The 57,120-nt window shown below is 74.2% G+C and carries 52 protein-coding genes (2 of these 52 running past the window's edge); 25 read left to right on the forward strand and 27 right to left on the reverse strand.

The features are described 5' to 3' along the window. Both Voc01_RS35285 and Voc01_RS35290 read left to right on the forward strand, forming a co-directional pair. Positions 1-494 carry the final stretch of an Rv1355c family protein gene (locus Voc01_RS35285; protein ID WP_203931992.1) on the forward strand. 1,042 nt of this gene lie to the left of the window's left edge, so only the last 494 of its 1,536 coding nucleotides appear in the window; its start codon lies beyond the left edge, outside the window; the stop codon is at positions 492-494. Then, complete coding sequence (locus Voc01_RS35290; RefSeq protein WP_203931993.1) at positions 410-1,147, forward strand: nitroreductase family protein; 738 nt, start codon at positions 410-412, stop codon at positions 1,145-1,147. The genes Voc01_RS35285 and Voc01_RS35290 overlap by 85 nt, the downstream gene beginning before the upstream one ends. A 56-nt stretch (positions 1,148-1,203) precedes the next feature. Here the strand turns inward: Voc01_RS35290 and Voc01_RS35295 are convergent, their stop codons facing one another. The 7 genes from Voc01_RS35295 to Voc01_RS35325 all read right to left on the reverse strand — a co-directional run bounded on the left by Voc01_RS35295 (position 1,204) and on the right by Voc01_RS35325 (position 7,013). Further along, positions 1,204-2,133, reverse strand: a complete 930-nt coding sequence (locus Voc01_RS35295) for a CU044_5270 family protein (protein ID WP_203931994.1) — start codon at positions 2,131-2,133, stop codon at positions 1,204-1,206. Continuing rightward, complete coding sequence (locus Voc01_RS35300) at positions 2,130-2,771, reverse strand: RNA polymerase sigma factor (protein ID WP_203931995.1); 642 nt, start codon at positions 2,769-2,771, stop codon at positions 2,130-2,132. Before Voc01_RS35300 ends, Voc01_RS35295 begins: the two co-directional genes overlap by 4 nt. A 114-nt stretch (positions 2,772-2,885) precedes the next feature. Further along, positions 2,886-3,287 carry a DUF6010 family protein gene (locus Voc01_RS35305; protein WP_203931996.1) on the reverse strand — a complete coding sequence of 134 codons (402 nt, stop codon included), beginning with the start codon at positions 3,285-3,287 and terminating at the stop codon, positions 2,886-2,888. Between the two features lie 3 nt (positions 3,288-3,290). Then, positions 3,291-4,352 carry a hypothetical protein gene (locus tag Voc01_RS35310; RefSeq protein ID WP_203931997.1) on the reverse strand — a complete coding sequence of 354 codons (1,062 nt, stop codon included), beginning with the start codon at positions 4,350-4,352 and terminating at the stop codon, positions 3,291-3,293. 89 nt (positions 4,353-4,441) lie between these two features. Beyond that, positions 4,442-4,750, reverse strand: coding sequence for an AzlD domain-containing protein (locus tag Voc01_RS35315; protein ID WP_203931998.1), 309 nt, complete (start codon positions 4,748-4,750; stop codon positions 4,442-4,444). Then, positions 4,747-5,427, reverse strand: coding sequence for an AzlC family ABC transporter permease (locus tag Voc01_RS35320; RefSeq protein WP_203931999.1), 681 nt, complete (start codon positions 5,425-5,427; stop codon positions 4,747-4,749). The genes Voc01_RS35315 and Voc01_RS35320 overlap by 4 nt, the downstream gene beginning before the upstream one ends. 77 nt (positions 5,428-5,504) lie before the next feature. Beyond that, positions 5,505-7,013 carry an alpha/beta hydrolase gene (locus tag Voc01_RS35325; RefSeq protein WP_203932000.1) on the reverse strand — a complete coding sequence of 503 codons (1,509 nt, stop codon included), beginning with the start codon at positions 7,011-7,013 and terminating at the stop codon, positions 5,505-5,507. Between the two features lie 99 nt (positions 7,014-7,112). Between Voc01_RS35325 and Voc01_RS35330 the strand changes: the two genes are divergently transcribed. The 3 genes from Voc01_RS35330 to Voc01_RS35340 all read left to right on the forward strand — a co-directional run bounded on the left by Voc01_RS35330 (position 7,113) and on the right by Voc01_RS35340 (position 14,127). Beyond that, positions 7,113-9,491 (forward strand): Hsp70 family protein, encoded by a 2,379-nt coding sequence (locus Voc01_RS35330; protein WP_203932001.1) that lies wholly within the window; start codon positions 7,113-7,115, stop codon positions 9,489-9,491. 69 nt (positions 9,492-9,560) lie between these two features. Further along, positions 9,561-9,947 (forward strand): DoxX-related protein, encoded by a 387-nt coding sequence (locus Voc01_RS35335; protein ID WP_203932002.1) that lies wholly within the window; start codon positions 9,561-9,563, stop codon positions 9,945-9,947. A gap of 64 nt (positions 9,948-10,011) precedes the next feature. After that, on the forward strand, positions 10,012-14,127 hold the full coding sequence (locus Voc01_RS35340) for a DUF4132 domain-containing protein (RefSeq protein WP_203932003.1): 4,116 nt from the start codon (positions 10,012-10,014) through the stop codon (positions 14,125-14,127). Positions 14,128-14,149: 22 nt separating this feature from the next. On the opposite strand, the gene Voc01_RS35345 is transcribed toward Voc01_RS35340, so the two are convergent. Together Voc01_RS35345 and Voc01_RS35350 are read right to left on the reverse strand one after the other, a co-directional pair. Further along, the gene (locus Voc01_RS35345) at positions 14,150-14,869 is read right to left on the reverse strand and encodes a B3/B4 domain-containing protein (protein ID WP_203932004.1); all 720 of its coding nucleotides are present in this window, start codon (positions 14,867-14,869) and stop codon (positions 14,150-14,152) included. Beyond that, positions 14,862-15,479 (reverse strand): helix-turn-helix domain-containing protein, encoded by a 618-nt coding sequence (locus tag Voc01_RS35350; RefSeq protein ID WP_203932005.1) that lies wholly within the window; start codon positions 15,477-15,479, stop codon positions 14,862-14,864. The genes Voc01_RS35345 and Voc01_RS35350 overlap by 8 nt, the downstream gene beginning before the upstream one ends. A gap of 62 nt (positions 15,480-15,541) precedes the next feature. On the opposite strand from Voc01_RS35350, the gene Voc01_RS35355 reads away from it, so the two are divergent. After that, entirely contained in the window at positions 15,542-17,851 is a 2,310-nt protein-coding gene (locus tag Voc01_RS35355; protein WP_203932006.1) for a thiamine pyrophosphate-binding protein, read from the forward strand. Positions 17,852-17,894: 43 nt separating this feature from the next. Here Voc01_RS35355 and Voc01_RS35360 read toward each other — a convergent pair whose 3' ends face one another. The 3 genes from Voc01_RS35360 to Voc01_RS35370 all read right to left on the reverse strand — a co-directional run bounded on the left by Voc01_RS35360 (position 17,895) and on the right by Voc01_RS35370 (position 23,284). After that, positions 17,895-18,920 (reverse strand): LacI family DNA-binding transcriptional regulator, encoded by a 1,026-nt coding sequence (locus Voc01_RS35360; RefSeq protein WP_203932007.1) that lies wholly within the window; start codon positions 18,918-18,920, stop codon positions 17,895-17,897. Between the two features lie 18 nt (positions 18,921-18,938). Beyond that, positions 18,939-21,962 (reverse strand): galactose-binding domain-containing protein, encoded by a 3,024-nt coding sequence (locus tag Voc01_RS35365; protein ID WP_239160702.1) that lies wholly within the window; start codon positions 21,960-21,962, stop codon positions 18,939-18,941. Between the two features lie 116 nt (positions 21,963-22,078). Further along, positions 22,079-23,284 (reverse strand): MFS transporter, encoded by a 1,206-nt coding sequence (locus tag Voc01_RS35370; protein WP_239160703.1) that lies wholly within the window; start codon positions 23,282-23,284, stop codon positions 22,079-22,081. A gap of 71 nt (positions 23,285-23,355) precedes the next feature. On the opposite strand from Voc01_RS35370, the gene Voc01_RS35375 reads away from it, so the two are divergent. The 5 genes from Voc01_RS35375 to Voc01_RS35395 all read left to right on the forward strand — a co-directional run bounded on the left by Voc01_RS35375 (position 23,356) and on the right by Voc01_RS35395 (position 27,068). Then, entirely contained in the window at positions 23,356-23,763 is a 408-nt protein-coding gene (locus Voc01_RS35375; RefSeq protein ID WP_203932008.1) for a TIGR03618 family F420-dependent PPOX class oxidoreductase, read from the forward strand. 140 nt (positions 23,764-23,903) lie between these two features. Next, positions 23,904-24,776, forward strand: a complete 873-nt coding sequence (locus Voc01_RS35380) for a DUF1444 domain-containing protein (protein WP_203932009.1) — start codon at positions 23,904-23,906, stop codon at positions 24,774-24,776. A 232-nt stretch (positions 24,777-25,008) separates the two neighbouring features. Then, positions 25,009-25,212 (forward strand): cold-shock protein, encoded by a 204-nt coding sequence (locus Voc01_RS35385; RefSeq protein WP_203932010.1) that lies wholly within the window; start codon positions 25,009-25,011, stop codon positions 25,210-25,212. Positions 25,213-25,348: 136 nt separating this feature from the next. Then, the gene (locus Voc01_RS35390) at positions 25,349-25,567 is read left to right on the forward strand and encodes a hypothetical protein (RefSeq protein WP_203932011.1); all 219 of its coding nucleotides are present in this window, start codon (positions 25,349-25,351) and stop codon (positions 25,565-25,567) included. 148 nt (positions 25,568-25,715) lie between these two features. Continuing rightward, positions 25,716-27,068, forward strand: coding sequence for a TerD family protein (locus Voc01_RS35395; RefSeq protein ID WP_203932012.1), 1,353 nt, complete (start codon positions 25,716-25,718; stop codon positions 27,066-27,068). Between the two features lie 6 nt (positions 27,069-27,074). Here the strand turns inward: Voc01_RS35395 and Voc01_RS35400 are convergent, their stop codons facing one another. Together Voc01_RS35400 and Voc01_RS35405 are read right to left on the reverse strand one after the other, a co-directional pair. Next, on the reverse strand, positions 27,075-27,401 hold the full coding sequence (locus Voc01_RS35400) for a hypothetical protein (RefSeq protein ID WP_203932013.1): 327 nt from the start codon (positions 27,399-27,401) through the stop codon (positions 27,075-27,077). A gap of 43 nt (positions 27,402-27,444) precedes the next feature. Continuing rightward, complete coding sequence (locus tag Voc01_RS35405) at positions 27,445-28,347, reverse strand: LysR family transcriptional regulator (protein WP_203932014.1); 903 nt, start codon at positions 28,345-28,347, stop codon at positions 27,445-27,447. 71 nt (positions 28,348-28,418) lie between these two features. Between Voc01_RS35405 and Voc01_RS35410 the strand changes: the two genes are divergently transcribed. Continuing rightward, positions 28,419-29,321, forward strand: a complete 903-nt coding sequence (locus tag Voc01_RS35410) for a cyclase family protein (RefSeq protein ID WP_203932015.1) — start codon at positions 28,419-28,421, stop codon at positions 29,319-29,321. After that, positions 29,318-29,560 carry a CBU_0592 family membrane protein gene (locus Voc01_RS35415; protein WP_203932016.1) on the forward strand — a complete coding sequence of 81 codons (243 nt, stop codon included), beginning with the start codon at positions 29,318-29,320 and terminating at the stop codon, positions 29,558-29,560. Before Voc01_RS35410 ends, Voc01_RS35415 begins: the two co-directional genes overlap by 4 nt. On the opposite strand, the gene Voc01_RS35420 is transcribed toward Voc01_RS35415, so the two are convergent. Beyond that, the gene (locus Voc01_RS35420) at positions 29,540-30,007 is read right to left on the reverse strand and encodes a hypothetical protein (protein ID WP_203932017.1); all 468 of its coding nucleotides are present in this window, start codon (positions 30,005-30,007) and stop codon (positions 29,540-29,542) included. The two genes, Voc01_RS35415 and Voc01_RS35420, sit on opposite strands and share 21 nt — an antisense overlap. Before the next feature lie 78 nt (positions 30,008-30,085). Then, positions 30,086-31,495: a MocR-like pyridoxine biosynthesis transcription factor PdxR gene (gene pdxR / locus Voc01_RS35425; protein ID WP_203932018.1), complete on the reverse strand. Its 1,410-nt coding sequence runs from the start codon at positions 31,493-31,495 to the stop codon at positions 30,086-30,088. 47 nt (positions 31,496-31,542) lie between these two features. Here pdxR and Voc01_RS35430 point away from each other — a divergent pair, with 47 nt between their 5' ends. The 7 genes from Voc01_RS35430 to Voc01_RS35455 all read left to right on the forward strand — a co-directional run bounded on the left by Voc01_RS35430 (position 31,543) and on the right by Voc01_RS35455 (position 38,019). Further along, positions 31,543-31,929: a DUF6069 family protein gene (locus Voc01_RS35430; RefSeq protein WP_203932019.1), complete on the forward strand. Its 387-nt coding sequence runs from the start codon at positions 31,543-31,545 to the stop codon at positions 31,927-31,929. Positions 31,930-32,156: 227 nt separating this feature from the next. Next, positions 32,157-33,788, forward strand: a complete 1,632-nt coding sequence (locus Voc01_RS35435) for an amidohydrolase (protein WP_203932020.1) — start codon at positions 32,157-32,159, stop codon at positions 33,786-33,788. Between the two features lie 357 nt (positions 33,789-34,145). Beyond that, positions 34,146-34,742 carry a nucleotidyltransferase family protein gene (locus Voc01_RS35440; protein ID WP_203932021.1) on the forward strand — a complete coding sequence of 199 codons (597 nt, stop codon included), beginning with the start codon at positions 34,146-34,148 and terminating at the stop codon, positions 34,740-34,742. Beyond that, positions 34,739-34,873, forward strand: a complete 135-nt coding sequence (locus tag Voc01_RS54230; protein ID WP_275423781.1) for a hypothetical protein — start codon at positions 34,739-34,741, stop codon at positions 34,871-34,873. Before Voc01_RS35440 ends, Voc01_RS54230 begins: the two co-directional genes overlap by 4 nt. Positions 34,874-34,944: 71 nt before the next feature. Next, positions 34,945-36,408, forward strand: a complete 1,464-nt coding sequence (locus Voc01_RS35445; protein WP_203932022.1) for an amino acid permease — start codon at positions 34,945-34,947, stop codon at positions 36,406-36,408. Further along, on the forward strand, positions 36,405-37,328 hold the full coding sequence (locus tag Voc01_RS35450) for a universal stress protein (protein ID WP_203932023.1): 924 nt from the start codon (positions 36,405-36,407) through the stop codon (positions 37,326-37,328). The genes Voc01_RS35445 and Voc01_RS35450 overlap by 4 nt, the downstream gene beginning before the upstream one ends. A 46-nt stretch (positions 37,329-37,374) precedes the next feature. Beyond that, complete coding sequence (locus tag Voc01_RS35455; RefSeq protein WP_203932024.1) at positions 37,375-38,019, forward strand: hypothetical protein; 645 nt, start codon at positions 37,375-37,377, stop codon at positions 38,017-38,019. A 13-nt stretch (positions 38,020-38,032) separates the two neighbouring features. Here the strand turns inward: Voc01_RS35455 and Voc01_RS35460 are convergent, their stop codons facing one another. From Voc01_RS35460 to Voc01_RS35475, 4 genes are all read right to left on the reverse strand, one after another. Further along, positions 38,033-39,604: a carboxylesterase family protein gene (locus tag Voc01_RS35460; protein WP_203932025.1), complete on the reverse strand. Its 1,572-nt coding sequence runs from the start codon at positions 39,602-39,604 to the stop codon at positions 38,033-38,035. Between the two features lie 51 nt (positions 39,605-39,655). Beyond that, a complete protein-coding gene (locus Voc01_RS35465) occupies positions 39,656-40,987 on the reverse strand; it encodes a M1 family metallopeptidase (RefSeq protein ID WP_203932026.1) in 1,332 nt (443 codons plus the stop codon). Then, on the reverse strand, positions 40,984-44,826 hold the full coding sequence (locus Voc01_RS35470) for a Pls/PosA family non-ribosomal peptide synthetase (protein WP_203932027.1): 3,843 nt from the start codon (positions 44,824-44,826) through the stop codon (positions 40,984-40,986). The genes Voc01_RS35465 and Voc01_RS35470 overlap by 4 nt, the downstream gene beginning before the upstream one ends. Before the next feature lie 142 nt (positions 44,827-44,968). After that, a complete protein-coding gene (locus Voc01_RS35475) occupies positions 44,969-46,090 on the reverse strand; it encodes an FAD-dependent oxidoreductase (RefSeq protein ID WP_203932028.1) in 1,122 nt (373 codons plus the stop codon). A gap of 29 nt (positions 46,091-46,119) precedes the next feature. On the opposite strand from Voc01_RS35475, the gene Voc01_RS35480 reads away from it, so the two are divergent. Beyond that, positions 46,120-46,866 carry a TetR/AcrR family transcriptional regulator gene (locus Voc01_RS35480; RefSeq protein ID WP_239160704.1) on the forward strand — a complete coding sequence of 249 codons (747 nt, stop codon included), beginning with the start codon at positions 46,120-46,122 and terminating at the stop codon, positions 46,864-46,866. Here the strand turns inward: Voc01_RS35480 and Voc01_RS35485 are convergent. The 5 genes from Voc01_RS35485 to Voc01_RS54235 form a co-directional block, all read right to left on the reverse strand. Then, positions 46,841-47,830: a hypothetical protein gene (locus Voc01_RS35485; protein WP_203932030.1), complete on the reverse strand. Its 990-nt coding sequence runs from the start codon at positions 47,828-47,830 to the stop codon at positions 46,841-46,843. The two genes, Voc01_RS35480 and Voc01_RS35485, sit on opposite strands and share 26 nt — an antisense overlap. Positions 47,831-47,882: 52 nt before the next feature. Next, positions 47,883-49,574: a trypsin-like serine peptidase gene (locus tag Voc01_RS35490; RefSeq protein WP_203932031.1), complete on the reverse strand. Its 1,692-nt coding sequence runs from the start codon at positions 49,572-49,574 to the stop codon at positions 47,883-47,885. Positions 49,575-49,729: 155 nt separating this feature from the next. Next, complete coding sequence (locus tag Voc01_RS35495; protein WP_239160705.1) at positions 49,730-50,113, reverse strand: hypothetical protein; 384 nt, start codon at positions 50,111-50,113, stop codon at positions 49,730-49,732. A 10-nt stretch (positions 50,114-50,123) separates the two neighbouring features. After that, positions 50,124-51,548 (reverse strand): FAD-dependent monooxygenase, encoded by a 1,425-nt coding sequence (locus Voc01_RS35500; RefSeq protein ID WP_203932032.1) that lies wholly within the window; start codon positions 51,546-51,548, stop codon positions 50,124-50,126. A gap of 177 nt (positions 51,549-51,725) precedes the next feature. Further along, positions 51,726-51,860: a hypothetical protein gene (locus tag Voc01_RS54235; protein WP_275423782.1), complete on the reverse strand. Its 135-nt coding sequence runs from the start codon at positions 51,858-51,860 to the stop codon at positions 51,726-51,728. A 197-nt stretch (positions 51,861-52,057) separates the two neighbouring features. Between Voc01_RS54235 and Voc01_RS35505 the strand changes: the two genes are divergently transcribed. Further along, on the forward strand, positions 52,058-53,518 hold the full coding sequence (locus tag Voc01_RS35505) for an alpha/beta hydrolase (RefSeq protein WP_203932033.1): 1,461 nt from the start codon (positions 52,058-52,060) through the stop codon (positions 53,516-53,518). Between the two features lie 39 nt (positions 53,519-53,557). After that, positions 53,558-54,073, forward strand: coding sequence for a hypothetical protein (locus Voc01_RS35510; protein ID WP_203932034.1), 516 nt, complete (start codon positions 53,558-53,560; stop codon positions 54,071-54,073). Positions 54,074-54,089: 16 nt separating this feature from the next. Here the strand turns inward: Voc01_RS35510 and Voc01_RS35515 are convergent, their stop codons facing one another. Beyond that, positions 54,090-54,926: an alpha/beta fold hydrolase gene (locus Voc01_RS35515; protein ID WP_203932035.1), complete on the reverse strand. Its 837-nt coding sequence runs from the start codon at positions 54,924-54,926 to the stop codon at positions 54,090-54,092. After that, on the reverse strand, positions 54,877-56,061 hold the full coding sequence (locus Voc01_RS35520; protein WP_203932036.1) for an MFS transporter: 1,185 nt from the start codon (positions 56,059-56,061) through the stop codon (positions 54,877-54,879). Before Voc01_RS35520 ends, Voc01_RS35515 begins: the two co-directional genes overlap by 50 nt. Positions 56,062-56,135: 74 nt before the next feature. Between Voc01_RS35520 and Voc01_RS35525 the strand changes: the two genes are divergently transcribed. Further along, positions 56,136-56,579, forward strand: a complete 444-nt coding sequence (locus tag Voc01_RS35525; protein ID WP_203932037.1) for a winged helix-turn-helix transcriptional regulator — start codon at positions 56,136-56,138, stop codon at positions 56,577-56,579. A 75-nt stretch (positions 56,580-56,654) separates the two neighbouring features. Next, positions 56,655-57,120 carry the start of a WD40 repeat domain-containing protein gene (locus tag Voc01_RS35530; RefSeq protein ID WP_203932038.1) on the forward strand. The gene runs 539 nt beyond the window's last position, so the window shows 466 of its 1,005 coding nt (coding positions 1-466); the start codon lies at positions 56,655-56,657; the stop codon falls past the right edge of the window.

A 57,120-nucleotide genomic window follows, 5' to 3' on the forward strand; every position in this document is an offset into this window, starting at 1 on the left:
CCGAGGCGCCACTGCCGCCACTGCCCGAACCGGCGGACGCCCCGGCGGAGACGCCGGAGACCCCGGACCTGCCGCTGCCCGAACGGGGCGCCCCGCTGGACGAGGAGGGCATGCGGCGACTGGTCGCGCTGGGGGTCCGCGCCCCCTCGGGCGGCAACGCGCAGCCGTGGCACTTCACCGCCGCGCCGGGACTGTTGCGGTGCCGGATCGACGCGCGCCGCCCGTCCACCCTCCTGGACCGCGACCGGACCGCGACCCACCTCGCGATCGGCGCCGCGTCGAGAACATCGTGCTCGGCGCCGCCGCGGCCGGCCACCGCGCCGAGGCCCGGACGTTCCCCGACCCGGCGGACCCCGGACTGGTCTGCGAGCTGCGCTTCACGCCGGCGCCCGACCTGCCGGTCCCCGCGTTGGCCGCGCAGATCCCGGTCCGCGCGACGAACCGCCGGCGCGGCGACGGACGCCCGCTCACCGACGCCCACGCCGCCGCGCTGACCGGCAGCGCCGCCGACGCCGGCGCCCACCTCGACCTGGTGACCGACCGGCCCCGGATGGCCGAGCTCGCCGCGATCCTCGGCGCCGGCGACCGGCTCAGGTTCCTGACCGGTGCCCTGCACGCAGAGATGATGGCGGAGCTGCGCTGGACCACCGAGGAGGCGCGACGCACCGGGGACGGCATCGACGTGACCGCCCTGGAACTCGACGCCGTCGACCTCGCGTTCCTGTGCCTGACCCGCGACTGGTCGAACCTCGCCCCGCTGCCGGGGTTCGGCGGCGGCGCGGCACTGGAACGGCCGGCCCGGGCCGCGGTGGCCGGCTCGTCCGCGCTCGGCGTGCTGTCCGTGCCCTCCGGAGAGCACCTGCGGGGCGGGCGCGCCATGCAGCGGATGTGGCTCACCGCCACGGCCCTGGGCGTGGCCGTGCGCCCGATGACCGCCCTGCTGTACCTGTTCCCGCTGCTCGACGCCCCCGAGCCGCTGGACGGGCGGCAGCGGGCGACCCTGCGCCACCTGCGCGACCGGTTCGCGGCCGTGGTCCCGCAGCCGCCGCGGCGCCGCGCGGTGCTGCTGGTCGGGCTTGCCTACGCCGACCCGCCGAGCGTCCGCGCGGCGAGGCGGCCCGTCGAGGCGGTCCTGTCCTTCGACTGAGCGGGTTCGGGGCCCGGCCTTCTTCCCGCGCGCGCACCCGACCGTCCAGCGCCTCGCTAGGCGGGCAGGGAGTCCGTCCAGCCGGCGGTGACCGTCGAGGATCCGCCGTCCGTCGCGTACAGGGTGAAGTCACCCAGGACCAGGAAGTCGGTCTCGCGGATCCGCGCGGCCACCGGGTCGATGACCACTCGCGCCTGCGCCCCCTCGTGGATGGGGATCCGCAGCGCCTGACCGCCGTCGACCGGGCCGGCGTTGACGACGTCGGGGTAGGCGGCGATCGCCTGGAACGCGGCGGCCCGCACCTTCGGTGGCGCCGGCAGTTGCGAGACGAGGGCGATCAGCCCGTACAGGACGCGCCTGCGCCTTTCCGGCGCCGCGAGCGTCTCGGCCCTGTCCAGAATCGCGCTGACCGCCGCCGTCAGCGCGTCGGGCGTGGTCGGCAGACCCTGGAGTTCGGCGAAGGTGATGTCCGGTCCGCACAGCGAGAACCCGCGGTCGCCCCACCGGACGGGCGTGTGGATCCGCTTGCCACTGACGCTCGGGTCGGGGATGCCGCCGGGGAACCGGACCCAGTTGGCGCCGTCGCGGTCTGCCCAGGTCTCCCACCGGTCCGTGGCGCTCCCCGTGCCGTCCTTCGCCACGATCGTGACATGCCAGTAGGTCCCGGTGCCCTCGGGCTGCCGCTGCGCGGCGTCCGCGGCCGCGAGCAGAAGCTGCTGACCGGACAGCGGCGCCGGGCCGGGCGCCACCCGGCCGTCACGCGGTTGCCCGGCCACCGCGACCCCGACACCGACCGCGGCGGCGACCGCGGCGACGGCGGTCACTGCCGACGTGACAAGGACGGAACGTCGTGCCTGTGCGGGGCGCGTGCGCCGGATTTCGCTCATCAGGAACTCCTCGAGCTGGTGGTGACGGTCGCCCGGAAGGTCCCGTTCCACCGGCGCCGGCACCAGCCGGGCCAGTTCCTCACGATCGTTCGGGCTCATCGGACCTCCTCCTCGGCGAGCAGGGCCGCACGGTCGCGGCCACCCTTGGTCTGTCCGGTGGCGGCGGGAGGTTCCCGACCTTCTCCGGGCGGTGGCAGCTTTCCGGTGGCGACGAGGCGGGTCAGCCGGGCGCGGGCGCGCGACAGCCGCGACCGCACGGTGCCGACCCGCACGCCGAGTGCCGCCGCGGCCTCGGCGTGGTCGAGCCCCGCCCACACGCACAGCGCCAGCACCTCGCGCTCGGACGCGCGCAGCGCCGCCAACGCCACGGTCACCCGCGCCAGGCGTTCGCGGTCATCGACGCGGGAGCCGACCTCCTCGGCGAGGTCCGGCACCGGCTGCGGCCGGGGGAGCCGGGCCAGCGCGCCGTCGTGGCGTCGGGCCGCCCGCCGGACGTTGCGCGCGACGTTCGTCGCGATGCCCAGCAGCCACGGCCGTAGCGACCCGTCGCCGTCGTCGATGCGGTCGCGGAGCCGCCAGGCCTCCAGGAACGTCAGGGAGACCACGTCCTCGGCCGTCGACCACGTGCCGGTCAACCGGAAGGCGTGGTTGTACACCGGGCGGGCATGGTCGACGAACAGCTCCCTGAACGCCTCCGGATCGCCCGCCCGGACCCGGACGCGCAGACTCTTCCCCATGTCCCTGAACCTGTCCGACGGCCGCGACGCGTTCCTGTGACCCCCGTCATACCTCGTGCCGGTGTCCCGAGTCGCGGGTTCGCGCGCAGCCGCTGATTGGGCAAAGCCGACATGTCAGCTCGGACGGGACCCCCCGCCCCCACTGTCCGTCATCGCAAACCTGCCCACCGGGCCTGTGCCGGCCGCCTTGATCGTCGTCCGAGGAACGAACCTGAAGCCCCACTGCATTTCCGTTCCTCGAACAACGATCAACAGACCCTCGAACCCCGCGAAGATCGCGCAGCCGAGCGACGAGTCGTGCGCGGACGGGACGATCGGGTTGTCCGCGAGGTGGTGGACGACGTCCCACGCGGTGTGCAGCAACCAGCCGACCCCGATGAACGTCCATGAGTCCAGCCCGCGGAAGGCGACGTAGGTCAGCGCCGCCGTGAACGCGAACTCCCGCCCGCCCGGGCCGCCGCCGCTGAGGTACGCGGCGCCGGCTCCGGCTCTCGCCACCGGCGCGTCGCCGGTCACCGGTCAGGCGTACGGGTACACGGATCTCAGCAGGTCGAGCATCGGCGGGTCGTAGGCGCCCAGGGTCTCGCGGGTGTGCTCGACGCGGAACACCTCGTGCGGTGCGATCTCCAGGTACGCCGTGCTGGACTCGGCGAAGTACTCGTCGATGTTCGACGACGTGTACTCGTCCCCGCCGATGAAGTTCGCCTCGAACCCGCGCGCCTTCTGCGTGGCCAGCATGGCCTCCACCTCGGCGTGGCGGGCGGGCAGGCCGTGTCTCAGCACCGCGTGGGCGAGCTCGTGCACCAGCGTGTAGCCCGGGATCTGGCCGGGTTCGGCGTCGGGACCCATGACCAGGTCCTCAACCCCGGTCGCGGCAACCACCGCGTTGCGCTCGAGGTATCGACCCCAGTGGAGGCCGCGCACGTCGTCCCAGGGCCGGTCGTCCACGCAGCCGGCAATGGTCCCGTCGGCGCAGGTGGTCTGGCCGCGCAGGGACGCGAACGCCGGTAGGTCGGTCATGCTCACCCCGACCGGGATGAGGTGGATCTCGATGACGTTGACGATGTTGGTGCGCACCTCCTCGGAGACGGCGCCGAGCACGCGGTGCGCGATCCGCGCGGCGACGTCCGCTCCGGGTCCGGTGGGCACCTCCACGATCGAGTCGCCCTGGCGTGCGTAGCTCACGATCCGGCCGCGCAGCAACGAGGTGACGCCGAGCCCCCTGGTCCTGCCGTCCGCCTTCGCGCCGTACCGGGCCTGCAGCCAGTAGTCCGCGCCGCCGAACGAGTCACGCTGCGCCTCCATCGTGCCCTCGCGGGCCACGGGGCGGCCGTTGAGCTCGATGGAGACCGCGTCGCAGCCTGCCGGCACGTCGGTCTTCCACCGGACCGTGGCCGGTTCGGCCCCGAACGGGCTGCCGAGGTTGACCAGCTCCACCTTCCGGGTGTCGCGCAGGCAGGCCTCCGCCCGGTCGTCGTCGGCCCACGACGGTGCGGCAACCGTCACACCGAATACACTCAGTAGCGCGCCGATGGTCACGATGATCGAGACCGGTCGCGCCTTCCTGTGACGTTTCGCCATGTCCGGCGACGCTAGCAGACGGTGGAGCCGTCCCCGGTAGATATCTGCACCGAAGATGCAAATTAACCTTAAGTTACGGTGAGCCGCCGTCAGCCGGTCGCCGCTCTCAGGGCGAGCATCACGACCATCCCGACGACGATCGCCGCCCACATCGAGCGGGTGCGATGGGCCACGGCGCCCGCGACCGCGGCGGCGGCGAGCTTTCCGGCACCCGCCCCGGCCGGGCCGGTCGCGGCCGCCGTCGCCAGGGCCGCGGCTCCCATGGCGGCGAAGGCCGCCGGGGTGACCAGGTCGCCGACCCGGTCCATCCATTGTGGACGCTCGCAGCGGCGCATCAGGGCCAGCGGCGCGAAGCGCAGCACGTAGGTGACGACGCCGGCCAGAACGGTGGGGATCACGCCGACCTCCGGTGCCGGTACAGGGACGCGGCCGCCACGCCGGCGACGATGCCGAGCACCGTGCCGACGTGGAACGGCAGGAACGTCGCGGCGACAGCGGCCGCCGCCGACGCGGCCACGCACACGCGGGTCACGGCGTCGCCGAGCTTCGTCGCGACGAGCGCGACCAGGTACAGCGTGGCCATGAAGTCCAGGCCGACCGACTCCGGCACGACCGCTCCGGCGACGACCCCCACCACGACCGCGGTCTGCCAGCCGCACCACAGGACGACCGCGCCGCCCAGGTAGTAGGCGTGCCCGCGGCGCCGTTCGTAGCCCTCGACGCCGACGACGAACGACGGATCGACGAGCAGCGCCGCGAACAGCGCCTGCCGCCACAGGGGAAGGTGCCGCCAGTGCCGCGCGGTCGCGGCGGAGTACATCGCCAGCCGGGCGTTCATCAGCAGGACCGTCAGCACGACCATCGCCACCGGGGCACCGGCACCGACGAGGTCGGCGGCGGCGAGCTGGGCACTGCCGCTGTAGATGAGCACGGTGCTCGCGACGGTGGTCGGCACACCCGACGGCGCGAGCGCGACGCCGACCACCAGCCCCAGCGGCATGACGCCCAGGAGCAGCGGCAGCATCGCCCGGGCACCGGCGGCCGCGTCGGCCCGCGGTCGCGTCGTCGTCGGCATGCGTCAAGGATCGGTGGGGATCCGTGGTGAAGCTTGGAGACCGGGTGCAGCATCCCGTCTCCAGAAGTCGGGCCCGGTCACGGGCCGAGGACGTGCGTCCCGTCACCGGCCGGACGCAGGCCCGGGTCGGCGCCCGCGACCAGGTCGCGCACCGTGGCGGAGACCAGCAGCCGGCCCGGACCCGCGCGGTCGGCCAGCGACACGGCGGAGTCCACGCCCGCACCGTCCACAGTGGAGCCCGACAGCGGCACCTCGGCGATGTCCAACCCGAACGCGGTGGCGGCGCCCAGGAGACCGGTCACCTCGCGGATCGCGGTCGCCGGTCCGTCGAACACCACGACGTCGCGGCCTCCGGGCGTCCGCCCGGCCCTTCCACCGGACGGCCGCGCGCCGTCGCCGGCGACCGCGAGCACGGCGGCGAGCGCGCGGGCCGGTGCCGGCGCGGACGTGAGGTCGCCGAGGAACGCCTCGACCCGGTCGAGGATCTGGTGCGCGTCGATGGCCACGAAGTGGTCGGCGCCGGCCAGTTCCACGAACCGGGCGCCGGGGATCCGCCCGGCGAGGTAGCGGCCCTCGTCGACGGTGCTGTCCCGGTCGCCGCGGCGGTGCATCACCAGCGTCGGCACGCGCACCGAGCCCAACGCGTCGCGGACGTCGACGAGGCTGTTCATCGCGATCAACGCGCGCACGGTCGACGGGGCCGCCGCCCGGGCGCGCTGCCCCCACCACCGGGCCATCGCGTCGTCGGCCGACGGCGCCATGACCCGCATGTCGGCCTCCCAGCTCCACTCCAGCGCCAGCCGCTCGGCGTACGCGTCGCGTTCGGCCCGCGTCGGCGCCCACGGATAGTCGTCGGCCCGCAGCCGCTTGGCGTAGGAGCCGTACAGCGCCAGCGCCTCCACCCGCTCCGGGTGCGTCGCGGCGAGGAGACAGGCCATCGGGCCGCCCTCCGAGTAGCCGAACACCACCGCCCGGCGGGACCCGGCCGCGTCCATCACCGCGAGCACGTCGTGCATGCGCGTCTCGAGGTCGGGGATGTCCCGGGGGCGGTCGGACAACCCCGTGCCGCGCTTGTCGAAGCGGATCAGGCGACCGAAGGTGCCGAGGCGGTCGAGGAACGCGGCGTGCCGGGGGTCGGCCCAGTCCAGCTCCAGGTGCGACACGAACCCGGCGACGAGCACGATGTCCCGCTCGCCGCGGCCGGTCACCTGGTAGGCGATGTGCAGCCCGTCGCTGACGGCGTAGCGCACCGGCGCGTCCCCGGGCCGCGCGGCCTCGACCTGCCGGACCGGACCGACGAACCGGTAGCCCTTACCGTGCACCGTGCGGATCAGCCGCTGCGCCTGGCCGTTGTCGCCGATCGCCTGCCGGGCCTGCTTGATCCGGCTGGTGACGGCCGTCTCGCTGACGAACCGGCCGCCCCAGACGGTGTCCATCAGCTCCTCCCTGGGCACCACCCGGTCGCGGTGCTCCACGAGGTGGGCGAGAACCTCGAACACCTGCGGCTCCACCGGTACCCGCACACCCGCGCGCCGCAGCTCGACCGTGTCCCGGTCGAGCTCCAGGTCGTCGAAGGCGTACGCCACGACCGGACGCTAGCCCCGCGACCGGGCACCGGCAACCGGCCCGCCGGTCACGCCCGTCGCCGGAACCGGTCGTACCGCCCGGGTCGGTACAGTACGCGGATGGCGGCCATGGAAGGGCACCGATTGGGTGTCGACTTCGGCACCTCGACCACCGTGGCGGTGCTGGCCGATCCGACCGGGCGGGTCCGGCCGCTGCACTTCGACGGCGTCGAGCTGCTGCCCTCCGCGGTGTGCCTGGACCGCGACGGAACCCTGCTGGTCGGCCGCGACGCGGTGTTCGCGGCCCGCACCTCGCCCGGCGGGTACGAGCCGAACCCCAAACGCACCGTCGACGACGGGACGGTACTGCTCGACGGGCGCGGGATACCCGTGGTGGACCTGTTCGCGGCGCTGCTGTCACGGGTGGCCGCCGAGGCGCACCGGGTGGCCGGCGCCGCACCGGAGCGGACGGTCCTGACGTGCCCGGCCGGGTGGGGCGGCCGCCGCCGCGGCACGCTGCTCGACGCGGCGTCGGCGGCGGGGCTGGCCGGGGTGCGGCTCGTGGCCGAGCCGGTGGCGGCGGCCAGCTACTACGTCCGGGTGGCGGACCTGCCACCGGTCGGCACGATCCTGGTCTACGACCTCGGCGCGGGCACCTTCGACGCGACGGTGGTCCGCCGCGCCGGTGCCGGCTTCGAGCTCCTCGCGACCCGGGGCCTGTCCGACGCCGGCGGGCTGGACATCGACGCGGCCCTCCTGGAGTACCTCGGCACGGTGTACTCCGACCGCGACCCCGACCGCTGGCGCCGCCTCACCCACCCGGGGTCCGGCGAGGACCGCCGGGCGGCCCGGTCGCTGCGCGAGGACGTGCGCACCGCCAAGGAGATCCTGTCGCGGGCCTCGGCCACGCTCGTCCACGTTCCGCTCTTCGACGACGAGGCGCCCCTCGGCCGCGAACAGCTCGAGCGACTGGCGCGGCCCGTGCTCGCGCGGACGATGGACGCCACCCTGGCCGTGGTGCGCGAGGCCGGGGTGGCGCCGGGTGCGCTGAACGGGGTCTTCCTGGTCGGCGGCTCGACCCGGATCCCGCTCGTGGCGACGCTTCTGCACGGGGCGCTGGGGGTGGCGCCGACCGTGCTGGAGCGGCCCGAGCTCGTCGTGGCGGAGGGGAGCCTGTACGCACCGGACTCCGCGGTCCTGCCGGCGCCGAACGCCGAGGAGGAAACGGCCGCCACCGAAGAGGAAACGGCCGCCACCGAGGAACCGGCCGCCGCCGACCGCGAGGCTGTCGAGGAGGCGCCGGCCATACCCGTCGGGGTGCGGATCGGACCCGTCCCGCCACCCGCACCGGATCTCCCGCCCGACGACGTCGAACGGAGCCGCCCGTCCGCGCTGCGTGCGGTGACGGTCGCGGTGTCCGTGCTCGCGCTGGTGACCGTGACCGCCCTGCTGATCCGCGCCAACCGGGGCGACGCCGAGCGGCCCGGCGCCGACCGGTCCACCGGCGCCACCGCGTCGGCGTCCCCCGTGGGCTGCACCGACCTGCCGGCGCGCGGCACACCGGCCAGCCCGTCCGGGGTACAGCAGCTGGCGGTGAGCGCCGACGGCCGCACCCTGGCCGTCGCGACCGCCACCGGGACCGTGTCGTTGTGGGACACCGCGACCGGTCGCGGCGCGGCGGCCTTCACCGACCCCGGGCCGGTCCGCGGCGTGGCCTTCAGCCCGGACGGGCACACGCTCGCGGTGGCCGACGACGCCGGCCTCGTGCGGCTGCGGTGCCTGACCCCGGCCGGCACCGCGCTGGCGCTGCGCGGGCACTCCGCGCGGGTCACCCTCCTCGCGTTCAGCCGGGACGGCGGGACCCTCGCGACCGCCGGGTCCGACGGGACGATCCGGCTCTGGAACACCCGCACCGGTGCCGCGCTCGCGACCCTCGACTCGGCCGGCATCGAGCTCCGCGCGCTGGCACTGAGCCCCGACGGGCGCACCGTCGCCTCCGCGGGCCGCCTGCCGTCCTCGGCCTACGCGGGCGGCAGCCCGGCGCGGAGCGTCGCCGAGGAGGCGTTGTCGGCGCGGATCTGGGATGCCGCCACCGGTCGCGCCACCGTCCTGCCGCCGTACGTCGGCGGCATCGACGCGCTCGCGTTCAGCCCGGACGGACGCCGGCTCGTGGCGGCCGGACCGCGCGAGGTGCTCGTGTGGGACGGGCCCGCGGGCCGGGGAACGACTCTTTTCACCGGCGGCGGCATCTTCAGCGCGGTCGAGGTCAGCGCCGACGGGCAGACCGTGCTCGCGGCGAGCACGGACGATCCGGTGCAGCTGTGGAACGCCACCACCGGAAAGACGACCGCGCCGCCGTTCACGCCCGCGGTGTGGAGGGGCACCGGCACGTACGAGCTGGTTCTCAGCCACGCCGGGCAGGTGCTCGTCGCCCGGTTCGGCACCCTGGTCAGCATCTACGACCTGCGAACCGGCGGCCTGCGCGCCACGGTCCCCTGAGAGGCGCGGTGTCCCGGGCGTCACGGTGTCCTGAGCGGCCGGCCGCCCGGGCCGTGGCATGCTGGTCGCGTGTCCGCGCCCCGGAGTGCCTATGGCCTCGCGCTGCTGCTCGCCGCCGCCGGTGCCACGCACTTCGCGGCCCCCCGCGTGTACGACCCGATCGTGCCGCGGAGTCTGCCCGGCCGGGCACGGACGTGGACGTATCTCAGCGGCGCCGCCGAGCTCGCGGTCGCCGCGGCGCTCGCGCATCCGCGCACCCGCCGCGCGGGCGGGCTGGCCGCCGCCGGTCTCTTCGCGGCGGTCTTTCCGGCGAACGTCAAGATGGCATGGGACTGGCGGCGGCGCCCTCCGGCGTACCGGGCGGCCGCGTACGCCCGTCTCCCGATGCAGGCGCCGCTGATCTGGTGGGCCCTGCGCGTGGCCGGTTCCAGGACCTCCCCGCGACCGCCGGTGTGAGATCATCCCGGCGCGCCACGCCACGGAGCCGGCGCTCGGAGTGGTCCTCCCGAAGGGCGTCGACATGAATCCTCTTGCCGGCCTGCGGATGGGCGCCTGCGCCGGAACCGACAACGGGCACCAGCTGGTGCTGGGCCTCGCGGTGCACGCCGGTTCCGCCGTCGCCGTCGGCGGCCAGGGCTGGAGCGTCGCCGCCGTGTCGTCGGACGGGTACGCCTTCCGCCGGGTGGTCGCGCCGGGCCGGGGGCTGCGCGGGGCGCTGCTGCGCGGGGACGGGCTGTGGGTCGTCGGCGAGTACGGGTTCATCGCCCGGTCGACCGACCGCGGCGGGTCGTGGCGGCAGCTGGCCTCCGGCACGAGCGGGTGCCTGTTCGGCGTCGTCGCCGACGACGACGGGCGGCTGTGGGTCGCCGGCGACGACGGCTACCTCGCGACCTCGGCCGACGGGGAGGCGTTCCGTCGCGTCGGCGGCGTCGACGAGTCCATCGGCCGGATCAGCGGCAGCCCGCTCGGGGTGCTCGTTCCGACCGACCGTCCGGGCCGCCTGTACGTGTGCCGCGACAGGTCGGTGCGGCGGCTCGACCTCGAGGCCGGTGTCGACCTCATGTCGGCGACAGTGACCCCGGCCGGCACCGTCCTCACCGTCGGCGCCGGCGGCACGGTGTTCCGGTCCGCCGACGAGGGCTTCCGGCGCGTCCCGGTGCCGGCCGACGGGCTGCTCACCGCGGTGCGCTGCCTTCCCGACGGTCGCGTCGTGATCGTCGGAGCGGACGGGCTGGTGCTGGTCTCGGCCGACGACGGGCGCACCTTCGCCCGCTTCGACCAGTTCGTGACGTCGGCGACCCTGTGGTGCTGCGAGCCCTCCGGCGACGGCCTGCTCGTCGGCGGCGGGAGCGGCGTCGTCGCCTGGATCGGCGCACACCGTCCCGCCGCGGCCCCACCTTCGCCGACGACCCCGGTGGAGCGGCGCGACGGCGTCCACGTCAGCCCGTGGCTGCGCGCGGCGCTGTACCCGCGGCGCGGCGGCATCCCGGTGGCGGTCCGTCCACTGTCGACACTTGACGACGCGTGGACCGCGCTGCGCCGGGCGTTCTGGGCCAACGACCGGCACGGCATGTCGGTCACCGACCACCGGTCGAGCATCTGGGCCTACGTCACGAGCGACCACCACCACGAGCGGGAGCTCGGTCGGCGCATCCTCGACCCGCGGCCGCGGGTGGGCTCCGCCGAGGAGGACGTCAGGGTGGTCGAGCTGGTCCTCCAGCAGTACCAGACGTTCATCGGCGAGTTCCGGGAGGAGACCGAGGACCGGCTCACCGACTTCCTCGTCGCCTCCGTCGGGCTGCCCGAGGCCGCGCGCCGGCTGCTCGCCGGTCTCCGGTACCAGCTGCCGTACGTCGGCGCCGGGCCGTTCGGCCGGCTGCGCGAGCTGCTCGCGCTCGCCGACGACGCGGAGTTCGCCGCCGCGAGAACGGCGATCCTGGACGCCGCCGCCGCGATCGCGCCGTCGGCCGTCGACCGTCGGAGCGCGCACCTGCGCTGGGCGACCACGTTCCTGCTGCCGCTGGGTCCGGCGGCGGGCCCCGAGGAGCGGCGGGTGCACGAGGACGCGCTGCGTCACCTCTGCCCGTTCGGCGACGGCAACGTGCACGCCACGGGGATCGCCGCCGGCGACCTCGCGACGCTGGAGCGCTTCCTCGCGGCCAACCGCAAGAACGCGCACCCGTTCTTCGCGCCGTTCCGCCGTGGCCGCGTGTATCTCGCGTCGGTGCTCGAGCTCGCCGGCAGCGCCGCCGCCGAGGTGTTCGCCCGCCTCAAGCCGGGCGAGCCGTGGCAGACCGACCCGTTCCACAACGACCTGTGGTGCCGGCTGCTGGCGCACATCGACGACGACCACGCCCGGGTCGCGCTGCTGCGGGAGCGGCGCGCCGGCCACCTGTGGGGCACGGCGAACCTGCTCCGCGCCGCCGCCCTCGACCCGGACCGGGTCCGCCGGTTCGCCCGCGACAATGGCGACGACGAGCTGGTGGACCTGATCGACCGGGGCATCGAGCCGGATCCCGTCGCACCGCCGGAGGACGACGCGCTCGGCGGCCTCGGCGACCCGGTCGACTACGTGCCGCCACCGGTCGTGCGGGTGCCGCCGCTCGACCCGGCCCTGACGGTCGAGCCGGTCCAGTCGTGGCGCGACGAGGAGGTCGAGGCGGGCCAGCGGGTCGGCACGCACGAGTCCGCCGTGACGTGGAACGGCGTGTCCATCGCCCGGTGCGACGACGTGGAGGCGTTCGTCGCCCACCGGGAACGGTGGGCGGTCCCGACGTCCGTCGCCGACCTGGCGCTGGCGCCGGGGCACGTGCACGACCGGCTCCTGGCGTTGGGCTTCGCTCCCGGCGGCACGGCCGGACCCGCCCTGCTGCCGGTGATGTACCGCGGTGGTCTGTCGCACCTGCCGCTGCTGCGGGCCGCGCTGGCCGACCCCGACGGCGTGGAGCACGCGTTGCGGGCCGCGCAGCCGTTCGGTGACGTGTCGCTCGTTCCCGCGGTCGTGAAGGCGTTCGCCGGGAGGAAGCACAAGGCGCTGGCCCGCTCGTGGATCCTGCGGCACCCGGAACACGCGGCCGCCGGGGCGCTGACACTGTGGTCCGCCGACCACGCGGACGCGGGCGCGTCGCGCGTCCTGCGGTACCTGGACGCACAGGGCCACCGCGCGACGATCCTGGGCTTCGCGGCCGACCTTGCTGTCGAACCGGCCGCCGAACCGGCCGTCCGCGCGATGCTCGACGCCGACCCGCTGACCGCGCCCGGCGCGAAACGGCCGACGGTGCCGGCGTTCGCCGCCGCGCGGACCCTGCCGGCGCTCGAGCCGCCGCTCGACGTGGACCTCCTCCTCACACAGCTGGCCTGGTCCAACGCCGACGAGGTGCATCCGGGGGTGCTCGCCGCGAAGGCGGCCTGCACGCCGGCGTCGCGGGCCGCGTTCGCGTGGGCGCTGTTCGAGGCGTGGCTCGCCGAAGGCGCCCCGCCGAAGGCGTCGTGGTGCCTGCAGGCGGTCGGCCTGCTCGGCGACGACGACTGCGCCCGCCGGCTCACCACGCTGGCCCGCCGGTGGCCGGGGGAGAACGCCAGCGCCCGCGCGCACGCCGCCCTGGACGCCCTGCTCAACATCGGCACCGACACCGCGTTGATCAACATCAACCTGCTCGCGGAGAAGTCCCGGTTCCCGGCGTTCGCGGCGGCGGCCCGCGAACGCATCGACGCCATCGCCTACAGCCGCGGCCTCACCTCCGACGAGCTCGCCGACCGGCTCGTGCCGACCCTGGGCCTGGACGAGGACGGCGCCGACGTCGTCGGCACCGGCTCGCGTACCTACCGGATCGTCTTCGACGCCACGCTGCTGCCCGTCCTGCGCGACGACCGAGGGGCCGTGCTGCCGGACCTGCCACGGCCCGGACGCGCCGACGACAAGCAGAAGGCGAAGGCGGCGAAGGCGAAGCTGACCGCGCTGCGCAAGGACGCGCGCGCGTCGGCGTCGCTGCACCTGGCCCGGATCGAGCGGGCCATGTGCACCGGCCGGGCCATCGGCGCCGGGGTGTTCCTCGACCGGTACGCCCGCCACCCCTGGATGCGGCACCTGGCCGGCCGTCTCGTCTGGGGCGTGGCCGACCTGCCCGGGTGCGACTTCCGGGTCGCCGAGGACGGCACGCTCGCCGACGTCGACGACAAGCTGTACGAGCTGCCCGCGGACGCGCCGGTCGTGGTACGCCACCCGCTCGACCTCGCCGCCGACGCATTGCCGGTCTGGTCGGAGCTGTTCGCCGACTACGAGATCCTGCAACCGTTCCCGCAGCTGGCCCGGCCGGTGTACCGGGCGGAGGACGCCGGTGCGGTGCTGTCCGGGCTGGCCGGACACACGGTCACCTACGGCCAGCTACGCGGGCTGGAGACGCGCGGCTGGCAGCGCTGGCACGACTCGGGCGTGCAGCTGGCCAAGCCGGTGTCCGCCGACACGTGGGCGGTCCTCGACACCGACCCCGGCTGGCACGCCTCCGACACCGCCGAGTCCGTGCCGCCGCAACGCATCGAGGGCGTGCGGTTCCACGGCGCCGACGCGGCGGACGTCGACCCGCGCACCCGCTCGGAGCTCGTCTACGACCTGCACCGCCTGGTCACGACCGCCTAGCCGGGGGCAAGGCCGGCCCGGGTCACGGGCGGTCGAGCAGCCGGGTGGCGACCTGCAGCTCCGGGGAGAAGCGCCGGAGGTGGGCCACGAGGTCGTCGGCGGCCGCGGTCAGCGCGCCGTCGGTGAGGGGTGCGAGCGCGTCGAGGATGAACAGGGCCGTGGTCGTGCCGGGGGTGAGCTGGGTGCGTCGGCCCTGCCGCCAGTTCCACCGTCGGCAGGTGACACCGGCGTCGTCGCACCACACGACCTCACCCGGGTCGGGGTGCTCGACCACGACCTCGCCGCCGGCGACGGTGTCGAACGGCTCGTCGCCGGCGGCGCGCAGCAGCCGGGGGCTGCCCCGGTAGCCGGACAGGTCCTCGCCGCCGAGCGGCACCTGGTGCAGCACCGAGACGGCGTTGTAGACGTCGGTGAGCCGGTTGACGCGGGGCAGGCCCGTCCCGGCCCGGCGGGTCAGGGCCTCCAGGCTGTTGCGGGTGCGCTGCGGCTTCGCGCCGAACGCGCGGTACGCCTCCCGCCAGGCGGCGACGTGGGGCAGCCGGTCGACGGCGGTGCCGGCGAGCAGCCGTCCGGCGGCGGCCTCGGCCTCCCGCAGGAGCGCCTCGCTGCCGGCGTCGCCGGGACCCGGGACCACGCCGTCCACGGCGACCAGCAGCGCCCGGTAGTCCGGACGCAGGGCGAGTACGGCCGGGTCCACCCCGGCGCCGTCGACGACGTCGCGCGGCAGGGGAGTGTCAGCCATGTCGGTGCTCCTCACGATGGGTGGATCCGGGGTCGGTCCCGACGCCGGGCTGGAACACGGCCAGGGAGAACCGGGCCGGCGCGGCGCCGGGGTTGGCGTAGGAGTGGGGGACCGTGCCGGCGAACGCGAGCGCGTCACCCGGCCGCAGGACGACCGAGTCGCCGGCGACCCCCACGGTGACGGTGCCGTCGCGGACCTGGATCAGCTCCTTGGTGCCGGTCGAGTGGGCGTCGCTGGCGTGCCGGTCACCCGGCCCGAGCGTCCAGTCCCACAGCTCGACCACGTCGGGCGGCCCGGTGCCGGCGACCAGCAGGCCGCGGCCGCCGGCGTCGCTGGTCCACAGCGCGACGCCCTCGCCGTCGCGGGTGACCCGCAGCGCCGCCGGCCTCGGCGGCTCGACCAGCGCCGGCAGGCCGATGCCCAGCGCGTCGCTGAGGCGCAGCAGCGTCCCGACGCTGGGGTTGGTGACGCCCTGCTCGACGTTGACCACCATCCGCCGGCTGACCCCGGCCGCGTCGGCCAGGTGGTCCAGCGTCCAGGTGCGCGACAGCCGCTCCTGGCGGACGCGGGCGCCGATCACACCGGCCAGCGCCGCCGTCTCCTCGTCCACGGCGTGCACTATAGTGCAAGCTCAGTGCAGCGCAGTTCCCGCCGACCGCTCCGAGGTGCTCCATGACGATCCACGTTGACGACGCCCTGCTGCGGTCGATCTCCCAACGGGTCCTGTGGCTGTCGACGGCGATCGTCGACGCCGCCAACCGGGGCCGCCCGAACTCCAGCGGCGTGAAGGTCGGCGGCCACCAGGCGTCGTCGGCCTCGATGGTCGACATCATGGTCGCCCTGTGGTTCTCCTGCCTGACCGACCGCGACCGGGTCTCGGTCAAGCCGCACGCCTCCCCGGTGCTGCACGCCCTCAACTACCTGCTCGGCGATCTCGACGCCTCGTACCTGACCCGGCTGCGGGAGAAGGGTGGCCTGCAGAGCTACCCCAGCCGCCTGAAGGACCCCGGCACCGTCGACTTCTCGACCGGCTCCGTCGGCATCGGCGCGACCGCCGCGCTGTGGGCGGCCGTGGCGCACCGCTACGTCTCGTCGCACTTTCCCGGGACCCCCGACGCGGGACGCTTCATCAGCCTGCTCGGTGACGCCGAGCTCGACGAGGGCGCCATCTGGGAGGCCGTCGCCGACCCGCAGGTCGCGTCGCTGGGGGAGCTGCTGTGGGTGGTCGACCTGAACCGGCAGTCGCTCGACCGGGTCGTGCCCGACATCCAGATCCAGCGCCTGCAGGGCATGTTCACCGCCGCCGGCTGGCAGGTGCTGACCCTCAAGTGGGGCCGGTTCATCTCCGCGGTCTTCGACCGGCCCGGCGGCGACGAGCTGCGCCGGCGCCTGGAGGAGATGCCGAACGAGGAGTACCAGCGCATGCTGCGCGTGCCGCCCGACGAGGTGGCCGACCGGATCCTCGCCGGCCAGGGCTCGCCCGGGCTGCGCGAGGTCGTCGGCGCGCTCACCGCCGACCAGCTCAGCGCCGCGGTGCGCGACCTCGGCGGCCACGACCTGGGCCTGCTCACCTCGACGTTCGACAAGGTCGACGACCACCGGCCGACCGTCGTCTTCGCCTACACGGTCAAGGGCCGCGGCCTGCCCACCGAGGGCCACCCGAACAACCACTCGGTGCTGCTCACCGAGGCCCAGCTGCACGCCCTCGCCGACGCGTCGGGTGTCGCCGTCGACGACCCGTGGGCGCCGTTCGTCCCGGGCAGCGCCGAGGCCGGCCTGTGCGAGGAGCGCGGCCGCACGCTGCGCCGGCCGGACCTGACGGCCAGCGCGCCGCTCGCCGTGCCGCATACCCTCGGGCACCCGCACCGCAAGCCGGTCTCGACGCAGGCCGCGCTCGGCAGGCTGCTGGCCGACCTCGTCCACGACGCCCCCGAGACGGCCGCCCGGCTCGTGACCTGCAGCCCCGACGTCGCCTCGTCGACGAACCTCGGCGGCTGGATCAACAAGACCGGGGTGTGGGCGGTCAAGGAGCGGCGGGACTGGTTCGCCGACGACGCCCAACGGCTGCTGCGCTGGTCGGAGCGGGCCACCGGGCAGCACATCGAGCTGGGCATCGCCGAGGTCAACCTCGTCGGGCTCCTCGGCGAGCTCGGCACCACGTGGTCGCGCTGGGGCCAGCGGCTGATCCCGGTCGCCACGATCTACGACCCGTTCGTCTCCCGGGCCCTCGAGCCCTGGTCGTACGGCATCTACGCCGGCGGCCAGTCCATCCTGGTCGGCACGCCCTCGGGCGTGACGCTCGCGCCGGAGGGTGGCGCGCACCAGTCGATCACCACGCCGTCCATCGGGCTGGAGCAGCCCGGCTGCACGGCCTGGGAGCCCGCCTTCGCGCAGGACCTGGAGTGGACGTTCCTGCACGCGATGTCCCGGGTGGGCCTACCCGGCGGACGCTCGTCCTACTTCCGGCTGTCCACCCGTCCCCTCGACCCGGCCCTGGCCGACCTTCCCGACGACCCGGCGCTGCTCGAACGCCGCCGGCGCCAGGCCGTCGCCGGCGGCTACCGCCTCAGCCGGCACCCGGCCGACCGCGACCAGGTCACGCTCGTCGGGGTCGGCGCGATCATGCCCGAGGTCCTCGCCGCCGCGACGCGCCTCGCCGACCGGTCCGTCACCGCGGGCGTGGTGTGCCTGACCAGCCCGGACCTCGTGTTCGAGTCGCTGCGGCACCGCGCCGACCGCGACGCGCGGGGCGGCGGCATCGTCGACGAGTTGTTCCCGCCGCACGCGCCGGCACCGCTGGTCACCGTCCAGGACGGGCATCCGCACACGCTGGCGTTCCTCGCAGCGGCCCGCGGCGACCGGATCCGCAGCCTCGGCGTCACCGAGTTCGGCCAGTCCAGCAGCGTCGAGGACGCCTACGCGCTGCACGGCATCGACACGGCCAGCATCGTCGACGCGGCGCTGACCCTGGTCGGGCTCTGACGCCCGCGGAGTCGGCGGGAGAGCGCTTTCCGGGCCCGGGGTCTCAGGCCGACTGGCGGATCACCAGCTCGGGTTCGAAGATCACCGACTCGACCCGCATCCCCGGGTTCTCGATCCGCTCCAGCACCATCCGGGTCGCCCGGGCCGCCATGTCCTCGAGCGGATGGCGCACCGTCGTCAGCGCCGGCCGGGACGCGAGCGCGGCGCTGCTGTCGTCGAACCCCACGACCACGACGTCGCCCGGCACCTCCCGGCCCCGCTCCGACAGGGCCCGCAGCGCACCCTGCGCCATCAGGTCGTTGGCGACGAACACGGCGTCGAGGTCCGGGTTCTCGTCGAGCAGCCGGTGCATGGCCTTCTCGCCGCTGTCGTGCGTGAAGTTGCCCTCCACGGCCGGCACGAACGCGTGGCCGTGTCTGGCCATCGCGCGGCGGAACCCCTCGTCGCGGTCCTGGGCGGCGGGCGCGTGGGCGGGACCGGTGACCATCCCGATCGTGCCGCGCCCGAGCCCGACCAGGTGCTCGGCGGCGAGCGCGGCACCGGTGTCGTTGGCCAGGTCGACGTAGCTGATCGGGGTCGGCTCGGCGGGCCGCCCGACCATGACCGCGGCGATCCCCGCGTCGCTGAGCTGACGGGGCAGCGTGTCGTTCGGGTGCAGCGACAGCACGACCGCGCCGTCGGCCTGGCCCTGGCCGAGGTCTCCGACGAGCCTGGTGCGCGCCTCCGTGGTGCCGACGAGCTGCAGCCCGAGCTGGATCCCGGCCGGCCGCAGGACGCTCATGATGCCCCCGACGACGCGTCCGAAGTACGGGTCGGAGAAGAACTGGCTCATGAACGGGTCGTCGTCGTGGCTCTCCGAGTCCGACACCACGAGGGCGACGGTGCCGCTGCGCCTGGTCACCAGCGAGCGGGCGGCCCGGTTCGGGACGTAGCCGATCTTGGTGACCGCGCGCCACACGATCTCGTCGAGCTTCGGGTCGACGTTGCGGATCCCGTTCACCACACGGGAGACGGTGGCGCGGGAGACCCCCGCCTCCCGCGCCACGTCCTCAAGGGTCGGCTTACGCATGAGGGTATGTGTAGCAGTTCACCGCCGGTATACGCCGAACTCCCACAGCGAGTAGCCCCAGCCGGTCGCCCGACCGGTGCCCAGAACCCTGACGTAGCGCCCGGTGCCGCTGACATCGAGGCTGTCGAACCCGCCGTCGCCGGCGTTCGTCGAGTGGACCGCGGTCCAGGTGTTCCCGTCGGTGGAGGTCTCGATCCGGTACGCGGTCGCGTAGGCGGCCTCCCACGCGAGCTGCACGTGGTCGAAGCTCTGCACCGAGCCGAGGTCGACCCGTAGCCACGCCTCGGGGACCCACTCGCTCGCCCACCGGGTGCCGTGGTTCCCGTCGACGGCCCGCTCGGGCAGCTGCGGGCCGTCGGTGCCGGTCGGCTGGTACGACGACGCGGTGACCGGCCGGTTCAGCGACAGGTTCGTCCCGCCGACGGCCGGCGGCACGACCCGGAACGACCGCTGCTCGATGCCGACGTTGCCGTGGCCGTCGTAGGCGTACACGTAGACCTTCCACACGCCCAGCGTCTCCGGCGCCGTCACCGTGAACCGGTTGCCCGACTCCGTGAACCGCAGGTGCCGGAAGCCGCGGTTGCCGGTGACGTGCTTGTCGCTGGCCATCAGGTGGTAGCGGATCAGGTCGCCCTGCGGGTCGGTCGTCGCCACGTCGATCGTGAGCTGGCCGCCCGCCGGAACGGCCGTGGCGTTGGCGACGGTCATCGACGTGATCTCCGGGGGAGTGTTGCCGGTCGGCTGCCCGGTGTACGCCTGCTTCAGCGCGTGGTAGCCGTGCCGGCGCCACCCGCCGGTGAGGGTGTTGAGCCACACGCCGCCGAAGTCGTTCTCCAGGCCGTAGTGGAACTCGGTCGCGCCGAGCGCGACACCGGGGTGGCCGAGGACCGCGTTCCAGCTCGCCGTGTACATGGCGCGCTTCTGGAGGTCGGTCGGTTCGTCCGGGACGCCGTTGGCGTCGTTCGGCACCTCCCACTCGCCGTCGGGCCCGGCCTCGGTGACGATGTACGGCCTGGTGTGGCCGCCGGCGATCCAGTCGGTCCGCACGGTGTCGATCGCACCGTAGGAGTTGACCGCGAGCAGGTTCAGCGCGGGGCTGTACGCCTTGTAGTAGGTCCACGCGTACGTGTAGGCGTCGGTCGAGGTGACGGGGTGGTTCGGGTCGGCCGCCCGGATCGCGACCGCGACCTCGTCGACGAACTTCGCGTAGGCGACCCGTCGCGCCTCGACGACGTCGGCGGGCAGGCCGTGGTCCTGCATCGTCAGGATGACCTCGTTGCCGACGTCCCACATCAGCACGCCCTGCCGGCCCTTGAGCGCGTCGACGCGGGCGACGATCTCGTTCTTCACGGCCGTCTTGTGGGCGGTGTCGTTGACGTAGTCCGCGCCCTGGTTGAGCCAGTGCCCGACGATCACCTTGATCCCGTGCCGGGCGGCGGTGTCGAGCAGTTGCGGGGTCTGCGCGTCGTCGACGCCCCAGGTGCGGATCGTGTTGACGCCCATGCTTTTCAGGTCGCGCATGTAGCCGTCACCGGCGTTCTGCGGCGGCCCGTACGTCAGTCCCTTGATGAGGTAGGGCGCCCCGTTGACCTGCAGCTGCCAGTTTCCCTGCGTTCCGGTGACCCGGACGGTGCTCGGCCCCGCCGGTACCGGCGGGTCGGTCATCGCGGTCGGCGCGGTTCCGGTCTGCCGGGAGACCGTGACCCGGTCGACGCTCAACACGCCACCGGACGTGGTGGTCGCGACCGGCGTGGTGCGTCCGGCGACCGCGTTCGGCAGCGAGCCGCCGATCGCGAGGTCGAGCCGGAGGTAGAAGCCGTGGTGCACGGCGGCCTGCCAGGCGGCCACGCCGACCTGGCTCTCCCGCACCACCCACGTCTGCCGGCCGTCGAGGTAGAACCGGATCTCCTCGTCGGTCTTCGTGCGGTCGATGATCTGCGTGTACTCGTGGTAGCCGGCCGTGCAGCCGGCGCAGCTGGCGAAGCCGCTGGTGCGCCCGTCGTACTCGTTGCAGACCCCGGCCGGCGCGGTTCCACAGTGGAGGGTCTGCGCGAGCTGCCCGCGTCCGTTGACGTCGACGGCGATGTCGGTCTCGCCGACGCCGGGCCAGTTGGTGTAGGTGCCGCGGTAGGCCGCGCCGGTCGCGCGGAAGCCCGGCCAGTATCCGGTTCCGTCGGCGACGTCGGGCTGGCGCAGCACCGCTTGGAACCGCAGCAGCTGACCGGGCTGCGGGGCGAAGTCGGTGCGCTGGGTCTCCAGGCGCCCCGACGTCCAGGTGCCGGCGCCGTCGCGGACGGCGCGGATCTGCAGGCGCCCGTTGCCGTCGAGGAAGACGTTGTTCGTGGACGCGCTCGCGGTCTCGACCGAGCCGGTGCCCCAGTTCGCCGCGCCGCCCGGATACCGGGTTCCGGTGCGCAGCAGCCAGTTCGCGGCCGAGGGCGAGGTGTTGGCCGGGCCGGTGAAGTCGTCGGACCAGACCGTCTCCCAGGTGCCGGGCTCACCCGGTCCGGTGGAGCCGTAGACCTGGAACTCCCAGAGCGAGTAGCCGTAGCCGGTGCCGCGTTCGGTGCCGTACATGCGCACGTAGCGGCCGCTGCCGGTCACCGCGAGGGTCTGCGTCCCGCCGGTGCCGTTCGTGGTCGTGTGGACCGTGGTCCACGACGTCGCGTCGGCGCTCGTCTGGAGCTGGAACGCCCGGCCGTAGGCGGCCTCCCACCGCAGCACCACCTGGCTGATGGTGGCGACGGCGCCGAGGTCGACCTGGATCCACTGCGGATCGGACCACTGGCTGCCCCAGCGCGTGCCCGGGTTGCCGTCGACGGCGTGCGACGCGGGCAGGTCGTCGCCCTGGAGCGAGGACGCGACGGCCGGCCTGCCCTGGGAGAGCAGCGTGTCGGCCGCGGGGGCGGGGGACGCGACGGCGACGAGGGACGCCGCGAGGAGCCCGGCGGCCGCGGCGAGCCGCGCGACCCGCGGCGGTGGACGGCGGCCCGCGGATCCGCGCGGGACGCGTGGCGGACGTGGGTGCAGGGTTCGTCGCACGGAGAGCTCCTGGGGGTGGGTGACGGCGGCGGTCTTGGAGAGCGCTCTCCCAGTTGGCCCATCGTGCGCCGCGCGGGGATGACTGTCAAGCCCGTCGATGCCCCGCCGGCGCGACGTCAGCGGGGTTCCGCGGACCGGGCCACGGGCGGCGGCGTGCCGGCGCGGGCGGCGATCCCCACCGCCGCGACGAGGCAGGCCGCCCCGACCCCGGCGAGCACGGCGCCGTAGCCGCAGACGCCGAGCAGCCCGGCCGCGGCCGCCGGCGCCACGGCCCTGGACACCGTCACGGGCGTGGCGAGGATGCCGTTGATGGTCCCGTAGGCGAGGGTCCCGTAGCGGTCGGCGAGCAGTTGCGGCCGGGCGAGGCTCGCGACGCCGAACCCGATCCCGAACGCGGTGACCCCGACGGCCGCGCCCGCCGGGCTCGCGGCGACCAGCGGCAGGACGAACGCGCCGGCGCCCTGTACGGCGAAGACCACGGTGACGACCGTCGTCAGCCGCCACCGCCGGTGCGCGGCGGTCAGCAGGAGCCGCCCGGTGACGGACATGACACCGAGGAGGCCCGCCACAGACGCGGCGAACACCGCCGGGTGTCCACTGTGGACGAGGAACCCGACGAGATGGACGGCCATCGTCGCCATCGCCGCGCTGTGGGCCACGAACGCGGTGGCGAGGAACCAGAACCGCGGGTCGCGCACCGCCGCCCGCACGGTTCCGGCGTGCGCCGGGTCCGCGTCCCGCGCCCGCAGGGCGGGCGGTGGACGGACGAGAAACGCGTGCAACGGCACGGTCAGCGCGCCGTGGACGCCGGCGAGGACGAGCAGCGCCGTACGCCAGCCCCACCGGTCGACGAGCGCGGCGGTCAGCGGCATGAAGATGGTGCTGGCGAACCCGGCGACGATGACGACCGCGAGCACCGCCCGGCCGCGGTGCGGCGGGTCGAACCAGGACACGACGACGGTCAGGGCCGTTTCGTAGAGCACCATCGCGGTGGCCAGCCCGATGCCGATGAGCACCGCGTACAGCTGGGCGACGGTGCGCACCTGCGACCACGCCACGACCAGCCCCGTCGCGAGCAGCGAGCCGGTCGTCATCAGGGCCCTGCCGCCGTGCCGGTCGAGCCACCGCCCGACCGGCACCGACAGCACCGCACCAGCCAGAACCGAGGCGGTGAGGGCACCGGTGACCACGGCCGTCGAGGCGTCGAGCGCCAGCGCCATCGGCCGCAGCAGCACGGCGAAGGCGTAGTAGAGCACACCGAAGCCGACCGTCTGGGTCACCGCGAACGCCGCGACGATGGCCCAGCCGCGCCGGTTGACCACCGCACCCTCCGAATCCTCGCCGCCCGTCACATCGCCGGGTCCGACGATGGCCGCCCCGATACGATCACGCGGTGTCGAAACCACCGCTTCCCGACCACCTGCGTCGCCTGCTCACCAAGCCCAACCCGGCCGTCATCACCACGGTCCGCCCCGACGGGCACCCCGTCTCGGTGGCCACGTGGTACCTGTTCGAGAACGACCGCATCGTGGTGAACATGGACGCTGGACGCAAGCGCCTGGACTACCTGCGCCACGACCCCCGGGTCAGCCTGACCGTCCTCGACGAGGCCGGCTGGCACACGCACGTCAGCGTCACCGGCACCGTCACCGACCTCCGCGACGACGACGGCCTGGCCGACATCGACCGGATCGCCCGGCACTACATCGGCAGGCCGTACCCCGACCGCGACCGGCCCCGCGTCACCGCTCTGGTGGACCTCACGTCGTGGCACGCCTGGGGACCGAACTCGCGCGCCTGACGGCGCTGCGCCCGGGCCGTCGACTCGGGCGCCGCCGACGTGTTGGCGCGCCGGGTCACCGTCGCGGGGCGGCGGCGGGCCGGGGTTACTGGCTAGGCTCCGCACACGACGGGGGAACCACGGGGGACAGGGGACGGTCGATGACGGAAGCGGGCTGGGACGACCTCAAGGCGATGCGGTGGCTGGTCGCGGTGCGGGCGCGCATCCTCGGATACCGGTACGAGGAGGTGTCGCCGGACGTCCTGGCCATCATCGAGCCGGACGGCCAGCGGCACACCGTCTCGCTGGCGCCGCTGAGCCGGGCGGCGACGGCGTTGCCGCGATCGGAATGGACGGCCGCGGTCGACGAGTTCCTGACCCGCACCCTCGCCGTCGACGGCGACGACGCCGAGGACCTCGACGCGATCCTGCCGCTGCTGCGTACCAAGCTGGTCCCGGAGGAGGCGGCCGAACAGGGGTCGGCGGTCTACGGCGAGTTCGGTCAGGACCTCGTCGAAGGGCTCGTGGTCGACCGGGCGCTGACCATGGAGTGGGTCACCACGGAACGGGCGGAGCGGTGGTCGGCCACCGAGGGCAGGTTGCTGCGGCGGGGACGCGAGAACGTCCGCGCCGGCGGTCGCCTCGACGTGGCCACGGAGGAGGTCGGCGGGGTCCGGGTGACGCTGCTGACCGGTGACGACTACGCCTCGACGCACCTGTTCTGGCTCGACGAGTACGGCCTGGTGGGTGAGCACGGCGCGCTGGTGAGCGTGCCGAGCCGGACGTCCGTGCTCGTCGCACCGATCGTGGCCGGTACCAACGGTTTTGCGTACCTCGGCGCCATGGCGCAGCTCACGATGGTCGCGTACGGCGAGGCGCGGCACCCGGTCATGCCGCGCATCTACCACTGGGAGCCGCGGATGATGGACGTCATGGGTCAGGTGCTCGGGGCCGCCCTGCTGCAACGGTCGGGTGACCGTATGCATGTCATCGTCAACCCGGCCTTCCAGGAGTCGCAGGAGGCGCTGGTCTGAACCGGGCCACCGCCACGGGTGATAACCGGCGTGTTGGACGGAACATCGCCGGTTCCCTGTGCTAGCGTGTCCCGTGTTGCAGTTTGATTCTCCGAATACTTTGCCGCGCCTGGTGGGTATCCAGCCACCAGGCGCGTACTTGTATGGCCGGCATTCCGCCGGAGCAAGGTGATCAAAGCGGTGACTCCGAAGCCACACGGTGTGGCTTCATCTGCCTTGCGAGGAGCGAGACATGTCTGTCGGTACGGTCAAGTGGTTCAACGCGGAAAAGGGCTTCGGCTTCATCACCCCCGACGGCGGCGGTGCTGACGTCTTCGCCCACTACTCGGCCATCGCGTCGAGCGGCTACCGCAGCCTCGACGAGAACCAGCGGGTCGAGTTCGAGCTGACGCAGGGCCCGAAGGGCCCGCAGGCCGCGAACATCCGCCCCATCTGATCCGGTCCGGTCACCGTCCCACCGCGGCGTTGGTTTTTCCACGCAGCGTGCTGGGACGGTGACCGTTTCGGTTTCGCGATGTTTCTTTGCGCTTTCGGATGACCCGTTCGACCGGTCGTCGTACTACGGTCGATGCGTGAGAGTCGAACAGCACTGGTGGAACGGCGAAGCCGGTCTCCGCCGACGCCGTGACGTCTTCATCCGCACCGACGGCGAACGGTGGGAGGTCGAGGCCCGCGCCGGCGGAAACCCCGGCCGCTCGAAGGTGCACCCCTGCCCGGGTCGCCAGTCCGCGGAGATTCTCGCTGACGCGTGGATGGTCGCCAACATGCAGTGGCGCTCGATGCCCCGCTGACCCGGCGCGCCACCCGCCTACATCCCCGTAAGGCACAGGTCGAGAAACGACCCCTTGGTGGTCGGTTCGGCCACTTTGTCCTGCGCCGGTTGTACGGAATTGCGACCCCGGACGGCGGCGGTTGACAGCGTCAGGTAAGGGTATGCACATGACGGTACTGAGCAAGGGCGCGAACACGCCGGTCCGGAGCACCGCCGTACGGGCGGTTCTCAGCTGGAGTCCCGGGCCGACGGTGCCCGACGTCGATGCGTCCACCCTGTTGCTCGGTGCCAGCGGCAAGGTGCGCAGCGACGCCGACTTCGTGTTCTACAACCAGCCGCAGCACGCCTCCGGCGCGGTCACCTACCTCGGCAAGGAGGGTGGCGGAGACGCCATCCGGATCGACCTCGACCGCGTCGAGCCCGAGATCCAGCGGGTGATCATCGCCGCGTCCGCCGACGGTGGGACGTTCGGACAGGTCACCGACCTGTCGCTGGCGATCGTCGACGCCGCGTCCGGCGTGGAGCTGGCCAGGTTCGCCGACATGAAGGCGTCGAGCGAGACCGCGTTCGTCGCCGGCGAACTGTACCGCCGCAACAACGAGTGGAAGTTCCGCGCCGTGGGCCAGGGCTGGGACTCCGGTCTCGCCGGGCTGGCCACCGCCTTCGGCATCAGCGTCGACGACGACCCGGCACCGGCCGCCGCCGCGCCACCGCCCGTCGCCCCACCGGCCCCGCCCGTCGCGGCACCCGTCGCCCCGCCGGCCCCGCCCGTCGCCCCGCCCGTGGCGCCACCCGCGCCGCCGGTCGCCCCACCGGCCCCGCCCGTCGCCCCGCCCGCCCCGCCTGTCGCGCCGCCGGTCGCGCCGCCCGTGGCCGCGCCCGCGCCGCCGGCTCCGGCTCCCGCGGCGCCTCAGCCCGCCGCGAAGGTCACCCTCACCAAGGGCGAGTCCCGCGTCTCGCTGAGCAAGAGCGGTGCCAACGGCGGCCTGCTGCGGGTCAACCTGAACTGGAACTCCCGGCCCAAGCGCGGCCTCTTCGGCCGTGGCGGCGCGATCGACCTCGACCTGGCCTGCCTCTACGAGTTCATCGACGGCTCGAAGGGCATCGTCCAGGCGATGGGTGACGCGTTCAAGGGCCAGCACCTGCTCGGCAACGAGCCGATCTGCTGGCTCGACGGCGACGACCGGTCCGGCGCCAACACCGCCGGCGAGAACCTGTTCGTCAACCTGAAGTACGTGCAGCTGATCAAGCGGATCGTGATCTTCACGTTCATCTACGAGGGCGCTCCGAACTGGAGCGCCGCCGACGCCGTCGTCACCCTGCACCCGGTCGCCGGGCCGCAGGTGGAGGTGCGGCTCGACGAAGCCGACAACTCGGCGCCCACCTGCGCCATCGCGTTGCTCACGGTGAACAACGGCGACCTGACGGTGCAGCGCGAGGTGCGGTACCTCCGCGGATACCAGGACGCGGTCGACCGGGCCTACGGCTGGGGCCTCAACTTCACCCCCGGACGCAAGTGACGGCACTCACCGCGGGGTGACCCGGAAGTACGAGGTCACCCCGGAGTAGGACCACGTCCGGGTCTGCGGGTCGCGGAGCAGGTGACCGCGGTCGTGCAGCCCGACGAGGTGCCCGCGGATCGACGGTGGCGGCCCGGGGAGCCAGCGGTGCCCCGGGCACACCAGCAGGCCCTCCCGGTACAGGTCGTCCATCGCCGCGTCGACCGCGTCGACCACCCGGTCGTCCGGTCCGTCGAGCAGGTCGCCGGGCATGCGGTTGAGCACCGCGCTGATCTCCGCGGGCTGTCCCGGCGCCTGCACCGCGGTCGCCGCGGCGACGAGGTCGGCACGCATGCGGCGACCGTACCCACCGGGCCGGGCGCGCAACCGGCGCCCGTCACGGCCGTCGGGACAGGATCGCCCCGGAGACGAGGAGGGCGGCCGCGCCGGGTTCGTGGCGGCCGCGCCGGTGCACGAGGTCGAGCCGGCGGGCGCCGACCGGAGGACCGTCGAGGATCCGGACACCGGGGACGTCGGCCGGCAGGGCCAGCGCCGGCACGATTCCGGCGGCCAGGCCGGCCGCGACGATGGCGAGCACCGCGGGGAACTCCAGGCACTCGTGCGGGCGGTCGAGGACGACGCCACGGTCGGCCGCGACCCGGTCGAGGACGCGCCGCGACGCCGAGCCGGGCGGCCCGTCGACCCAGGGCCGGCCGACCAGCGCGTCGACGCCCGCCACCGGTCCCCAGCCGACCGGCACCACGATGCGGTACGGGTCGTCGAACAGCCGCGTCGCGGCCAGCCCGCGGAGGTCGGCCCCCGCGTCGGCCCCCGAGTCCGTCTCGGTGACGAGCAGGTCGAGGCCGCCGGCGCGCAGGGCCGCGCGTCCCGGTCCCGGCTCGATCTGTCTCATGTGGACGGTGACCGCCGGCGCGGTCGCCGCCAGCGCGACCGCCGCCGGCGCCACGATGTGCCGCACCGCGGTCGGGAACGCGCCGACCACGACGGGCCCGGCGACCTGACCGGTGAGCCCGGCCAGGTCGTGCTCGGCGGCGGCGAGCGCCTCGGCGACGCGGGCCGCGTGCCGGGCGAGCAGCCGGCCCGCGGCGGTGAGCCCGGCCGCGCGGCGGCCGCCGAGCCGGGACCGGTCGAGCAGGGTCACGCCCGTCTCGGCCTCCAGCCGGGCGATGTGCTGGGAGACCGCGGACGGGGTCAGGTGCAGCACCGACGCGGCCGCGAGCACCCCGCCCGCGTCGGCCACCGCGCGCAGGACGACCAGCCGCCGCGGGTCGATTCGCATTCAGTCACGCTACATGCCGTGTGAAGAAACAATCGCTGGTACTGAACGCACGGACACGCGACGATTTCCACATGACCGAGTTCCGCGCGTCCTTCGACGCCGAGGTGACCTTCCTCAACGGCGGCGGCCTGCAGGTGCAGGACTTCCGCCTCGACGTGCCGGCGCAGGACGTCACGACCGACGCCGTCGCCGACCTGTTCGTCCGGCACCTCGGGCTGCTGATGGTCGACGAGGTCCGGCTGGGCGGGCTCCGCGTGGTCGCCGAGCCCCACCGCGGGTCGCGCCACGCGGTCCCACCGGACACCGGCGGCCGCGAGCGTCTCGTGGACCTCAGCCACGTGATCACCGCGGGCATGACGACGTACCCCGGGCTGCCCGGCCCCGAGATCACGCCGCACCTGACCCGCGAGGCCTCCCGCGGGCACTACGCGCCGGGTACCGAGTTCGCGATCGACCGGATCAGCATGGTCGGCAACACCGGCACCTACCTGGACAGCCCGTTCCACCGCTACGCCGACGGCGCCGACCTGGCAGGCCTGCCGCTCGACGCGGTCGCCGACCTGCCGACGGTGGTGGTGCGGCTGACCGGTAGCGGTGGACGCGGGATCGGCCCGCACGCCGTCGCGCCGTTCGACGTCGCGGGCGCCGCGGTGCTGCTGCACACCGGGTGGGACCGGCACTGGGGCACCGACGCCTACGGCCCCGGCGCGCCGTACCTCACCGCCGCCGGCGCGACCGCCCTCGTCGACCGGGGCGCGCGGCTGGTCGGCATCGACAGCGTCAACATCGACGACACCGACGGAACCGAACGGCCGGCGCACTCGATCCTGCTCGCCGCGGGGGTGCCGGTACTGGAGCACCTCACGGGCCTCGACCGGCTGCCGGTCACCGGTGCCCGCCTGCACACCGCACCGCCGCGCGTGGCCGGCTTCGGCACGTTCCCGGTGCGCGCGTACGCGGTGCTGCCGGCGTGAACCCGCTCGTCGAGGTCGCCGGGTGGGCGGGCGCGGGCAGCCTGCTCCTCGCCTACGGCCTGCTGTCCGCGAAGCGGATCGACGCGGGGGCCGGCTACCAGGTTCTCAACCTCGCCGGCGCGCTCGGCCTGGCCGCCAACGCGGTCGCGCACGGCGCCTGGCCGTCGGCGAGCCTGAACCTGGTGTGGCTGCTGATCGGGGCCGTCGCGCTGCGGCGGTCAGCCGCCCTTGACCAGTAGGTGGTAGCGCGCGGCCACGGCGAGCAACGCGTCCGCGTCCGGGCCGAGGCGGACGTCGTCGCCGCACACGACGTTGTCCTCGATGTCGCGCCAGGAGGCCGCCAGCCGCCGCATGGCGGGCGTGGCCATGAGCGCGGCGACGTCCCACCCGCCGCCGGGCAGGATCAGCCCGGGCACCCAGAGCGGCGCGTCCCCCGACGGCCAGGAGAGATAGCCTCCGGCGTCGTCGACCGCCCGCAGGATCCGGGCGGTCTCCGCCGCCGCGCGGACCCGTCCGTCGGCGTCGACCTCGCGCACCTCGCCGCCGCCGCCGGCCGCGAACCACACGACGCGCACGAGCGAGGCCGGCGAGTGCCGCGCGAGCGCCACCAGGGCGGCGTCCACGTCGGCGGGCTCCGCGTTGGTCTCCAGGGTGAATCCCACACCGAAGCCGAGTGTCATCGTCACCGGCGGACTGTATCCGGCGGGTCCGGCCCGGCGCGTGCACCGTCGCGGCTTCCCGCACGTGACGACGTAGCGCACCGGTCAGCGCAGCGTCGCGACCGCGTCGGCGAGGGCCGCCATCCCGTCGGCGATCGCGCGTTCGGTCAGGGTGGCGTAGCCGAAGATCAGCCCGCCGGGTCCCGGATGGGCCAGCCGGTACGGTGACACGCCCTTGACGGCCACGCCGTGACGGGCGGCGGCGGCCACGACCGCCGACTCGTCGAGCCCGGGCGGCAGCCAGGCGACGACGTGCTGGCCGGCCGCGACGCCGACCGGTTCCAGGTCGGGCAGGCGGGTGCGCAGCGCGTCCAGGAGCGCGTCGCGGCGGCGGCGGTAGACCGGGCGCATGCGGCGCAGGTGCCGGTCGAACTCGCCGCGGTCGAGGAAGTCGGCGAAGGTGAGCTGGTCGATGACGGGGGAGCCGCGGTCGGCCAGCACCTTCGCCGCGGCGACGTCGTCGACCAGGTGCGCCGGCGTCAGCAGCCAGCCGAGGCGCAGCCCCGGCGCGAGCGTCTTGCTCGCGGTGCCGCAGTACACGACGCTGTCGGGCGCCAGTCCCTGCATCGCGCCGATGGGGGAGCGGTCGTAGCGGTACTCCGCGTCGTAGTCGTCCTCGATCACCAGGGCTCGGCGGCGCTGCGCCCATGCGATCACCCGGGCCCGTGCCGCGGCCGACAGGACGCCGCCGGTGGGCCACTGGTGCGACGGCGTGAGGACGACCGCGTCCGCGTCGGTGTTCTCCAGGTGCTCGACGAGGATGCCGTCGGTCCCGACGGGGACGCCGACGACCTCCAGGCCGGCGGCGGCCGCGACGAGGCGGGTGTCGTCGTCCGGGGACGGGTCCTCGACGGCCAGCCGGCGGGCGCCGCGCGCCGCCAGCACCTGGACCAGCAGGGAGACGCCCTGGCCGAACCCGCTGCAGACCACCACGTTGTCCGGGTGGGCCGAGGTGCCGCGGACGCGGTTGAGGTAGCCGGTCAGCGCGTCGTGCAGCTCGGGCACGCCACGCCCGTCGAGGTAGGCGAACCGTTCGTTCGGTGTGGTCGTCAGGACGGTGCGCACCGACCGCAGCCAAGCCGCCCGGGGGAACGACGACACGTCGGTGCGGCCGTAGCCGAAGTCGATGCGGACCGGCGGCGGGTCCCCGGCGGGGCGCTCCGCCCGCGCGGCGACCGACCCGGCCGCCACCTGGGTGTAGCCGCCCGCCCGGCTGGTGAGGTACCCCTCGGCGACGAGCTGCTGGTACGCCTCGACCACCACCCCGCGGGAGACCCCCAGATCGGCGGCGACCGTGCGCGTGGGTGGCAGGGACGCGCCGAGGCGCAACCGGCCGGCCCGGATGCTGTCCCGGATCGAGGCGGCGATCTGCCGGTGCAGGGGTTCGGCCGCGGACCGGTCGACGTCGAGGAGCAGATCCTCGGCCGTGCTCGAATTGGTCCTGGTTCGGCCCATGCGATCGGACCTTACCTGGTGTACCGATCTGCGTCAGCCTCGATCGCATGACGACAGCGAAGCGAGTTCTCCTGCCCGGTCTGGCCGCGGTGGCCGTCGCCGCCGGCGCCGCGACGGCCGTCGCGGCCATGGCGATGGCCGCCGGCGTCGACTTCGAACTGCCCGATGGCGGCGAGTCGATTCCCCTGCTCGGTTTCTCCCAGCTCACGATCGTGTTCGGGGTCGTGGGCCTGCTCCTCGCCCTGGCGTTGCGCCGGTGGGTGGCCCGGCCGGCGCGCGCGTGGGTCCGGATGGCGGTGGCGCTGACCGCGGTGTCACTCGTGCCGCCGTTCCTCGTCGGCGCCACCCTCGCGACGGAGTGCGCGCTGGTGCTCGTGCACCTCGTCGCCGCGGCCATCGTGATCCCCGTGGTCGCCCGGCGGCTGGCCGCGTGAGCGAGGTCGCGCCGGGGATGCGTAGGCCGGCGTGATCGTCGCGACGACGCTATTGTGCGACGTCGATGGTGGCGGGCCGGCGGCCGGAGGGGTCACGTTGTCCGAGGATGTTCTTCCCCAGGTACGTCCGGCGACGGCGTCGCACGCCGCGCGACCGGTCGTCGTGCACTACCTGTGGACGGCCGTGACCGCCGTCGACTCCGCCTGAGACCGCGGAGCGAGACCCGATGAGCGACGCCGACCTGGTCTTCACCGGCGGTCCGGTGCTGTGCATGGACGGCGCGCGCTCGCGGGCGGACGCGCTCGCGGTGCGCGGGGGGCGGATCGTGGCGGTGGGACGCGGCGTCGCCGACCTCGTGGGTCCCGGAACCGAGGTGGTGGACCTCGCCGGACGGCCGCTGCTGCCGGGCTTCCAGGACGCACACGTCCACGCCGTGATGGGCGGCGTGGAGCTGGGCCAGTGCGACCTGACCGGCACCGTGGACGCCGCGGAGTACCTGCGGAGGATCGGCGCGTTCGCGGCGGCCCACCCCGACCGGGAATGGATCGTCGGCGGCGGCTGGTCGTTGGAGAGCTTCGCGGGTGGCGTCCCCACCGCGGACCTGCTCGACGCCGTCGTGGCGGACCGGCCGGTCTTCCTCTACAACCGCGACCACCACGGCGCCTGGGTGAACAGCCGCGCCCTCGCGCTGGCCGGCGTCGACCGCCACACCCCGGACCCGGTCGACGGCGTCATCAACCGCGACGCCGACGGACGCCCGGGCGGGTGCCTGCAGGAGGGCGCGGTGTCGCTGGTGGCCGGGCTCCTTCCCGCCGTGACCCCGGCCGACCGGTTGGCCGGGCTGCTGCGCGCGCAGGCACTGCTGCACTCGCTGGGGGTCACCGCCTGGCAGGACGCGATGGTGGGCGGGTCCAACGGCTACCCGGACGTGTCCGACGCGTACCTCACCGCGGCCCGGGACGGGCTGCTGACCGCCCGCGTCGTGGGGGCGCTGTGGTGGGACCGGGACCGCGGCGCCGACCAGATCGCCGACCTCGTCGACCGGCGCGCGCGGTTCACCGTCGGACGGTTGCGGTGCTCGACGGTGAAGATCATGCAGGACGGCATCGTCGAGAACTTCACCGCCGCGATGACCGTGCCGTACCGGGACCCGTGCGGCGAACCGACCGCCAACAGCGGGCTGAGCTTCGTGGACCCGCACGCCCTGCGCGACCACGTCACGGCGCTGGACGCGCTGGACTTCCAGGTCCACTTCCACGCCCTCGGCGACCGCGCCGTGCGCGAGGCGCTCGACGCGGTCCAATCGGCGCGCAGCGCGAACGGGTTCCGGGACACCCGTCCGCACCTGGCCCACCTGCAGGTCGTCGACCCCGCCGACGTGCCGCGCTTCCGCCGGCTCGGCGCGAGCGCGAACCTGCAGGCGCTGTGGGCCACGCACGAGCCGCAGATGGACGAGCTCACCGTCCCGTTCCTCGGCGGCGACCGGGCCGCGCACCAGTACCCGTTCGGCGACCTGTTCCGGGCCGGCGCGACCCTGGCCGCCGGCAGTGACTGGCCGGTGAGCAGCCCCGACCCGATGGCGGCGGTCCACGTCGCGGTGAACCGCCGGCTCCACGGCGCGACGGGGCCGGTGTTCCTGCCCGACCAGCGCCTCGACCTGGGCACGGCGTTGGCCGCCTACACCGCCGGCAGCGCGTACGTGAACCACCACGACGACGCCGGAACACTGGCCGTCGGCCGTCGCGCCGACCTGGTCGTCCTCGACCGGGACCCCTTCGACGGCGGTCCCGACGACATCGGCGCCACGCGGGTGTCGCTCACCTACGTCGACGGAGAGCCGGTGTACGCGCGGTCGTAGACCCGCCGTGCCGTCCGGGCCGTGGGGCGGTCGCGGTCCGCCGGGCCGCGAACGACAGCAGGTCGGTGACCGCGAGGGGGACCAGCACGAGCAGCCCGTACCCCTCGGCGAAGCGGGGGTTGGCCGCGCCGCCTCCCGCAGGCCGAACAGCGCCGTGCGGTTGCCGTGCCGGTACTCCGGCGCGATCGCCGCCACCGCCCGGAACACCGTCACACACCGCGCCGCGGACGGCGTCGCGCCGCGCCCCGTCCAACCCTGCGACGTCGACGACGTGGTGGCGTAGCCGGCTTCCCATACACGGTCTTCGCGCCCCACCCGGTCCCGGACGGATCCGCGTGCGCGTGGTTGGCTACCGTCGTGACCGGTCGTCTCCCGCTGGACGAGCAGCTGTCCGCCCTGAAGTCGGTCCTGTGCCGCAACGAGGTGCTGACGGAGGTGCTGCGCCGCGCCGGCGGGCTGGACCTGCCGGGCTGGTACCTCACCGCGGGCTGCGTGTTCCAGACCGTGTGGAACGTCGTCACCGGCAGGCCGGCCACCAGCGGGATCCGCGACTACGACCTGTTCTACTTCGACGGCGGCGACCTGTCGTGGGACGCCGAGGACCGCGTGATCGGGGCGGCGCGTCCCGTCTTCGCCGACCTGCCCGCCGTGGTCGAGATCCGCAACGAGGCGCGCGTGCACCTGTGGTACGAGGAGAAGTTCGGGGTCGCGTGCGCTCCGTACGACTCCACCGAGTCGGCGATCGACTCGTTCGCGGCCACGACCTGCTGCCTCGGGATCCGCCTGGAGGCGGGCGACCACTGGCGCGTCTACGCACCCCACGGGCTGTCCGACGTGTTCAACCTCGTCGTGCGGCCGAACCCGGTCCTCGCGCCGAGGCACGTCTACGGGACCAAGACGACGCGCTGGCGGCAGCAGTGGCCCGAGCTGACCGTGCTCGACTGGCCCACGTGAGGGGCGGCGACACGCCCGAGGTCCTGGCGCTGCTGAGAGGTGCCAGCATGGCCGCCGCGACCGGGGACTACGCGGCCGCGGTCCTCGACCGGAGCGTGGGTCGCGGCCCGTCGCCGGTATGGCGCCGGTGATCCGGGAATGGGACCGTGGACGCGGGTCACGGTGACCCGCGCCGCCATGGCGACGCGCGACGGGAGGGAAGATGGGTCCACTCCTCCAGCAGCTGACCCGGCGCAAGCCGGTCACCACGATGGCGCACGAGACCGGCGCGGACACCGGGCACGGGCAGCTGGCCCGGTCGATCGGGTTGTTCCAGCTGTCGATGATCGGCATCGGCGCGACCATCGGTACCGGCATCTTCTTCGTGCTCTCGCAGGCCGTTCCGGTGGCCGGCCCGGCGGTGATCTGGTCGTTCGTCATCGCCGGCGTCGTCGCCGGGCTCACCGCGGTCTGCTACGCGGAGCTGGCCAGCGCGGTGCCGGTGTCGGGATCGTCGTACTCATACGCCTACGCGACCATGGGCGAACTGGTGGCGATGGGTGTCGCGGCGTGCCTGCTGCTGGAGTACGGGGTCTCGTCCGCGGCGGTGGCCGTGGGCTGGTCGGAGTACCTCAACCAGTTGCTGGACAACGTCTTCGGCGTGCGGATCCCCGAGGCGTTGTCCAAGTCGCCGGAGGCCGGTGGGTGGGTCAACCTCTCGGCGGTGGTCCTGGTGCTGCTGTGCGCGGTGCTGCTGGTCCGCGGCACCAGCGAGTCGGCCCGGGTCAACGCCGTCATGGTGGTCACCAAGGTCGGCGTACTGGTCATGTTCGTCGTGCTGGGCGTGCTCGGCTGGGACTCGGACAACCTGACGCCGTTCGCGCCGTTCGGTCTCGCCGGCGTCACCTCCGCCGCCGGCATCATCTTCTTCTCCTACATCGGGCTGGACGCGGTCTCCACCGCCGGCGAGGAGGTGCGCAACCCGCGCCGGACGATGCCGCTGGCCATCCTGATCGCCCTCGTCGCCGTCACCACCGTGTACCTGGCGGTGGCCGTGGTCGCCGTCGCGGCGCAGCCGGCCGAGCGGTTCGAGGACCAGGAGGCGGGACTGGCCACGATCCTGCAGGACGTCGTCGGCGCCACCTGGCCCGGCTCGGTGCTGGCCGCGGGCGCGGTGATCTCCATCTTCAGCGTCACGCTGGTGACGATGTACGGGCAGACGCGGATCCTGTTCGCGATGGGTCGCGACGGGATGCTCCCGCCGATGTTCGCGAAGGTCCATCCCCGCACCCTCACGCCGGTCGCCAACACCATCGTCGTGGCGGTCGTGGTGGGCCTGCTGGCCGGCCTGCTGCCGATCAACTTCCTGGCCGAGATGACCAGCATCGGCACGCTCGTCGCGTTCCTGGTCGTGTCGATCGGCGTGATCGTGCTGCGGCGCACGGCACCGGACCTGCCGCGCGGGTTCAGGGTGCCGGGCTACCCGGTGACACCCATCCTGTCCATCCTGGGCTGCCTGTGGATCATCACGAGCCTGCGCGGGGTGACGATCGTCGCGTTCGTGGTGTGGGTCGCCGTCGCGATGGCGTTCTACTTCGCCTACGGCATCAGGCATTCCCGGCTGGGCCGGACGGCGCCGACGGCCGAGGGCGCCGGCGCCGACCCGGACGGGACGGGACCGCGATGAGCGTCCTGGCGGGTGTGCGCCCCGACGACCGCGAGCCGACCGCGGTGCGCCTCGGCGCGATGCTGGCCCGGTCCGCGGGCGAGGACCTGGTGGTCTGCACGGTCGTACCGTCGGCCTGGCCGGCCGGGGTCGGCCGGATCGACGCGGAGTACCAGGAGTACCTCGACGGCATCGCGCAGGAGGCGCTGGACCGGGCCCGCACCGGGTGCCCGTCGGACCTGCGGGCCGACTACGTCGCTCTCCACGCCCGGTCGGTGCCCTCCGGGCTGCTCGACGTCGCGGCCCGGCGCGAGGTGTCGACGGTCGTGGTCGGCTCGTCGTCGGCCGGCATGCTCGGTCACGTGGCGGTGGGCAGCGTCGCCGAGTGGCTGCTGCACAGCTCGCCGCTGCCGCTGGCGTTCGCGCCGCGCGGATACCGCTGCCGGCCGGAGGCCGTGGTGACCCGGGTGACCGCGGCGTTCGGCGGCGCGCCGGGCTCGGCCGACCTCGTCGTGGCGGCGGCCCGGGTCGCCGCGCGGATGGGCGCGTCGCTGCGGATCGCCTCGTTCGCGGTGCGGCGGCGGACCATCCTCACCGCCGGTGTCGGCTCGCGCGCGGAGGACGCGGTGGTGGCGGAGTGGGTGCGCGGCGCCGGGGAGGCCCAGCGCGACGTGCTCCGGCAGATCGCCGACCTGCCGGTGGCTCCGCACGACGTCACCACGGTCGTCGGCTACGGGCACGGCTGGGGCCCGGCGCTGGAGGACGTGGAATGGCGCGACGGTGACGTGCTGGTGGTCGGATCGAGCTCCGCCGGTCCGGCGGCGCGGGTGTTCCTCGGCGCGCACGGATCCAAGATCGTCCGGCACGCGCCCGTGCCGGTCGTCGTCGTCCCCCGGTCGGCCGTCACCGACCTGTTGGACGCGCCGCCGCCGGCGGCGTGACGACGGCGGCCGCCCCGGCGGCCCCCGCCTGCCCTATGGTCGATTCATGATCACCGACGACGCGCAGCTCCGGGACCGCCTCGGGCACGTGTACTGGATCGGCGGCGGAAGCGGCGGCGGCAAGTCCACCATCGCGACCCGCCTCGCGCGGCGGTACGGCCTCGACGTCCACGCCACCGACGACACCATGGGCGACCACGTGCGGCGCAGCGCGCCCGGGGACACGCCGTACCTGCAGCGGTTCCTGGCCATGGACATGGACGAGCGCTGGGTCGACCGCTCGCCGCCGACCATGCTGGAGACGTTCCACTGGTACCGCGGCGAGGGCTTCGGCCTCATCGTCGAGGACCTGCTGGCGCTCCCGCCCGGCCGGGGCGTGGTGGTGGAGGGCTTCCGGCTGCTGCCGGAACTGGTCGCGCCGCTGCTGGCCGACCCGCGGCACGCGGTCTGGCTGCTCCCGACGCCGGAGTTCCGCCGCGCGGCGTTCGAGAGCCGCGGCGGGCTGTGGCAGATCGCCGGCCGCACCGGCGACCCCGACCGGGCGCTGCGCAACCTCCTGGACCGCGACGGGATGTTCACCGACCGTCTGAGGGCGGAGACGACCCGCCTGGGCCTGCCGGTCGTCGAGGTCGACCTGACCGTGACCGAGGACGACCTCGTCACCCGGGTCGCCGACTCGTTCGGGTTCTGAGTCATCGAGGCGACTACGGCTGCCAGAAGCGACACTGGTGCGTCGCGTCCAGGTCCACCGTGGACACGTCGCCGGGCGCCAGCCGCAGGGTGGTGCCGCGGGGCCAGGTAGGTGCGCCGTCGTGGTTCGGGTCGCCGGTGCGGGCGAACGCCGTCCAGTAGCCGATCATCGTGTCGGCCAGGGCGCGCTGCCCGTCGGTGTACCGGTCGCCCGCTACCGGTCCGCGGCCCTTCACCTCGAACAGGTTCGGCAGCTCCGAGGCGTGCGAGGCGCCGGCCGGGAAGTCCGCCGGCAGGTCGACGAACGGCTGCGCGTTCTCGTCGGCGAACTCGTAGGTGAACACCGGCACGTGCGCGGCGAGCTGCCGGTGGACCGCGGCTCCCGGACAGACCCACATGGCGTCGGTGTACGCCGCCGACCAGACCAGTGCCGCGTCACCGACGGAGCGGTAGCGGTCGAGCACCTCGGGTGCCCGGGTGCCGAACCCCTGCGCGAACAGCCGTGGAAGGTCCGCCGCCGGGATGCGGTAGCCCGCGAGGGCCAGGAGGCCGGCGGTGAACCGGTGCTCGTCGCGGGTGAAGCCGGCCAGCACGGGTACGCGGGCGACATCGCCGCGTGCGAGAGCGTCCGCCGGCCCGGTCGGTACCGTCGGGTTGCCGTAGGCGGCGGCGCCGAACATCGCGTGCTGCGCGTCCAGCGCCCCGGTCGGCAGCGCCCGCAGGCAGGTGAGCGTCTCCGCGGTCGTCGACCGGCCACAGCCGAGCGTCGCCGCGGCGGCGACCCCGTTGCGCTCCACGGCATCGGCCGGCTGAACGAACGCGAACGCGCGCCGTGCCTCGGCGAGCCCGGACCGGGCCACGTCCCGCGCCCGGCCGATCCGCGCCGGATCCGGTGCGGGTTCGGCGAGCGTGGTCTCCAGCAGGGTCACCACGGCACTCAGATCCTGGGCGACGGTGTCGTGTAGCTCCCGCGCGATCCGGTGCCGCTCGTCCTGGACCCCGACCGCGCGGGCCTGCGCCAGCAGCCGCCCCCGCAGCCGCTCCTCCGTGGCCGCCGCCACGGTGAGGTCGCGGTTCGCCGCGCCGAGGCGGGCGTTGGTCTCGGCGAGGCTCATGTTCGCGGCGGCCAGCTCGGCGGCCGTCCTCCGACGGACCTCGCTCTCCCGGGCGACCACCCAGCCGGCGACGAGGATCGGCGAGAGCAGGCTGACCACCGGCGGCGCGGTCGGACCGACCCCGCCCTGTGCGAACGTGAGCAGCACCGCGCCGACCGCCGCCCACGCGAACGCCCACCGCGCGGGAAACAGCACGATCGCGTGCACGGCGAGGACCCAGGAGCCGAACATGGCGTACGGGTCGGCGGCGACCAGCGCGGTCATAAGGACCAGGAGCCCGCCGTAGTAGCCGCACCTGACCTGAGCCGACCAGCGCGGGTGGACGAGCGCCATGGTGAGCAGCAGGGACACCGTCGCGGCGGTGAGGACGACGGTCCACCGGCCGCCACCGGACACGACGACCGGAACCGCCGCGATCACCAGGATCGGCACCGCCGCAATGGCGGCGACCCGCCCGGCGCGGTCCGTCATGTGCCCATCATCGCGCGGATCGCGGCGTCCGGCGCGCCGGCCGGCACCGGGTCAGAGCCCGAAGACCGGCAGTGCCGGCAGCTCCGGACGGTCGAGCCACGCGGTGAGCAGGCCGTCGACCGGGGCGAAGCGGCGGGCGTGCTCGCGGAAGTCGTCGGTCGTCACCGTGCCGTGGCGGTGTTCGGCGACCCACGAGCGCAGCAGCGCGAAGAACGTCGCGTCGCCGACCTTCGTGCGCAGGGCGTGCAGCGTCAGCGCGCCGCGCTTGTAGACCGTCGGGTCGAACATCCGGTCTACGCCCGGGTCCGCGATCACGACCCGCCGCGGCAGCGTCGCCAGGTGGGCGTGCCAGCGGGCGGCGTGGACGTCCGCCGACGGGCCTCCGGACTCGGCCGACCACAGCCACTCCGCGTAGGTGGCGAAGCCCTCGTTGAGCCAGATCTGCCGCCAGTCGGCGACGGTCAGGCTGTTGCCGAACCACTGGTGGGCCAGCTCGTGGGCGGCCAGCCGCTCGTGGGTGCGCCGCCCGTCGAGGTGGTTGCGACCGAAGACGGCCATGCCCTGCGCCTCGATCGGGTCGTCGAGGTCGTCGTCGGTGACCACGACGACGTACTCGCGGAACGGGTACGGCCCGAGAAGCCGTTCCAGCACGGTCATCATCTGGCCCTGCCGGCCGAAGTCGTGGGCGAAGACCGCGCGCAGCCGGTGCGGCACCGCCGCCCGCTGGTTCGCACCCAGGTCGACCAGGTCGTACCGTCCGATCTGGACACTCATGAGGTACGGGGCGGTCGGCTCGTTGCGTTCGTACACCCAGGTGCGGGTCCCCGAGCCGCGCCGCTGGGCGACGAGGTCGCCGGTGACCACCACCGTGTACGGCGCCGGGGCGGTCAGCGTGACCAGGAACGTGGCCTTCGCACCGGGACGGTCGTCGCAGGGGAACCAGGACGGGGCGCCGTTCGGCTGGCTGGCCACCAGCGCCCCGTCGGTCAGCTCGTCCCAGCCGATGTCACCCCACCGGCCAGAGACGGGCACGGGCGTGCCCGCGTACCGGACGTCGATCGTGAACGTGGTCCCGTACGCGACCGGCCGCTCGGGCTTGATCCGGAGCTTGCCGGCCCGGTGGGTGAACTTCGCCGACCGGCCGTCGACCCGCACACCCTGGACCCGGAAGGTGCCCAGGTCGAGGCTGAACCGCGACAGCGACTGGACGGCCCGCGCCGTGACGACCGCCTTGCCGGCAAGGCGGTTCGTCGTGACCCGGTAGTCGAGGTCGAGGTCGTAGTGGAGCACGCGGTACCCGCCGTTGCCGTGCGCGGGCAGGTACGGGTCGGTCGAGTGGTCGGCGCCGGGTGTGGCACCGAGCGGACCGACCCCCGGGGTCATTGCCAGTTCGCGATCGGGTTGCCGAGCCAGCGGCTGTCGCGCGGCACGGCGTCGCCGCGGGTGACCAGCGAGCCCGGCCCGACGGTCGTGCCGGCGCCGATGCTCGCGCCGGGGAGCACGATCCCGTGCGGGCCCATCGTGGCACCCGCGCCGAGCGTCACCGCGTCCATGCTCATGATCCGATCATGGAACAGGTGGGTCTGCACGACACAGCCCCGGTTCACCGTGGCGCCCGGCCCGAGCCGCACCAGGTCGTACTCCGGCAGCCACAGCGTCTCCAGCCACGCGCCGCGGCCGATCCGGGCGCCGAGCGTGCGCAGCCACAGGCTCAGTAGCGGCGTGCCGGTGGCGAACCGGAACAGCCACGGCGCCGCGAGCACCTCCACGAACGAGTCGGCGAGCTCGTTGCGCCACACGAACGACGTCCACAGCGCCCGGTCGACGGCCCGGAACCGGCCGACCAGCAGCCATTTCGCGGCGGTCGCGGTGGTCGCGGCGCAGATCGCCGCGACAAGCACGAGGGGACCGGCGCAGAGCGCGGCCACCCACGCGCCGGCGCTCTGCCAGATGTGTGCGAGCGCGGCGAGGACGAGCACCGCCAGCGCGCCGGCGAGCATCACCGGGACGATCCGGCACAGCTCGATCGCCGAGCGGGCCAGCTTGAGCCGCAGCGGCGGGTCGTAGGTGCGGCTGCTGTCGGTCGCCTCGACGGTGCGGCGCAGCGCCATCGGTGGGGCGCCGAGCCACGAGGAGCCCTTCTTCGCCTTGCGGGGCGCCGACGAGAGCACGCCCACGAGGCTCCGCTTGGGCACCCGGCGGCCGGGGGCCGCCATGCCCGAGTTGCCGAGGAACGCCTGCTTGCCGATCCGCACCGGGGCGACCCGCAGCCACCCGCGGCTCAGCTCGTACGTGGCGACCATCGTGTCGTCGGCGAGGAAGGCACCGTCGTCGACGGTCGTCATCGCCGGCAGCGCGAGCACGGTGGACGCCTCGACGTTGCGGCCGACCTTCGCGCCGAGCAGCCGCAGCCAGACGGGCGTGAACAGGCTGGCGTACATCGGGAACAGCGCGGTCCGGGCCATGCCCATGAGCCGCTCGGTCGTCCACACCTGCCACGCCACCCGTCCCCGCACGGGGTGGAAGCCCTCGCGGACGCCGATGCCGAGCAGTCGCACCGACACCAGCACGAGCACAGCGTAGGTGACGAAGTACGCGAGCGCCGCCGCCGGCACCATGAGCAGCGCCGCGCCGACGGTCGGCCGGGCCAGCAGCGCGAGCGCCGGAAGCGCCGCCACCACCGGCACCACACCGAGGAGCTGGGCGGTCAGGCTGTAGCCGGCCACCCAGGTGCGGGCCCGCCCGGTGGGACGCTCGGCCGGCCAGTCGGTCGTCTCCTTGCCGGCGGGCGCGGCCGGTGAACCGGCCCACCGCTGGTTCGACGGCACCGCACCGGTGACCGTCGACCCGGCGGCGATCGCCGCGCCCTTGCCGATCCGGGTGCCGGGCATGAGCGTGCTGCGGGACCCGACCCGGCTGCCCGCTCCGACGCGCACCTTGCCGATCCGGACGACGTCGCCGTCGACCCAGTGACCGGACAGGTCGACCTCCGGTTCGACGGCCGCACCGCGTCCCATCTTCAACAGCCCCGTGACCGGCGGCGCGGAGTGCAGGTCCACGTCCGGCCCGATCTGCGCGCCGAGGGCCCGCGCGTACGTGATCATCCAGCCCGCTCCGGCGACGCCGGTCGCGCCGCTGAGCTCGGCGAGCCGCTCGGCCGCCCACAGCCGCAGATGGACGCCGCCGCCCCGGGGATGGTCACCCGGCCGAACGCCGCGCAGCAGCAGCCGCGCGCCCGCCGCCGCGACCGCGATCCGCCCCGGCGGGCTGAACAGCAGCACCCAGCCCGCGGCGATCCACCACCAGGAGACCCGCGGCGCCCACGGAACCACGAGGTTCCCCAGCGCCGCGAGGACGGTGAGCCAGCGCAGCCCGACGAGCGCGAGCATCGGCAGCATCAGCGCGCCCTGGACGAACCCGGCCCGTCGCGGGGTGGGCCGGACCTCGCGGCGCACCCGCGTCGTCGTGTCGAGCCCATCGAGCACGTCGGCGAGCTGCGACAGCCGCGGGTTCTGGTAGACGTCGGTCACCGACACCTGCGGGTGCCTGCGCCGGATCAGCGCCACCAGCTGCGCCGCGCCGAGGCTGCTGCCGCCGCTGCTGAAGAAGTCGGCGTCGGCGGCGGCCGGGCGCACGCCGAGGATCTGTTCCCAGGCGGCGGCGAGCCACCCCTCGGTGGCGGTCAGGTCGGTGTCGGTGCCTGTCGTGGCCAGCGGCCAGGGCAGGGCCGCCCGGTCGACCTTCCCGGACGTGCGCGTGGGCAGGTCGTCGACCTCGGCCAGCAGCGGCACCAGCGCGGCCGGCAGCTGCTCGCGGATGCGCCGCGCCGCCGCGGTGGCGTCGAACCCGTCACGCGGCACGACGTAGCCGACCAGGAGCTGGTTGCCCGCGGCGGTCCGCTTCACGGCGGCGGCCGCGCCGGCGATGCCGGGCAGCGCCTGCAGCGCGGCGTCGACCTCGCCCAGCTCGATGCGCCGGCCGCCGAGCTTCACCTGCTCGTCGCCGCGGCCCAGGAACAGCAGCCCTTCCGGTTCCGCGCGTACGACGTCACCGCTGCGGTACGCGCGCTCCCAGCCGAGTGCGGGTAGCGGCGCGAACTTCTCGGCGTCCTTCGCGGCGTCGAGGTAGCGGGCCAGGCCGACCCCGCCGATGACCAGCTCGCCGGTGCCGCCCATCGCGACCGGGTCGCCGGCCGCGTCGACCACGGCGAGCTCCCAGCCGGCCAGCGGCAGCCCGATGCGCACCGGTCCCCGGCCGGTCATCCGGGCGGCGCAGGCGACGACCGTCGCCTCCGTGGGGCCGTAGGTGTTCCAGACCTCGCGCCCGTCGACGGCCAGCCGCTCGGCGAGCTCGGGCGGGCAGGCCTCGCCGCCGAAGATCAGCAGGCGGACGTCGTCGAGCGCCTCGACCGGCCACAGCGCGGCGAGGGTCGGCACGGTCGACACGACCGTGATGCCCTGACCGGTCAGCCACGGACCCAGGTCGACGCCGCTGCGCACGAGCGAGCGCGCGGCCGGCACCAGGCAGGCGCCGTGCCGCCAGGCGAGCCACATCTCCTCGCAGGACGCGTCGAAGGCCACCGACAGGCCGGCGAGCACCCGGTCGTCCGGGCCGAGCGGCACGTCGTCGGCGGTGTTGTCCGCGAGGAAGAGCTGCGCCTCGGCGTCGACGAACGCGGCCGCGGCGCCGTGGGTGACCGCCACGCCCTTCGGGGTCCCGGTGGACCCGGACGTGAAGATGATCCAGGCGTCGTCGTCGGGTCCCGGGCGTCCGGGCCGGCCGCCCGGGGTGCGCCGCGGTGTCACGCTCAGCCCGTCGCCGATGACCGCGCAGGCGTCGGCCTCGCCGAAGACCAGGTCCGCCCGCTCCCCGGGGTCGTCGGCGTCCACCGGGACGTACGCCGCGCCCGCGGCCAGCACCCCGAGGATCGCCAGGTACAGCTCGGCGGTGCCGGAGGAGACGCGGACGCCGACCCGGTCACCGACGCCGACGCCGTGCCCGGCCAGCGTCGCCCGTAGGGCCTCGACCTCGTCGGCCAGCTCGCGGTAGGTCAGCGTGGTGCCGTCGGAGTCGATCGCGTGGGCCGTCGGGTGGTCACGCACCGTCGCGTCGAGGATGTCGAGGAGGGTGCGGCGGACCGGCGCGGTCGGAGACCGGAACACCGCCGGCCGGTCGACGGTCGCGGGAAGCGGGATCGGTTGCAGGTCAAGCGTTACGGTCACCGGGCGCGCACCATCTCTACCTCACGGTCAACTTCGGCCAGGCGTACGACACTCAGCCGCCCGGGGCAGCGTTCCAGGTTACGTGAGGAAAACGCGGGACGAGGGCCCGGTGGCGAACTCGTGTCGGGGGACACACCGGCGGTCACGCGGGTCGCGGAGCGAAGAAACGGACGAGGTCGTCGGCCGCGGTGGGGGACAGCATCATCGACTGGACCCGCGCCGACATCTCCGCGATCGGGAGGATCCGGGCGAACATCGCCTCCTCGTAGGCCCGGATGGCGGCGTCGGGATCGTCCGGGTTCCTCGCGATTTCCTCTCCGAGTTCGGCGGCGTCGAGCATGGCCTGGTTGGCACCCTCGCCGACCGGCGGCATGAGGTGCGCGGCGTCACCGAGAAGGGTGACACCGGGCCGGTGGGTCCAGCGGGTCCCGGTGGGCATCGCCTCGATGGTGCGCGGCGTCGGCGGGCCGTCGCCGGCCTCGATCAGCGCGGTGAGGCCGGGGTTCCAGCCGTCGAAGACGTCCAGCAGAGCGCGCTTGGTGTCCACGCGGCGCCCGTCGGCGGGCGCGTCGGCCGGCGCATCGGCGGGCAGGGTGACGCCGACCCGGATGCTGCCGTCGCCGAGGCGCTGCGCCGCGAGGATCCGGCCCGCGCCGACGCACCAGAGGTTGCCGGGGCCGACCAGCTCGGCGAGCTCCGGGTGCCGCCGGTCGGCGTCGCTGATCGTCAGCTCGGCCAGGGTGGCGACCGGGAACAGCGGCGCGTCAGTCAGCAGCGACCGGACGACCGAGCGGGCGCCGTCGGCGCCGACGAGGACGTCGCAGTCGGCGTGGCCGCCGCCGTCGAACGCGAGCCGGAAGCCGCCGGCGGGTCGCGGCGTCACCGCGACGAGCCGGTGCCCCCACGCGACCGTGCCGTCGGGGAGGGAGTCGAGCAGCAGGTCACGCAGGAGGCGGCGGTCGATCTCGGGACGACCGTCGAACGAGCCGGGCGGTGGCCGGTGGTGGACGAGGGTGCGTCCGGCCGGGTCCAGGACGCGGTGCTCCTCGCCCTCGGGCCGCGCCGTGGACCGGAACCGGTCGGCGAGGCCCGCCTCGGCCAGGGCCCGCTGCCCGGACTCCGGGTGCAGGTCGAGCGACCCGCCCTGCGACCGCGCGGACCGGTCGGCCTCGCGCTCGTACGCGACGGGGTCCATGCCGTGCTTTCTGAGTATCAGGGCCAGCGTCAGGCCGCCGAGACCACCACCGGCGATCGCGATGCGCACCGTCGCCTCCTTACCGTACGATGTACCTCATGGATACGCCGTACGGTAGCGCCCCGCTGCCCGTCTGGGAACGGCCCGAACCGCGGCCCCGGGCGGCGCCGGTCGTGCTGAGCCGCGCGAAGATCGCCGACGTGGCCATCCGGATCGCCGACGTCCACGGCCTCGACGGCCTGTCGATCCGCCGGATCGCGACCGAGCTCGGTGTCGGCCCGATGCGGCTGTACGACTACGTGACCAACCGGTCGGAGCTGCTCGACCTGATGGTCGACGCCGTGTACGCCCGGATCGCGGAGGCCGGCGGACACCCCGGGTGGCGCGACACGGTCCTGGCGATCGTCCACCGGACCCGCGCCGCCGCGCTCGACCACGAGTGGTTCGCCGACCTGCTCGGCGGAAGACCCCATCTGGGACCCCACGCGCTCGCCGTCGGCGAGTCGACCGCGGCCGCGCTGAGCCGGGCACCGGGACTGCGCGGCACCGACGACCTCCAGCGGGCCGTGGGCGCGCTCGACGCCTTCGTGGTCGGAGCGTTGCGCCGGGAGGTCACCGAGCGCCGCACCGTCCGCCGGACCGGCACCGACGAGTCCGCCTGGCAGGCCGCCCTCGGCCCTTACCTGACCCGCATGCTCGACACCGGCCGCTTTCCCACGATCGCCCGCCTCGTCGTCGACGGCGCCCACCTCGACGCGGACGAGACCTTCCACCGCACGCTGACCACGATCCTGGACGGACTCACCGGTGACCGGGGCGCTACACCGGGGCCGGCTCCGGTGTAGCGCCCGGTGGTGCGACGGCCGTCCGCCCGCTCCGGCTGATCGCGGCCAGCAGCACGCCGAGCACGAGACCCGACAGCACACCGACCGGGGCGGTGAGGAAGTCCGTGTCGGCCGCGTTCACCGCGGGGTTGCCCGCGATCCTGGTGAACGCCGGTCCGAGGGGCCACCTGATGGTCGCCAGCGCCACGGCGAGCACCAGCACCAGCTGACCGACGACCATCGTGACCGCCGCGACCGCCATGCCGGGCCGCCACGGGCAGACCACCGCGCCGACGCCGGCCAGCAGGGCGCAGCCGGCGGCCACGTACACCACGGTCGGCGGTTCCGTGTCGAAGGCGCGCAACGCGACCGCACTGCCCGTCACGACCGCGGCCGCACCCGCCACGATGATCCGGTTCGGCGACCGCCGCGGCGCGGCGGCCAGGCCGCCCGCGGCCGCGGTGACGACCAGCAGCATCCCGGTGACGAACGCGGCCGGAGCCAACGCCACCGGGTCGACCTCGGCCGACGACCCGATCGTGGCGGCCATCGGCGCGGTCGCGGCCGCGACCGACGCCGCGAGGATCAGCGGGACCGGGTGGGGCCGCGTCCCCGTCCGCGTGACCAGCCACGCGCCGAGCAGCACCGCGCACACGGCCGCCGACAGCAGCCCGGCGGCCAGCGGGCCGGCCAGGTCGGACCGGTCGGCGACGAGGTCGACGCCGACCAGGGCGCAGCCGGCGAGCACCGCGCCGAGGGACCGCCACCGGTCACCACCGACCGCCAGCACCAGCCCGGCCACGACAGCGACGAGCACCGTCCACCGCAGGTCCCGCGCCCAGTAGGTGTTGTTCTGCGCCCAGACGTCGTGCCAGGGTTTGGCGGGCTCGGTGTGCCGCTGCAGCAGCGTCAGGTTCGACGCCCACACGACGACGGCCGCGCCCGCCGCGCCGAGCCCGACGACGACGTTCCACCGGTACGTCATCCGGCCGATGCTATTCCATGGCCGTCCATGGGTACGCCCGTCGCCGGTGGCCCTACAGTTCGCGGATCCGCAGGTTGTCGACCAGGTACGTCAGCGCGCCACCGCCGAAGACGACGGTGTGCCCGGCGTGCCCGGTCGTGGTCACCACCACGCGCCGGTCCAGCCGCTGGCCGGCCGAGGTGAACGCCCAGCTGTGCCGGCCGGCCACGACGCCGCCGAGATCCTGCACCGCGAACGTGCCGGCCTGGTCGGGAGCGCCGGTGACGTGGCGGGCGGTGAACGTCAGCTCGTAGGTGCGGTGGGGGCGCAGCGCGACGTACCGGTTGCGCAGCCCCCATCCCGTCGTGGCGGGCACCGGTCCCGCGACGACCCCGCTGAAGTCGTGCGCGTCCGCGACGCCCCACGACGTGAGGTGTGAGGACCCGGCGGTCTCCCAGGTCCGGCGCTCCTCGCCCGAGTCGAAGGTGAACGCGGCGCTCTCCTGGGTGATCGCGACGTCCCGGAAGAACACCGTGCTGCCCGCGTTCGCGCCGAGCACGAACCGGTGGTTCGGGCTGTCGCCCGTGGTGAACCGGCCGGTGACCCGTGCCCACGCGGTGCCCGGGGTGAGCGTCACCGACGGGTCCGCGGGCCCGCCGTCGCCACGCAGCTTGACGAACCCGCTCGCGCCGGCCGTGGTGCCGCGGACGACCGCGCTGAACCGGTACGTCGTGCGGGGCAGGAAGCGGGCCGTGCGGTGCCACAACGAGTCGGCCGGTGCCGTGGTGGCGGTGGCCTTCGCCGCCCAGGTGCCCGACTCCGTGCCGATGCTCCCGCCGCCGTTGGGGAACGGGACCCACTGCGCGCGCTTGGGGGCCGTGTCGAACTGGTCGAGCCGGAACGGCATCGTCGGCTCGGTCAGCAGCCAGTCGTACTCGATGGCGTCGAGCACGGCGTTGCGCTCCGCGTCGTGCTGGCGGACGAAGTGCGTGGTGTCGGCCGCGCACCGGGAACCGCCCTCCGGCGACGGCCCGCACGAGGTCACGCCGATGACCCGGTGGCCGTGCTTCGCACCGCCGAAGATCGGGCTTCCCGACCCGCCGGGCGCGCCGTAGATGCTGTAGTCGGTGGTGGGTCCGCGCCAGTCGACCACCTGCCGCGCGGTCGCCCTGCCGGCGGAGTGCAGGATCGTCCAGTCCAGACGCTGGCCGTCGTACCGCTCGACCGGGTTGCCCCAGAGGCTGTACGCCTCGTCGCCGACCGCGACCTCGGTCTCGCTGAGTTCGACCATGCCGTGCCGCACGCCGGGCGCGACCCCGTCGGGGCCGTTCGACACCTGCCACAGCACGGTGTCGCCGCCGCCGGTCGCCGTGCCGAAGCTCTGCCACGGCAGGACGCGGGCGTGGTACGCCGGACCCCACTGCTGCGCGGCCGGACCGGGGCGGGCCGCGTCCTCGTCGAGGCTCAGGAACCGGACCGAGCCCGACCATCCGGGTCCGCCGCAGTGCGCCGCCGTCATGAACAGGTGCGGGGACACCATGGCTCCGGTGCAGTTGCCGTTGAGCCAGCCGACCGCGTGCGAGTTGAGTTGGCGGACCTGCTTGTCGGCCCCGGTGTACCCGCGGTGGAACTCGAACATCGTCCGGGCACCGTCGACCGGCACCTGGATCTCCGTACGGCCGCGGGTTCCGGGGTCCGGCACGGCCCACGCGGCGTCGGTGGGTACCGGCAACGCGCCCGCCACGGCGGCGACGGTCACCGTCACGGCCCTGACGACTGCCGCCCGTCGCGGGCGGGGGCTGTGGTGCCTCATATGTGTGGGTCCTCTCCTGAACGCCGACATGAGCGAACGGGGGAGCCGCACGGGAAGGTGAGAGGAGACTACAACACACCGATCATGGGGAGCGGACGATCGGGCCGCTACCAGATGACGACGCCGCCGCCCAGCGTCCGGGCCCGTTCCACGGCGTGCCGCATGGTCGACAGGTAGCCGAGGACGCGCCGCGTGTCGTACCCGGTCGCGGCCGACAGCCGCCCGACGTTGTCCGCCAGCAGGACGCATTCGCGGTCGAAGGCGTCGAGGTCGTCGGGCGGGACCTGCAGGTGCCCGCGGTTGACGACCGTGACGTCCGCGAGCCGCGGCAGCAACGTCGCGCCGAGCCGCCGGGCGGTGTCGGAACCCCACAGCAGGTAGCGGAAGCTCTCGGCGCCCACCCCGGTGACCGTGCCCGGCGGGTCCGGGACGACGGCGCGTCCGGCGTAGGCGTCGGCGTCCGGAACCCACACCGCGATGTCGAGGCTCATGCGACCGTGCTCACCCGGGAGACGTGACCGGCGGGCCGAACCAGCGCGCGAGGCGGTCGTCGAGGTCGCGCTGGTCGTCGCCGACCCACGCGACGTGACCGTCGGGGCGTAGCAGGACGGCCGGGGCGTCGAGCGCCACGGTGGGATCGGCGCGGAGGTCGACCCGGTCGGACCAGCCGCCGACGGTCAGCCGTCCGGTGCGGTCCAGCACCAGGCCGCGGCCGCGGTGCAGCAGGTCGTAGAGTCGGCCCCGCCCGACCTCGACGTCGCGGAGGCGGCGGCCGACGAGGTCGGTGCCGTCACCGAGGTCGTAGCGGACGGCGATCCCGACGATCTTCTCGATGAGGTGGCGGTTGACCCCGTCGAGGTCCATGAGCTCGGTGACCAGCCTGCGCAGCGCCCGCGCGCCCGGCTCCTCCGACGTCAGCACCATCTGGGCGCGGGTGTTGTCGAGCACGTCCGCGGCGACGGGACGACGTTCGGCCCCGTAGGTGTCGAGCAGCGTCTCCGGTGCCCGGCCGCGCACCCGCGCGGCCAGCTTCCAGCCGAGGTTGACCGCGTCCTGGACGCCCAGGTTGAGACCCTGTCCGCCGAGGGGCGGATGGATGTGCGCCGCGTCGCCGGCGAGCAGCACCCGCCCGACCCGGTAGGTCTCGGCGAGCCGGGTCGCGTCGCCGAAGCGGGACAGCCAGCGGGGGGAGTGCACGCCGAAGTCGGTCCCGGCGACGGCGCGCAGCTGCCGCCGGAAGTCCTCGAGGGTGGGCGGCTCGGCGCGGTCGCTCACATCCGCCGCGGGGACGAGGACGCTGTAGACCCCGTTGCCGAAGGGCCGCAGCCAGAACCGCTGACGGGGATCGCGGACCGTGGCGCCGATCTCCTCGGGCGGCACACCGACCTCCATCTCGCCCATCAGCGTCTCGGCCCGTGCGGGCTCGCCGGGGAACCCGACGCCGAGGAGCTTGCGGACCGTGCTGCGCGCGCCGTCGCAGCCCACCAGGTAACGGGTCCGCAGCCGGTTCCCGTCGGCGAGCTCGACGGTCACGCCGTCGTCGTCCTGGCCGAGGCCGGTCACCGCGTCACCGCGCCGGACCCGCGCGCCCAGTTGCGTCGCGTGCTCTTCGAGCAGGCCGACGATGACCGGGTGCGGGATGCCCAGCAGGTACGCGTGCGCGGTGTCGAGGTCGGGGGGCGCGGGCCGGTCGATGGCGGCGAAGAAGCCGCCGGCCGGTCGCTGCCGCCCGTGGGGGCGCACGCGGTCGAGCAGGCCGCGCATCGCCAGCAGCTCGAGGGTGCGGACGTGCAGCCCGACGATGCGGGTGGACGACGTCGGCCCGGTGTCCTTCTCCAGGACGAGAACCCGCACGTCGTGCAGCCGCAGCTCGGCGGCCAGCATCGCGCCGGTCGGTCCGCAGCCGGCAATGATCACGTCGAACATGTGGTGGTGCCTCTCGGGAGTGTCTCGGCGCTCCCGGCGACACCTACGTCAGTCGCCCACCCGTGACGGGAGGGGGAGTACCCGGTTTCGTTCAGCGTTCACGGGTCTCACCTCCTCGGACGGCGTCACGGCCAGCTGCAAACTACCGGCCGCGCCCCGCCGCGTCCAGTGGCATTCCTACCGGCTGAGGGCCGCGTAGATTTCGCCACCGGTGGCCGGGGGCAGCAGCGGGCGCACCGACGAGTCCGGACGCCGCATGACCGCGACCGTGTTCGACGTGCCGTAGTCGATCGCGAGCCGGTGTTCGGACATGGCGCCCAGCGTAGGGTCGGCCCACCGGAATGACCGCCCGGATTCCGACGTACGAAACCGACGTCAGGCGGCTGAGGTCGCGATCCACCAGAAACCCGCCCCCCGGTTCGACGGGACAGCCGGCTTACCGGCCCCGGCCGCCGTTGGGATGGTCGACGTCGTAGCGATCAGCCGGATTCCGAGGTGGGAGCGTCGACATGCGGTACCGAACGATCATCCGACTGGCCGCCGGGGTGCTGCTGGCGGCCGGCCTGGGCGCGGGACCCGTTCCCGCGTCCGGTGGTACGTCGGCGTACACCGTCGACTGGAAGCCCTGTCCCGCGGCGCCGACCGTCCACTGTGGAACGTTGCTGGTGCCGTTGGACTGGTCGGACCCGAAGGGACAGCGGGTGCCGGTCTCCGTCGCGCGCCGCCCGGCCGACAACCCGGCGGCGCGCGTCGGAACGCTGTTCTACAACCCCGGCGGACCGGGTGCCGGCGCCGCCCGCAACGTCGTCGCCGCGGAGGAGTTCTTCTCGCCCACGCTGCGGGCGCGGTTCGACCTCGTCGCCATGGACCCGCGCGGGATGGGCACCAGCGTGCAGGTGCGCTGCGCGGTCGACTTCTTCACGCCGGGGTCGACGCTGTTCCCCCGGTCCGAGGAGCAGTTCCGGCGGATGGTCCAGCACAACCGCGACTACGGCCGCAGCTGTCTGCGGGAGACCGGCGCGCTGCTGCGCAACATCGACACCAGGACCGTCGCCCGCGACCACGAGGCGTTGCGCGTGGCCCTCGGCGTCGACACGGTCAGCTGGCTCGCCATCTCCTACGGCGCCCAACTGGCGGCCAACTACGCCGCCGAGTTCCCCCGCCGTACCCGCGCCCTGGTGATCGACGCCGCGCTGGACCACAGCCAGTCCGAGACCGCGCAGGTGACCGACGAGATCATGTCGGTGGAGAACGCGTTCGACCGGTTCACCCGCTGGTGCGGCACGGCACCGGCGTGCGCGCTGCGCGGCCGCGACGTCGCCGCGGAGTTCGACGCGCTGGTCGCCCGCGCGGAAGCCGCTCCGATCCCGGTCGCGGGGGCGCTGCGGCCGGTCACGGGCGAGGACATCCGGATGGGCACCAAGGGCCTGCTGGCGACGAAGGACCCGGTCCCGATCGCGCCGGGCGTGAGCTGGCCCGCGCTGTCGCAGGCGCTCGCCGCCGCCCTGGCCGGCGACGCCTCGGCGTTCATGCTCTTCCCGGCGGGCGTGCCGCAGGACGGTCTCGGCGCCATCTCGGCCAACGCCTGCACCGACTACGTGCCCCAGGTGGAGACCTGGGCCGGGATGCAGCAGCGCCTGCGGCTGGGTCGGCAGCTCGCCCCGCACCTGCAGGGCGCCTCGGACACCTGGCGGCTCACCGGCTGCATCGGCTGGCCGGTCACGGCGACGAACCCGCCGCGGGCCCTGGACGTGCGCGGGGTGCCGGCGCTGCTGGTGCACGCCGTCCACGACCCGCAGGACCCGTACCGCTGGACGCACCAGCTCGCCGCCCAGATCCACGGCAGCGACCTGCTGACCCGCACCGGCGACGGCCACACCTCGTACTACTCCTCGCCGTGCGCGCGTGCCGCGATGGACGACTACCTCGTGCGTCCCCGGTCCGCACCCGACCGCGTCTGCGACGAGTAGCCACCTCACCAGGCGTGGACCCGCGGCTAGGGTGGTCCGGTGCCCGCCCGGATCACCGTGTACTGCCGCGACGCCGACGTGCGGCCCGACCCCGCGGCGATGCTCCGTGAGCTGCGGGACGCCGACCTGATGACGCTCGCCGAGGTGCTCGACCTGCCCGAGGGCGAGGAGGCGGCCGTGGAGGCGATGTGGCCGCATCTGCGCATCGACCGGGCCGGCGACACCGTCGAGGTCCACTGGAGGCCCGGCGGCCGCCCGATCCAGCTCGACGCGGTCCACGGCGAGGAGGCCGCCGCGTACCGCACGGCGCTGCTGGAGGAGGAGCTGCCACCCGCCGACGGCCCCGGGGCGCGGCGGGTGGTGGCGCATCTGCGTGAGGTGCGGTCGATCGTGTTCCTGGAGATGGGCCTGGCCGACTCCAACCACCTCGCGGCCACGATCGGCGAGGTCCTGGCCTTCCACCTCGCCGAGGCCGGCGACGGGCTGGTCTGGTTCTACCACCGCGACTGGGCCGCACCCGACGCCCGCGCCACCACCCTCTGGACGACGGCGTAGGCCGCCGCGACCGGCTTCACTCACGGGCGCCCGCAAACCGGATGATGTGCGCGGCGATCACGTCCGCGTGGTCCTCCAGTGCGAAGTGGCCCGTCTCCAGGATGTTCAGGTCGACCGACGGCAGGTCGCGGGCGAACGGATGGGCACCCGCCGCCGGGAAGATGGCGTCGTTGCGGCCCCATACGACCAGCGTCGGCGGCTGGTGGCGGCGCAGGTAGTCCTGCCAGCGCGGGTACAGCGGCGGGTTGGTGCGGTAGTCGTACAGGAGGTCGGCCATCGCGGGCATGACGCCGGGACGGTCGAGCAGCGCGCGCTGCAGCACCCAGCTGTCCGGGCTGATGCGCTCGGGGTCCGCGGTTCCGTGCAGGTAGTTCCACCGCAGCGTGTCGTCGGAGGTGGCGTGGGCGGCGATCGCGGCGCGTTGCGTCGGGTCGGCCCACATCGCGCGGACCGGTGCCCAGAACGCGTCCGGCAGTCCCTCCTCGTAGGCGTTGGCGTTCTGCACCACGAGGAACGACACCCGCTCCGGCCGCCGCAGTGCCAGCCGGAACCCGACCGGGCCGCCGAAGTCCTGCATGTACAGGCCGTACCGGTCCAGGCCGAGGGCGTCGGTGAACGCCTCGACCGCGTCGGCGAGGTGGTCGAAGGTCCAGGTGAACCCGTCGGGTGCGGCGCTGTGTCCGAAGCCGGGGTAGTCCGGCGCGACGAGGTGGAAGTCGTTGCACAGCTTCGGAATCAGGTCGCGGAACATGAACGACGAGGCGGGGAACCCGTGCAGCAGCAGGAGGGTCGGGTTCGCCGGGTCACCGGCCTCGCGGTAGAAGAGGTCGCCGGCCGTGCGGTAGCGGGTCATGCCGTTTCCTTCCGAGGAGGGGGAACACCAGGGCGACGAGGCTGATCCCCGCGCCCAGCGCGCACACGCCGGTCCAACCGGCGGCGGCGTACATCGCGGTCGAGGCCGCCGCGCCGGCGGCCGACCCGATCGAATAGAAGATCATGTAGACGGCCGTGAGCCGGCTCGGCGCCGCGTCGTGCGCCTGTTGGACCAGGGTCTGGCCGGCCACGTGCACCGACTGCAGCCCGAAGTCGAACACGACGACGCCGATCACGAGGCCCCACAACGAAAACGGGAGCAGGGCCGCCGGCAGCCACGCGACGAGCATCACCGCCAACCCGGTCGTCGTGACGTGGTGCGGCCGCCCCCGGCCGGCCCGCACGGCGCCGAGCGCGCCCGCCGCGCCGGCCAGCCCGAACAGCCCGATCTCCGTGGTCGACAGCCCGGACGCGGTCAGCGGCAACGCCATCGGCGTCAACAGCACCGTCATCGCGGCGAACGTGAGCAGCGCCAGGACCGCCCGCTTCCGCAGCACCGGGACCTCGACGAGCAGCCGCGCCGTCGACTTGAGCAGGTCCGGGTACGACAACCGCACCCGCCGCTGCTCCCGCCGGGGCAGCGCCCGGTGCAGCACGGCGGCCATGACGAGTGCCAGCACGGCCGCGACGGCGTAGACGGCGCGCCAGCCGGCCACGTCGGCGACCGTGCCGGCGACCACCCGGGCCAGCAGGATGCCGACGACGATCCCGCCGGTCACCGTCGCGACGGCGCCGCCGCGGTCGGCCGTGTCGGCGAGTCCCGCGGCGTGCGCCACCAGAACCTGGGTGACCACGGCCAGCACGCCGACCGCCGCCAGTGCGCCGAGCAGCCACCGACCCGACGGCGCCACGGCGACCGCGGCCAGCGCGGCCGACGACAGCGCGACCTGCCCGACGACGAGTCGGCGCCGGTCGAGGAGATCACCCAACGGGACGACGAGCGCGAGCCCGACGCCGTACCCGACCTGGGTGGCGGTGACGACGGTGCCGACGGTCGCGCGGGCCATCCCGAGGTCGGCCGCCATGACGTCGAGCAGCGGCGGGGCGTAGTAGACCGAGGCCACCGCCAGCCCGCCCGCCACGGCGAGCAGGCCCATCGTCCGGGTGCGCTCCACGTCCGACCAATCTGGTTTTAAGATGCAACCAGAGCAGCTTTGCAGATCGGGTTTCAAGATGCAACCATCAACGGGTGGTGCGACGAACCAGTCATCAGAACGCGGACTGCCCGGTGGCCCGCCCGCTCGACGCGATCGGCGACGGCTGGTCGCTGCTGATCGTGCGCGACGCGTTCGAGGGGCTGCGGCGCTTCGGGCAGTTCCAGAAGAGCCTGGGGGTGGCGAAGAACATCCTCACCGCGCGGCTGAACAACCTCGTGGAGCAGGGGATCCTGGAGACGGTGCCGGCGACCGACGGCAGCGCCTACCGCGAGTACGTACTCACCGCGAAGGGCCGCGGGCTGTTCCCCGTGCTGGTGGCGCTACGCCAGTGGAGCGACGAGTTCGCGTTCGCCCCCGACGAACCCCACTACCGGGTCGTCGACCGCCGCGACCGGCAACCGTTGGCCCGACTGGAGATCCGCGCGGCCGACGGCCGCCTCCTCAGCCCGGACGACACCGTCGTCGAGCTGTCCTGAGGACGAGCGGTCGGTCGCCTGTCCGGCGACGGCCAGCTGATACCGTTCGCTCACGACGCCGGGGGGAGCGGAGGTATGGGCTGGTTCCGCGGGCGCGCTCGGGCGACGGCCCGTCTGATCGGAGCGGACCTCGACCTGCACGGTGCGATGGCGTGCGCCAGCCTGAACGGGCGCCGGTTGGTCCTCGCCCTCACCCGTAGAGACGGGGTCCAGGCGATCGACCTGGACGCGGGCGGAACGTTCGGCCGGCCGATCGTCACAACCCAGGGTGCGACGGCGATGGCCTGCGGGACGCTGCGGAACGGGCACACCGCCGTGGTCACCGGAGACGGCCTCCTGCAGGCCTGGGACCTGGACGCCGGGAAGGTCCTCTGGGACGGCGTGGAGTGCGACGGCGGCAACATGGTGTGCACGTCCTTCAACGGGCGGCCGGTGCTGGTCGTCTCGGGGCCGCGCCGCCACAACGCGTTCGCCGACGACCTGGGCAGGGGCGACCTGCGTGGCGTGCAGGTGCGGGACCTGGCCAGCGGCCGACCGGTCG

It is taken from the genome of Virgisporangium ochraceum (genome assembly GCF_016863655.1).
Taxonomy (GTDB): Bacteria; Actinomycetota; Actinomycetes; order Mycobacteriales; family Micromonosporaceae; genus Virgisporangium; species Virgisporangium ochraceum.

Excerpts from the sequence above, each read along its gene's own strand:
- Voc01_RS35295 (WP_203931994.1), bottom strand. The coding sequence starts at position 2,133 with ATGAGCCCGAACGATCGTGAGGAACTGGCCCGGCTGGTGCCGGCGCCG.
- Voc01_RS35300 (WP_203931995.1), bottom strand. The coding sequence starts at position 2,771 with ATGGGGAAGAGTCTGCGCGTCCGGGTCCGGGCGGGCGATCCGGAGGCG.
- Voc01_RS35310 (WP_203931997.1), bottom strand. The coding sequence starts at position 4,352 with ATGGCGAAACGTCACAGGAAGGCGCGACCGGTCTCGATCATCGTGACC.
- Voc01_RS35320 (WP_203931999.1), bottom strand. The coding sequence starts at position 5,427 with ATGCCGACGACGACGCGACCGCGGGCCGACGCGGCCGCCGGTGCCCGG.
- Voc01_RS35330 (WP_203932001.1), top strand. The coding sequence starts at position 7,113 with ATGGCGGCCATGGAAGGGCACCGATTGGGTGTCGACTTCGGCACCTCG.
- Voc01_RS35340 (WP_203932003.1), top strand. The coding sequence starts at position 10,012 with ATGAATCCTCTTGCCGGCCTGCGGATGGGCGCCTGCGCCGGAACCGAC.
- Voc01_RS35345 (WP_203932004.1), bottom strand. The coding sequence starts at position 14,869 with ATGGCTGACACTCCCCTGCCGCGCGACGTCGTCGACGGCGCCGGGGTG.
- Voc01_RS35355 (WP_203932006.1), top strand. The coding sequence starts at position 15,542 with ATGACGATCCACGTTGACGACGCCCTGCTGCGGTCGATCTCCCAACGG.
- Voc01_RS35360 (WP_203932007.1), bottom strand. The coding sequence starts at position 18,920 with ATGCGTAAGCCGACCCTTGAGGACGTGGCGCGGGAGGCGGGGGTCTCC.
- Voc01_RS35380 (WP_203932009.1), top strand. The coding sequence starts at position 23,904 with ATGACGGAAGCGGGCTGGGACGACCTCAAGGCGATGCGGTGGCTGGTC.
- Voc01_RS35385 (WP_203932010.1), top strand. The coding sequence starts at position 25,009 with ATGTCTGTCGGTACGGTCAAGTGGTTCAACGCGGAAAAGGGCTTCGGC.
- Voc01_RS35395 (WP_203932012.1), top strand. The coding sequence starts at position 25,716 with ATGACGGTACTGAGCAAGGGCGCGAACACGCCGGTCCGGAGCACCGCC.
- Voc01_RS35400 (WP_203932013.1), bottom strand. The coding sequence starts at position 27,401 with ATGCGTGCCGACCTCGTCGCCGCGGCGACCGCGGTGCAGGCGCCGGGA.
- Voc01_RS35405 (WP_203932014.1), bottom strand. The coding sequence starts at position 28,347 with ATGCGAATCGACCCGCGGCGGCTGGTCGTCCTGCGCGCGGTGGCCGAC.
- Voc01_RS35410 (WP_203932015.1), top strand. The coding sequence starts at position 28,419 with ATGACCGAGTTCCGCGCGTCCTTCGACGCCGAGGTGACCTTCCTCAAC.
- pdxR (WP_203932018.1), bottom strand. The coding sequence starts at position 31,495 with ATGGGCCGAACCAGGACCAATTCGAGCACGGCCGAGGATCTGCTCCTC.
- Voc01_RS35430 (WP_203932019.1), top strand. The coding sequence starts at position 31,543 with ATGACGACAGCGAAGCGAGTTCTCCTGCCCGGTCTGGCCGCGGTGGCC.
- Voc01_RS35435 (WP_203932020.1), top strand. The coding sequence starts at position 32,157 with ATGAGCGACGCCGACCTGGTCTTCACCGGCGGTCCGGTGCTGTGCATG.
- Voc01_RS35445 (WP_203932022.1), top strand. The coding sequence starts at position 34,945 with ATGGGTCCACTCCTCCAGCAGCTGACCCGGCGCAAGCCGGTCACCACG.
- Voc01_RS35450 (WP_203932023.1), top strand. The coding sequence starts at position 36,405 with ATGAGCGTCCTGGCGGGTGTGCGCCCCGACGACCGCGAGCCGACCGCG.
- Voc01_RS35455 (WP_203932024.1), top strand. The coding sequence starts at position 37,375 with ATGATCACCGACGACGCGCAGCTCCGGGACCGCCTCGGGCACGTGTAC.
- Voc01_RS35460 (WP_203932025.1), bottom strand. The coding sequence starts at position 39,604 with ATGACGGACCGCGCCGGGCGGGTCGCCGCCATTGCGGCGGTGCCGATC.
- Voc01_RS35465 (WP_203932026.1), bottom strand. The coding sequence starts at position 40,987 with ATGACCCCGGGGGTCGGTCCGCTCGGTGCCACACCCGGCGCCGACCAC.
- Voc01_RS35480 (WP_239160704.1), top strand. The coding sequence starts at position 46,120 with ATGGATACGCCGTACGGTAGCGCCCCGCTGCCCGTCTGGGAACGGCCC.
- Voc01_RS35485 (WP_203932030.1), bottom strand. The coding sequence starts at position 47,830 with ATGACGTACCGGTGGAACGTCGTCGTCGGGCTCGGCGCGGCGGGCGCG.
- Voc01_RS35495 (WP_239160705.1), bottom strand. The coding sequence starts at position 50,113 with ATGAGCCTCGACATCGCGGTGTGGGTTCCGGACGCCGACGCCTACGCC.
- Voc01_RS35500 (WP_203932032.1), bottom strand. The coding sequence starts at position 51,548 with ATGTTCGACGTGATCATTGCCGGCTGCGGACCGACCGGCGCGATGCTG.
- Voc01_RS54235 (WP_275423782.1), bottom strand. The coding sequence starts at position 51,860 with ATGTCCGAACACCGGCTCGCGATCGACTACGGCACGTCGAACACGGTC.
- Voc01_RS35505 (WP_203932033.1), top strand. The coding sequence starts at position 52,058 with ATGCGGTACCGAACGATCATCCGACTGGCCGCCGGGGTGCTGCTGGCG.
- Voc01_RS35515 (WP_203932035.1), bottom strand. The coding sequence starts at position 54,926 with ATGACCCGCTACCGCACGGCCGGCGACCTCTTCTACCGCGAGGCCGGT.